General features: G+C 59.6%; 54 protein-coding genes (2 of these 54 running past the window's edge). 32 read left to right on the top strand and 22 right to left on the bottom strand.

Annotated elements, in window-relative coordinates; translation table 11 throughout:
• Both ACYVIT_RS04710 and ACYVIT_RS04705 read right to left on the bottom strand, forming a co-directional pair.
• Positions 1 to 1,381 carry the 5' portion of an MmgE/PrpD family protein gene (locus ACYVIT_RS04710; protein WP_415808425.1) on the bottom strand. It extends 2 nt beyond the left edge of the window, so 1,381 of the gene's 1,383 nt are visible here — the first part of the coding sequence; its start codon is at positions 1,379 to 1,381; only part of the stop codon is in view: it crosses the left edge, with 1 base visible at position 1.
• A 32-nt stretch (positions 1,382 to 1,413) separates the two neighbouring features.
• Entirely contained in the window at positions 1,414 to 2,415 is a 1,002-nt protein-coding gene (locus ACYVIT_RS04705; protein WP_415808426.1) for a Bug family tripartite tricarboxylate transporter substrate binding protein, read from the bottom strand.
• Positions 2,416 to 2,570: 155 nt separating this feature from the next.
• On the opposite strand from ACYVIT_RS04705, the gene ACYVIT_RS04700 reads away from it, so the two are divergent.
• Positions 2,571 to 3,443, top strand: coding sequence for a LysR substrate-binding domain-containing protein (locus ACYVIT_RS04700; protein WP_415808427.1), 873 nt, complete (start codon positions 2,571 to 2,573; stop codon positions 3,441 to 3,443).
• A 24-nt stretch (positions 3,444 to 3,467) separates the two neighbouring features.
• Here the strand turns inward: ACYVIT_RS04700 and ACYVIT_RS04695 are convergent, their stop codons facing one another.
• From ACYVIT_RS04695 to ACYVIT_RS04685, 3 genes are all read right to left on the bottom strand, one after another.
• On the bottom strand, positions 3,468 to 4,868 hold the full coding sequence (locus ACYVIT_RS04695) for an MFS transporter (RefSeq protein WP_460478155.1): 1,401 nt from the start codon (positions 4,866 to 4,868) through the stop codon (positions 3,468 to 3,470).
• Positions 4,869 to 5,026: 158 nt separating this feature from the next.
• Complete coding sequence (locus ACYVIT_RS04690) at positions 5,027 to 5,530, bottom strand: peroxiredoxin (RefSeq protein ID WP_415808429.1); 504 nt, start codon at positions 5,528 to 5,530, stop codon at positions 5,027 to 5,029.
• Positions 5,531 to 5,649: 119 nt separating this feature from the next.
• Positions 5,650 to 9,288, bottom strand: a complete 3,639-nt coding sequence (locus ACYVIT_RS04685; RefSeq protein WP_415808430.1) for a DUF748 domain-containing protein — start codon at positions 9,286 to 9,288, stop codon at positions 5,650 to 5,652.
• 145 nt (positions 9,289 to 9,433) lie between these two features.
• Here ACYVIT_RS04685 and moaC point away from each other — a divergent pair, with 145 nt between their 5' ends.
• Genes moaC through ACYVIT_RS04665 form a run of 4 tightly spaced genes read left to right on the top strand, consistent with a single transcriptional unit; the run spans position 9,434 to position 11,889 of the window.
• The gene (moaC, locus tag ACYVIT_RS04680) at positions 9,434 to 9,922 is read left to right on the top strand and encodes a cyclic pyranopterin monophosphate synthase MoaC (protein WP_415808431.1); all 489 of its coding nucleotides are present in this window, start codon (positions 9,434 to 9,436) and stop codon (positions 9,920 to 9,922) included.
• Positions 9,903 to 10,154, top strand: a complete 252-nt coding sequence (locus ACYVIT_RS04675; RefSeq protein WP_415808432.1) for a MoaD/ThiS family protein — start codon at positions 9,903 to 9,905, stop codon at positions 10,152 to 10,154. The genes moaC and ACYVIT_RS04675 overlap by 20 nt, the downstream gene beginning before the upstream one ends.
• Before the next feature lie 4 nt (positions 10,155 to 10,158).
• Positions 10,159 to 10,641, top strand: a complete 483-nt coding sequence (locus ACYVIT_RS04670; protein ID WP_415808433.1) for a molybdenum cofactor biosynthesis protein MoaE — start codon at positions 10,159 to 10,161, stop codon at positions 10,639 to 10,641.
• A 42-nt stretch (positions 10,642 to 10,683) separates the two neighbouring features.
• On the top strand, positions 10,684 to 11,889 hold the full coding sequence (locus tag ACYVIT_RS04665) for a molybdopterin molybdotransferase MoeA (RefSeq protein ID WP_460478160.1): 1,206 nt from the start codon (positions 10,684 to 10,686) through the stop codon (positions 11,887 to 11,889).
• 70 nt (positions 11,890 to 11,959) lie between these two features.
• Here the strand turns inward: ACYVIT_RS04665 and moaA are convergent, their stop codons facing one another.
• Both moaA and ACYVIT_RS04655 read right to left on the bottom strand, forming a co-directional pair.
• The gene (gene moaA, locus ACYVIT_RS04660; protein WP_415808434.1) at positions 11,960 to 13,072 is read right to left on the bottom strand and encodes a GTP 3',8-cyclase MoaA; all 1,113 of its coding nucleotides are present in this window, start codon (positions 13,070 to 13,072) and stop codon (positions 11,960 to 11,962) included.
• A 36-nt stretch (positions 13,073 to 13,108) separates the two neighbouring features.
• Positions 13,109 to 14,191: a substrate-binding domain-containing protein gene (locus ACYVIT_RS04655; RefSeq protein ID WP_415808435.1), complete on the bottom strand. Its 1,083-nt coding sequence runs from the start codon at positions 14,189 to 14,191 to the stop codon at positions 13,109 to 13,111.
• A 158-nt stretch (positions 14,192 to 14,349) separates the two neighbouring features.
• Here ACYVIT_RS04655 and ACYVIT_RS04650 point away from each other — a divergent pair, with 158 nt between their 5' ends.
• The 5 genes from ACYVIT_RS04650 to ACYVIT_RS04630 all read left to right on the top strand — a co-directional run bounded on the left by ACYVIT_RS04650 (position 14,350) and on the right by ACYVIT_RS04630 (position 20,623).
• Positions 14,350 to 14,919, top strand: coding sequence for a formate dehydrogenase subunit gamma (locus ACYVIT_RS04650; RefSeq protein ID WP_415808436.1), 570 nt, complete (start codon positions 14,350 to 14,352; stop codon positions 14,917 to 14,919).
• A 143-nt stretch (positions 14,920 to 15,062) separates the two neighbouring features.
• On the top strand, positions 15,063 to 16,598 hold the full coding sequence (locus ACYVIT_RS04645; RefSeq protein WP_415808459.1) for a formate dehydrogenase beta subunit: 1,536 nt from the start codon (positions 15,063 to 15,065) through the stop codon (positions 16,596 to 16,598).
• Positions 16,599 to 16,615: 17 nt separating this feature from the next.
• Positions 16,616 to 19,501, top strand: coding sequence for a formate dehydrogenase subunit alpha (gene fdhF / locus ACYVIT_RS04640; RefSeq protein WP_415808437.1), 2,886 nt, complete (start codon positions 16,616 to 16,618; stop codon positions 19,499 to 19,501).
• A 30-nt stretch (positions 19,502 to 19,531) separates the two neighbouring features.
• The gene (gene fdhD, locus ACYVIT_RS04635) at positions 19,532 to 20,362 is read left to right on the top strand and encodes a formate dehydrogenase accessory sulfurtransferase FdhD (RefSeq protein WP_415808438.1); all 831 of its coding nucleotides are present in this window, start codon (positions 19,532 to 19,534) and stop codon (positions 20,360 to 20,362) included.
• A gap of 6 nt (positions 20,363 to 20,368) precedes the next feature.
• Positions 20,369 to 20,623, top strand: a complete 255-nt coding sequence (locus ACYVIT_RS04630; protein WP_415808439.1) for a formate dehydrogenase subunit delta — start codon at positions 20,369 to 20,371, stop codon at positions 20,621 to 20,623.
• 256 nt (positions 20,624 to 20,879) lie between these two features.
• Here the strand turns inward: ACYVIT_RS04630 and ACYVIT_RS04625 are convergent, their stop codons facing one another.
• Positions 20,880 to 21,812, bottom strand: coding sequence for a LysR substrate-binding domain-containing protein (locus ACYVIT_RS04625; protein ID WP_415807606.1), 933 nt, complete (start codon positions 21,810 to 21,812; stop codon positions 20,880 to 20,882).
• Between the two features lie 122 nt (positions 21,813 to 21,934).
• Here ACYVIT_RS04625 and ACYVIT_RS04620 point away from each other — a divergent pair, with 122 nt between their 5' ends.
• From ACYVIT_RS04620 to ACYVIT_RS04595, 6 genes are all read left to right on the top strand, one after another.
• Positions 21,935 to 23,077, top strand: coding sequence for a CaiB/BaiF CoA transferase family protein (locus ACYVIT_RS04620; protein WP_415807607.1), 1,143 nt, complete (start codon positions 21,935 to 21,937; stop codon positions 23,075 to 23,077).
• A gap of 47 nt (positions 23,078 to 23,124) precedes the next feature.
• Positions 23,125 to 24,426 (top strand): oxalate/formate MFS antiporter, encoded by a 1,302-nt coding sequence (gene oxlT / locus ACYVIT_RS04615; RefSeq protein ID WP_415807608.1) that lies wholly within the window; start codon positions 23,125 to 23,127, stop codon positions 24,424 to 24,426.
• A 31-nt stretch (positions 24,427 to 24,457) separates the two neighbouring features.
• Positions 24,458 to 25,354 (top strand): dioxygenase family protein, encoded by an 897-nt coding sequence (locus ACYVIT_RS04610; protein WP_415807609.1) that lies wholly within the window; start codon positions 24,458 to 24,460, stop codon positions 25,352 to 25,354.
• A gap of 51 nt (positions 25,355 to 25,405) precedes the next feature.
• On the top strand, positions 25,406 to 26,212 hold the full coding sequence (locus ACYVIT_RS04605; protein ID WP_415807610.1) for a citryl-CoA lyase: 807 nt from the start codon (positions 25,406 to 25,408) through the stop codon (positions 26,210 to 26,212).
• Positions 26,213 to 26,290: 78 nt separating this feature from the next.
• Positions 26,291 to 27,301 (top strand): Bug family tripartite tricarboxylate transporter substrate binding protein, encoded by a 1,011-nt coding sequence (locus ACYVIT_RS04600; RefSeq protein ID WP_415807611.1) that lies wholly within the window; start codon positions 26,291 to 26,293, stop codon positions 27,299 to 27,301.
• A 152-nt stretch (positions 27,302 to 27,453) separates the two neighbouring features.
• Positions 27,454 to 28,581 carry a methyltransferase gene (locus ACYVIT_RS04595; RefSeq protein ID WP_415807612.1) on the top strand — a complete coding sequence of 376 codons (1,128 nt, stop codon included), beginning with the start codon at positions 27,454 to 27,456 and terminating at the stop codon, positions 28,579 to 28,581.
• 32 nt (positions 28,582 to 28,613) lie between these two features.
• On the opposite strand, the gene ACYVIT_RS04590 is transcribed toward ACYVIT_RS04595, so the two are convergent.
• On the bottom strand, positions 28,614 to 29,624 hold the full coding sequence (locus ACYVIT_RS04590; protein ID WP_415807613.1) for an alpha/beta hydrolase: 1,011 nt from the start codon (positions 29,622 to 29,624) through the stop codon (positions 28,614 to 28,616).
• 24 nt (positions 29,625 to 29,648) lie between these two features.
• Entirely contained in the window at positions 29,649 to 30,506 is an 858-nt protein-coding gene (locus ACYVIT_RS04585; protein WP_415807614.1) for an MBL fold metallo-hydrolase, read from the bottom strand.
• A gap of 214 nt (positions 30,507 to 30,720) precedes the next feature.
• Between ACYVIT_RS04585 and ACYVIT_RS04580 the strand changes: the two genes are divergently transcribed.
• Positions 30,721 to 31,656, top strand: coding sequence for a LysR family transcriptional regulator (locus tag ACYVIT_RS04580; RefSeq protein ID WP_415807615.1), 936 nt, complete (start codon positions 30,721 to 30,723; stop codon positions 31,654 to 31,656).
• A 147-nt stretch (positions 31,657 to 31,803) separates the two neighbouring features.
• Positions 31,804 to 33,720 carry a bifunctional metallophosphatase/5'-nucleotidase gene (locus tag ACYVIT_RS04575; RefSeq protein WP_415807616.1) on the top strand — a complete coding sequence of 639 codons (1,917 nt, stop codon included), beginning with the start codon at positions 31,804 to 31,806 and terminating at the stop codon, positions 33,718 to 33,720.
• Positions 33,721 to 33,804: 84 nt separating this feature from the next.
• Here ACYVIT_RS04575 and ACYVIT_RS04570 read toward each other — a convergent pair whose 3' ends face one another.
• On the bottom strand, positions 33,805 to 34,335 hold the full coding sequence (locus ACYVIT_RS04570; RefSeq protein ID WP_415807617.1) for a chromate transporter: 531 nt from the start codon (positions 34,333 to 34,335) through the stop codon (positions 33,805 to 33,807).
• Positions 34,332 to 34,907, bottom strand: coding sequence for a chromate transporter (locus tag ACYVIT_RS04565; protein WP_415807618.1), 576 nt, complete (start codon positions 34,905 to 34,907; stop codon positions 34,332 to 34,334). The genes ACYVIT_RS04570 and ACYVIT_RS04565 overlap by 4 nt, the downstream gene beginning before the upstream one ends.
• Positions 34,908 to 35,206: 299 nt before the next feature.
• Here ACYVIT_RS04565 and rhtA point away from each other — a divergent pair, with 299 nt between their 5' ends.
• Complete coding sequence (gene rhtA / locus ACYVIT_RS04560; protein ID WP_415807619.1) at positions 35,207 to 36,100, top strand: threonine/homoserine exporter RhtA; 894 nt, start codon at positions 35,207 to 35,209, stop codon at positions 36,098 to 36,100.
• 94 nt (positions 36,101 to 36,194) lie between these two features.
• Here rhtA and ACYVIT_RS04555 read toward each other — a convergent pair whose 3' ends face one another.
• On the bottom strand, positions 36,195 to 36,677 hold the full coding sequence (locus ACYVIT_RS04555; RefSeq protein WP_415807621.1) for a YajQ family cyclic di-GMP-binding protein: 483 nt from the start codon (positions 36,675 to 36,677) through the stop codon (positions 36,195 to 36,197).
• A 208-nt stretch (positions 36,678 to 36,885) separates the two neighbouring features.
• Here ACYVIT_RS04555 and ACYVIT_RS04550 point away from each other — a divergent pair, with 208 nt between their 5' ends.
• Positions 36,886 to 37,353, top strand: a complete 468-nt coding sequence (locus ACYVIT_RS04550; RefSeq protein WP_415807622.1) for a CopD family protein — start codon at positions 36,886 to 36,888, stop codon at positions 37,351 to 37,353.
• Positions 37,354 to 38,035: 682 nt separating this feature from the next.
• Here the strand turns inward: ACYVIT_RS04550 and ACYVIT_RS04545 are convergent.
• From ACYVIT_RS04545 to ACYVIT_RS04525, 5 genes are all read right to left on the bottom strand, one after another.
• Entirely contained in the window at positions 38,036 to 39,031 is a 996-nt protein-coding gene (locus ACYVIT_RS04545; RefSeq protein WP_415807623.1) for a Bug family tripartite tricarboxylate transporter substrate binding protein, read from the bottom strand.
• A gap of 131 nt (positions 39,032 to 39,162) precedes the next feature.
• Positions 39,163 to 40,392 carry a pyridoxal phosphate-dependent aminotransferase gene (locus ACYVIT_RS04540; protein WP_415807624.1) on the bottom strand — a complete coding sequence of 410 codons (1,230 nt, stop codon included), beginning with the start codon at positions 40,390 to 40,392 and terminating at the stop codon, positions 39,163 to 39,165.
• A gap of 25 nt (positions 40,393 to 40,417) precedes the next feature.
• On the bottom strand, positions 40,418 to 40,771 hold the full coding sequence (locus tag ACYVIT_RS04535; RefSeq protein WP_415807625.1) for a RidA family protein: 354 nt from the start codon (positions 40,769 to 40,771) through the stop codon (positions 40,418 to 40,420).
• Positions 40,768 to 41,691, bottom strand: a complete 924-nt coding sequence (locus ACYVIT_RS04530; protein ID WP_415807626.1) for an NAD(P)-dependent oxidoreductase — start codon at positions 41,689 to 41,691, stop codon at positions 40,768 to 40,770. The genes ACYVIT_RS04535 and ACYVIT_RS04530 overlap by 4 nt, the downstream gene beginning before the upstream one ends.
• 79 nt (positions 41,692 to 41,770) lie before the next feature.
• On the bottom strand, positions 41,771 to 42,541 hold the full coding sequence (locus ACYVIT_RS04525) for a GntR family transcriptional regulator (protein WP_415807627.1): 771 nt from the start codon (positions 42,539 to 42,541) through the stop codon (positions 41,771 to 41,773).
• Positions 42,542 to 42,750: 209 nt separating this feature from the next.
• Here ACYVIT_RS04525 and ACYVIT_RS04520 point away from each other — a divergent pair, with 209 nt between their 5' ends.
• The 6 genes from ACYVIT_RS04520 (at position 42,751) to ACYVIT_RS04495 (ending at position 46,821) form a co-directional block, all read left to right on the top strand.
• The gene (locus ACYVIT_RS04520) at positions 42,751 to 44,019 is read left to right on the top strand and encodes an NAD(P)/FAD-dependent oxidoreductase (RefSeq protein WP_415807628.1); all 1,269 of its coding nucleotides are present in this window, start codon (positions 42,751 to 42,753) and stop codon (positions 44,017 to 44,019) included.
• Between the two features lie 29 nt (positions 44,020 to 44,048).
• Positions 44,049 to 44,789, top strand: a complete 741-nt coding sequence (locus ACYVIT_RS04515; protein WP_415807629.1) for an aspartate/glutamate racemase family protein — start codon at positions 44,049 to 44,051, stop codon at positions 44,787 to 44,789.
• A 254-nt stretch (positions 44,790 to 45,043) separates the two neighbouring features.
• Entirely contained in the window at positions 45,044 to 45,361 is a 318-nt protein-coding gene (locus ACYVIT_RS04510; RefSeq protein ID WP_415807630.1) for a DUF4148 domain-containing protein, read from the top strand.
• 61 nt (positions 45,362 to 45,422) lie between these two features.
• On the top strand, positions 45,423 to 45,740 hold the full coding sequence (locus ACYVIT_RS04505; RefSeq protein ID WP_415807631.1) for a DUF4148 domain-containing protein: 318 nt from the start codon (positions 45,423 to 45,425) through the stop codon (positions 45,738 to 45,740).
• Between the two features lie 59 nt (positions 45,741 to 45,799).
• Positions 45,800 to 46,135 carry a DUF4148 domain-containing protein gene (locus ACYVIT_RS04500; protein WP_415807632.1) on the top strand — a complete coding sequence of 112 codons (336 nt, stop codon included), beginning with the start codon at positions 45,800 to 45,802 and terminating at the stop codon, positions 46,133 to 46,135.
• A 128-nt stretch (positions 46,136 to 46,263) separates the two neighbouring features.
• Positions 46,264 to 46,821: a TetR/AcrR family transcriptional regulator gene (locus tag ACYVIT_RS04495; protein ID WP_415807633.1), complete on the top strand. Its 558-nt coding sequence runs from the start codon at positions 46,264 to 46,266 to the stop codon at positions 46,819 to 46,821.
• Between the two features lie 150 nt (positions 46,822 to 46,971).
• On the opposite strand, the gene ACYVIT_RS04490 is transcribed toward ACYVIT_RS04495, so the two are convergent.
• The gene (locus tag ACYVIT_RS04490) at positions 46,972 to 47,541 is read right to left on the bottom strand and encodes a TetR/AcrR family transcriptional regulator (protein WP_415807634.1); all 570 of its coding nucleotides are present in this window, start codon (positions 47,539 to 47,541) and stop codon (positions 46,972 to 46,974) included.
• 115 nt (positions 47,542 to 47,656) lie between these two features.
• Between ACYVIT_RS04490 and ACYVIT_RS04485 the strand changes: the two genes are divergently transcribed.
• A complete protein-coding gene (locus ACYVIT_RS04485) occupies positions 47,657 to 48,307 on the top strand; it encodes an HD domain-containing protein (protein ID WP_415807635.1) in 651 nt (216 codons plus the stop codon).
• A gap of 101 nt (positions 48,308 to 48,408) precedes the next feature.
• Here the strand turns inward: ACYVIT_RS04485 and ACYVIT_RS04480 are convergent, their stop codons facing one another.
• On the bottom strand, positions 48,409 to 49,116 hold the full coding sequence (locus ACYVIT_RS04480; RefSeq protein WP_415807726.1) for a nitroreductase: 708 nt from the start codon (positions 49,114 to 49,116) through the stop codon (positions 48,409 to 48,411).
• A gap of 276 nt (positions 49,117 to 49,392) precedes the next feature.
• Here ACYVIT_RS04480 and ACYVIT_RS04475 point away from each other — a divergent pair, with 276 nt between their 5' ends.
• Genes ACYVIT_RS04475 through ACYVIT_RS04460 form a run of 4 tightly spaced genes read left to right on the top strand, consistent with a single transcriptional unit; the run spans position 49,393 to position 53,853 of the window.
• Positions 49,393 to 50,511: an iron-containing alcohol dehydrogenase gene (locus ACYVIT_RS04475; protein ID WP_415807636.1), complete on the top strand. Its 1,119-nt coding sequence runs from the start codon at positions 49,393 to 49,395 to the stop codon at positions 50,509 to 50,511.
• Positions 50,512 to 50,567: 56 nt separating this feature from the next.
• A complete protein-coding gene (locus ACYVIT_RS04470) occupies positions 50,568 to 51,926 on the top strand; it encodes an amidase (protein WP_415807637.1) in 1,359 nt (452 codons plus the stop codon).
• Positions 51,923 to 52,816: a tryptophan 2,3-dioxygenase gene (locus ACYVIT_RS04465; RefSeq protein WP_415807638.1), complete on the top strand. Its 894-nt coding sequence runs from the start codon at positions 51,923 to 51,925 to the stop codon at positions 52,814 to 52,816. The genes ACYVIT_RS04470 and ACYVIT_RS04465 overlap by 4 nt, the downstream gene beginning before the upstream one ends.
• Positions 52,813 to 53,853 (top strand): glutathione S-transferase family protein, encoded by a 1,041-nt coding sequence (locus ACYVIT_RS04460; protein WP_415807639.1) that lies wholly within the window; start codon positions 52,813 to 52,815, stop codon positions 53,851 to 53,853. Before ACYVIT_RS04465 ends, ACYVIT_RS04460 begins: the two co-directional genes overlap by 4 nt.
• A 68-nt stretch (positions 53,854 to 53,921) precedes the next feature.
• On the opposite strand, the gene ACYVIT_RS04455 is transcribed toward ACYVIT_RS04460, so the two are convergent.
• The gene (locus ACYVIT_RS04455; RefSeq protein ID WP_415807640.1) at positions 53,922 to 54,872 is read right to left on the bottom strand and encodes a ring-cleaving dioxygenase; all 951 of its coding nucleotides are present in this window, start codon (positions 54,870 to 54,872) and stop codon (positions 53,922 to 53,924) included.
• 239 nt (positions 54,873 to 55,111) lie between these two features.
• On the opposite strand from ACYVIT_RS04455, the gene ACYVIT_RS04450 reads away from it, so the two are divergent.
• Positions 55,112 to 56,023, top strand: coding sequence for a LysR substrate-binding domain-containing protein (locus tag ACYVIT_RS04450; protein ID WP_415807641.1), 912 nt, complete (start codon positions 55,112 to 55,114; stop codon positions 56,021 to 56,023).
• A 49-nt stretch (positions 56,024 to 56,072) separates the two neighbouring features.
• On the opposite strand, the gene ACYVIT_RS04445 is transcribed toward ACYVIT_RS04450, so the two are convergent.
• Positions 56,073 to 56,303 carry the 3' portion of an MFS transporter gene (locus tag ACYVIT_RS04445; protein WP_415807642.1) on the bottom strand. 1,014 nt of this gene lie beyond the right edge of the window, so 231 of the gene's 1,245 nt are visible here — the last part of the coding sequence; the start codon falls outside the window, past its right edge — the gene reads right to left on this strand; it ends in the stop codon at positions 56,073 to 56,075.

Raw genomic sequence — 56,303 nt, 5'->3', positions numbered from 1 at the left:
AACGCCTGCTTAGCAAGCGCGTCAGCGAATGGACCGCGTCGGCGCGCTCCAGATGCGCGATCGCTTCCAGGCAGGTCTCGGCCGCGTCCGTGGGCATTCCCGCACGCGGGAACAGCTGAAAAAACTTGTCTTCTACATCTCGCCAATCGAGGCCACGCACGCCGGCGCCACGCGGCGCTACGCAGGTGGCGTGACGCATAGCGCCGTCCTTCATATGTATCGTGACACTGCCGCCATGCCGATGAGGAAAGCGATCCGGCAGTGGCGGCGGGTCGGGATCAAACTCGACTTTGTCCTGCAACGCTGCGATCACGGGATCAGCCATCTTGGCCGCGTCCATGTGTTGCCAAGCAAAGCCGTCATCGGCAATGGCCGCGGCGACGAAATAATGCAGACTGTGAGCGGCGTCGACCAGATTACGAGGATGGGGTTTTCCCTTGAAATCGGTCCACTGCACTGCCGCCGACACAACGATGCGCGCAACGTCGTCAGGACTGACGCGGCCGCCAGCCCGTGCGGCCTCGGCCGCGGCTTCGGCGGTTGCATGAAAAGGATGTGCGCCCGGCATCAGTTTGATGGCCATGTCGGTCACAATGTCCCAAGACATCCCCCAGTCGCGCACGATGTCCTCGCGCGCCTGCCCACCCAACGCATCGAGAAACCCGCGCGGCTGCTCGAACACAGCCAACTCACCCTCGAAACCTGACTGTGCCGCCAACGCAGCTCGGATGCCCGTGCTGGCGGCCAGCCCGGCGTGATACTCCCGCGCGCAACTGGTATCGGCCGCGATCGCCATACCACCGATCGAGGTCGCCGAAAGCGCGATAGCGTGAGCGAGCCGATGCGCATCCAGCCGCAACAACAGGCCGGCGGCCACACAGGCGCCAAACACCGTGGAAAACGAACCGTGAAACCCACGCTGCATGCGGCCGGGGGTCAGTGACTCGTCAATGCGTCCGGCGATCTCATAGCCCAGCACCATAGCGGTCAGCACATCCTGGCCACTCGATCCCTCACGTTCGCCCACGGCCAACGCCGCACTGGAGACAATGGTGCCGATGTGCGCGATGCTACGCATATCGCTATCATCTGACGCGGCCGCATCGCTGGCCACTGCGTTCACACGTGCCGCGCTCGCCAGTGGCAACCGGGCATTGTCAAACCACACAGTCGCCATCGGCGTGCCGCTATCTGCCAGATCCAGCTCGCGGATAATGCGGGCCGATTCGATACCGTACCCCGCGGCGGCACTGGCAAGCGTGCTGGCCAGGCTCATCTTGGCATGTTCGAGAGCCAAAGCCGGGAGGTCGCCATCACGGGTCGACAGGACGAGGTCGGCCAGTTGACGCGCCAAAGGCGGCGTCACTAAAAGGGATCGCACAGTAGGAGTTTCCTTCGTAAGTTACCGCGGCGTCACTGCGCCGACGTGCCCAATTTCTGCAGGACCGGGATCCAGGTGGCGAGATCCTGGCGCACCAGCGCTTCGAAAGCGGCGGGCTGGGGAAGAGGCGTATCGGGCAAAGTGAACCCCAGGCCGATCAGCTTCTCACGCAACGCCGGATTGCTCATGACCTTGTCCAGCGCGGCATACAGATGCGCGGAAATGTCGGGCGGCAGTTGGGCCGGACCCACCAGACCCCACCAGAGCGTGATCGAATAGCCTTGCAGACCGCTCTCGTCCAGCGTAGGGACGTCAGGCAACAAACTCGAGCGCTTGGGCCCGGTGACGGCGAGCGGCCGCAGCTTGCCCGATTTCACCAGGCCCATGGCCGCGGGCATGTTGTAGAGGCCCATGTCCACATCACCGCTCAGGATCGCGCTCAAGCCTTGCGGCGCGCCGGTATAGGGCACATGCATGAGCGGCTTGTCGAGATACTGCGCGACGGTAGCGCCGGCGATATGGTGACTGGTGCCCACACCGCTGGATGAGTAGCGGAAAGTCTCCGGCGGCTTGGCCTTGATCGCTTCCAGCAGCGCCGGCGCGCTCTGATAAGGCGATTTCTCGGACACGACCAACAGATTCTGCACATCAGCGATCACGCTGATGAAACTGAAATCCTTGATGGAGTCGTACCCTGGCGAACTGTAGAGCACTTGGTTGTTGACAAAAGTCCCCTGCGCGGCGATACCCAGCGTGTAGCCATCGGGCTTGGAACGCGCAATGTCCACCGTGCCGATCGTGCCGCCCGCCCCACCTTTGTTGTCTACCACCAGAGGCTGGCCGAGTTGCTCGCTCAAGGCCGTGGCCACCACGCGCGACAACGTATCGGCCGCACTGCCCGCGGCAAACGGCACAATGAGTTTGATGGGACGCTCGGGATAAGCCGCCTCGGCGCGCAAGCCCCCAAAAAGTGCGACGCAGGCAAACGGGATCAGTACGCGGGCGATTGCCCGGCGTCGATGAAACTTGGTCATTCTGTCTCCTCGTGGCAGGATGGCCAGCGGCGATACCGCAGCGCTAACACCAATCCGACACTTGATTTGGTTTTATTGGATAGGACAGACTGTAGGCCGCTTCCTCTCTGATGTCTGTGGAAACTTATTTCTCAATCATTGAATCCATCTCAACAATGCACAAACTGAGAAACCGCCTCGGCCCACTGCGCGTACTAGATGCCGTGCATCGCGGCGGCGGCGTGGGCCGGGCCGCCGAACTCCTGCACATCACACCGAGCGCAGTCAGCCATCAGTTGCGCCGGCTGGAAGCAGACCTGGGCGTGCGATTGGTGCAAAAAAGCGGTCGCGACATTGGTTTCACGACAGCAGGTACCGAACTGGCCATACAGGCCGCCCACTTGTTCGATCAGCTCGAGTCGGTGCTGGCCAAGGCCGGCGAGGCCGGCGCCAACCCCCGCATTCGGGTCAAAGTCATTCCCAGCCTCGCCATCAAATGGCTCATGCCCCGGCTGGGCTCGCTATACGCGCAACACGACAATATCGACATTGAGGTTGCCACGGTCGCTCGCGCCGATGACACTGACCTGCACAACGCCGATTTCGTCGTGCGGCGGGGCAATGGCAACTGGCCGGGACTGCGCGCCGATTTGCTGTTTCCCGACGAGCTGGTATTGGCCTGCGCACCATCGCTGGCCAAGCGCCTGCGCACGCCCGAGGACGTGTTGGGTGAAACCTTGTTGAATTCGATGATTGCGCCGGACTGTTGGGATCGCTGGTTGCTATCGATCGGCCTGGCCGCAAACAGCGACACGCGCTTTATCTCGCTGGCCAACGCGGTGCTGTGCCTACAGGCCGCCGCCGAGGGTCTGGGCATCGCCGTGACGCAGCGCGCCTATATCACCCAGGACTTTGCCACCGGCCAATTGGTACAGCCCCTGGCGCACAGTGCGCGCAGCGGCGACGGCTATTACCTGGTCAGCGATCCGGCACGAGCGGCCACGCTGCCGTTCAGCACCTTTGCCAACTGGATGATTGACCAGAAGTAGGCAACGAAGGCTCTGCCCGGCGCCTCAAGACCGCCCGCCAGCCTGCGCTGAGCGTTCGTCGTCAGCCTCTGCCGCGGCCGTGACCTCATTGAGCACCGGGTCAGCCGCAGCGGTCTCCGTGACATCCGCAGAAGCCGGCACCTGCACCACATCCGGCTCCGGCGACACCATCTCCATCGCCGCATCCGCCTCGATATCCACCCGAGGATCCAACGTCACCGAGGCCGGCGAACTCTGCAAACTATCCGGCATCGGCACAAAATGCACCGGCGCCTCATCCACCTGATGCGCTCCCGTCACCCGTGCCGGCCGCACTCGCCACACCAGAATCAATGCGCAGGCCGACACAAACACATAGAACATATTCGGCCCGCCCACCGACATCAACGCCCCCGCCACGAGCGGGCCGAGACAAGCCCCCACCCCATAAGTCATCAACAACACCGCGCTCAGGCTCACGCGCCGGTCCGACTCCACATGATCGTTGGCAAACGCCGCCCCCAGCGGATACAGCGTGAACTGCAACACCCCGAACACACATGACAGCAACACCAACGCCCAGAACGGAAACGTCAACCACCCCCACAGCACCGCTGGCAACAACACCAATAGACACGCATTAAAACGAATCAACCCCGCGCGATTGATCCGATCCGACAACCACCCCATCGGCCATTGCGACAACAAGCCTGCGGTCACCCCCGCCGCCACAAACAGTGCCGACTGCGACGTCGTCATCCCGTACTTCGATGCAAAAACGGGGGCCAGGCCATAAAATGCCCCCGACAGATTCCCCGCAACAAACAACACCGTCAACGACAACGGCACCCGTTCGCGGAAAAACGGAAAGTCCAGAGGCGCCGGCACAGGCGTCGGCGGGTGAGAACGCGCCGTCACCGCAATCGGCACCAGGCACAGCACCATACAAACCGCCACCAACACCAACGGCTGCTCATCCAGCGAGCCATACGCGGTCAGCACCAATTGCCCCAGCACCGTGCCCAACCCGGACACCACCATATAGACCGAAAACACACGGCCGCGTTGATGATTTTCTGTTTGTTCGTTGAGCCAGCTTTCGATGACCATCAACTCGGTCACCATGACGATCCCGGCGACCAGGCGAAACACCAGCCAGACCGGCATGTAGTCGACCACGATCTGCGCCAGAATCATGCAAGTCGAAATCGCCGCACAGGCCACAAAAGCCCGGATATGCCCCACCCGGATGATCAGCTTGTGTCCCAGCCGCGCGCCGCACACCAGCCCCAGGTAATACCCGGCAATCAACGTACCGATCCAGATCTCACTGACTGACTGCGCAGTCAGCCGCAACCCCATGTAAGTATTGAACAGACCGCCGCCGATCAACATCAGCAGCGTCGCCAGATAAAGCGACGAAAAAGAAGAAATCGTGGTCAACATGGGATGCAGGAACGTGCCATCACACTACGCGGTGCGCAAGCCGCTCAAATTTGCCGGGCGCAAAGCCGCCCGCAAGGACTGTGCCTGTGTCCAGGCTCACCGCCAAGGAAATTGCCCTGGGGCTGCCCGGTGACAGGGATAGCCCCGGGCGGAAAAAATTAAAGCTGCGACAACATCGTGCCCGCGTCGCTGACCTCGAATTTGCCAGGCGCTTCGACGTTCAATTGCGTCACAACGCCGTCTTTCAACAACGCCGAATAACGCTGCGAACGAATGCCCATCCCACGCGCATCCAGATCCAGCTCCAGACCCAACGCACGCGTCCAGTGAGCTGCGCCATCGGCCAGCATGCGGACCTTGCCTTCGGTGTGCTGTTCGCGGCCCCATGCGCCCATCACAAACGCATCATTGACCGACACGCACCAGATTTCGTCCACGCCCTTGGCCTTCAGGGCTGCCGCTTGCTCGACGTAGCCTGGCAGGTGTTTAGCCGAACACGTCGGCGTAAAAGCGCCCGGCACGGCGAACAGGGCAATCGTCTTGCCCTTGACCAGATCTGCGACCTGAAAAGCGTTGGGTCCCAGGGAGCAACCATTGGCTTCGGTCTCGAAAAACTCAGTCAGGGTGCCATCAGGCACGCGATCGCCGACTTTGATCGTCATTTACATCTCCAAGTGAACGCAGAAACGCGGACGCGAGCCGTCCGCCAAACCCTCATCATAGTGCCAAGTCGAGGGCTTGCGTTTGATGACAACGAAAGAACCACATTGACTGCCGTGCATCATTGCAACGAAAACTCCACACGTGAGGGCAGAGCCTCGCCCTCGCCTGCGCCGCCCTCGAGATTAGGCGTCACAATGAAAATACGGTCGGCCGGTCCGATCTCCTGCAGCTTTTCATAGACGGCCTGCGCACGCGCCTGCGCCAATCGTTCCAGCGACTGCTCATTGATCGGTGCGGCCTTGCGCAGCAAAGACTCCATCTGATCAGCTGGAATCGATTTGGCCATGCCAATGAAATTGCGCGGTTTTTCCTCGATATCGGTATCGTCGTAGACTTCTTCGAGATACTTGGCTCGTTCGGCGCTCGATACCGTGACCGTAGAGAGATCAGGCTTTTTACCTTTGCCCGAGGTGTCCTCAGCCTTGGCGCGGCGAATCTGACGATCGACCCAGGCTTGGCGCAAGCCCTCCTCATCCGTCGTCGGATCTGCGCGGCCGATGATATCCAGCTTCAGGGCTGGCCGATCATTCAGCGCCTTGGCCAGGGTCGAAATCCGTTCGTCCGCATCTGTGGCCAACACCGCGCTGCCAGGCTCGAAATTGATATACGACAGCTCTTCGCCACCGCCAAACGCCGACGCCAGCAACGAGAACGGCGAGGTCACTGCCTTGACCAGCAAATTGCCCAACACCCGCAGAATAATTCCGCCGACCGAAAACTCAGGATCGTCCAGCGAGCCTGAAATCGGCAGATTGATATCGATGTTGCCCTTGCTGTCTTTCAACAGGGATACGGCCAGCATCACAGGCAAGGTCGTCGCATCCGGGCTGTTCGTCTTGTCGCCGAACGTCAATTGATTCAGCACCACATGATTCGTGGCCTGCAACGCGCGGTCTTCCAACTTGTATTGCAAGTCCACCGATAACTTGCCACGCTTGATGGGATAGCCCACATATTTCGAGGAATACGTCGTAAAGCGGGGTAAATCAACTCCCTTGGCCGAGACCTTCAAATCCAGGGATAGAAACTCGGCAAAAGGCTGCACCGTCCCACCGATCGACAAGGGTGCTGTGTCGTAAACACGCCCCGTCACATTGACCTTGGCAGGTTTGGGTGCACGCGACGACACTGCCGACAAACCGCCTTCGATACGAGAAAGCTGGGCCGTATAGTTCGGTTTGACGAAGTGATCGGTGAACGTCATGCGGCCATTTTTCAGCGTGACGCTGTTCAGGGCGATATCCGGCAGTTTGCCGGTCTTGGCGGCCTGGGCCTCGCGTGCCGAGCGTCCGCGCGTCTGGGTATCCTGAGTAATCGACCCGCCGGCCTGCCCCGGCTCGGCCACCAGATCCATCACGTTCAAACGACCGTCAGCACTGAGCAGAATACGGCCGTAAAAATCATCCAACGTGATGTCGCCCAGATTGGCGGCAAACTGATCGCCGTTGACCGACACCTGCATGCCGCTCAGATCCAGGGTTTTCCAGCGCAGAAAGTCATCGCGGTTCACGCGATCCGCCAGATGCAGATCGGTGATGTCCACGCCGCCTTTCCAATTGGCCTTCATCGGCGCATTTCCCGCCGCCGCCGTGAATGCCGCTTCGCCATTAGCGCCCACGACCAACGAGCGCACCGTCGCATTCAGACTCGACGCGCCATAAGCCGCCAACGATGCCGCGTTGAAATTCTGCAGATCCACTTTGGTTTGCAACGCCAAAGGCTGCGTGATCAAGGTACCCTGCAGTGCCAGACTGCCATCGCCCTGCACACCCGCGGCCTGCAGCGTGAACGGCGTCGGCGTGGCATCGAGCGCCACCCGATCGGCCGCCAGGCTGAGCTGTTTCACACCCAGATCCACCGCCGGTTTCTGTGATTCGTCACGCGCGGCCAATTGAGACAAATCAACTTTGACGCCCGTCGCCGCGACTTGCGTCGCATTGCCCTGTTGGGCCACGGTGATCAATCCTTGCACGCCGAGCAAACCATCCAGTACCTGGATCGGCGACAGGCTGCGCACTGCCGGCGCATATTGAGCCAGCCCCAGATGGCCAGCGCGAAAATCGAGCTTCAGGCTCAATGGGCTGAGCATCAGCGGACCTTTCGAGCGTATCCAGCCGCCGTCTCCTGGGTTATCCATCGTCAGCCACAAATTGATGGGCTGCTTCGCCGGCTGCGGAAACTGCACGCTTTCCACCGTGACCGCCACGCCCGCAAAGGTGGTGTTGAGTTTGGTCACCGCGTCCTGCACACGCAGTTCAGCATCGTGAATATTGATCGCATCGACCGCGATCTGCCACTCGTCCGGCGCCTTGGCAGCAGGTGTGGCGGCTTCGTCCTGCGCGGCGGGTGCATTTCCCGACGCCACGGCGGCATTCCCGTCAGTGGTATTCGACTTCGGTACGCTCGATGCAGGCGCAACAGCGGCCGTCGTCGTTGCCGCGACGGCTTGCAGCGGGGCGACGCCATTGTGTCCCGATGCCTTGGCCTCAACAGTCGCCTTATCACTGACCGGCTTGCCATCAGCGGCTTGCGCCGCAGCAGGTTTATCAGTGGCCGATTTACCTTCCGCCGATCGAACTGCAGCCGGCTTATCAGCTTTCGCCGTCGCAGTAGTCGCCGGTCCTCCCAAGGCCTTGAGCTTGTCGACCACGCGCAGCCAATTCAGCTGTTGATTCGCATCCCGGCTGGTCTGCAGCACCGGCGACCACATGTCCACCTGGCCGATCGAAAACTGCTTGGCCAGCATATCGAGCCTGACCCGCTGCACCTCCAGCGTGCTCCATTGGACCAACGACGCGCCCGAGGCCTCGCGCAGATCCAATTGCCGTAGTCCCACATCCCCTGTCACCAGGATCTTTGCCGCCGCGTCGCGCGGCTGCTCGAACACGACCTTCAGATTCGAATCCAGTAATGCCCGTTCGACCTTGATCGGCAGAGCCATGGGCCACACATCTGCCCATTTTTCCAGCTCCAGCCCCCGAAAATCCACATTCAACGTCGACGAGGGCACGGCCTCGAACGGCCGGGCCACGCCCCGCATATCGAGCGGACTGCCGTTAATACGCAAATGCACCAGCGGCTCGACATCGATATCCGTCGCATAGCCAAACGAGGAAATAAAAGGCACGCCGAGCGTGATCTCGTCGATCTGTTGTTTACGGCCGGTCACCTTGTCATCCAGGGTGATCGCGCCGCCTTCCAGCACCAGGTTATTCAAAGAAAAACGCGGCAGCCCGGCGTCCTCGTCTTTCTTTTCGGGCTCGGGCTGAGCCGCCGCCATATCGGCCAGTTTTTTCTGGATATCCGAGAAATTGAATGTGGTCTTGTCCTCACGCACCAACGCGATCTGCGGCCGCTGCACTCGCACAGAGTCCACCACCGGCGCAAACCAGAACAATGACGCCCACGAGGCGCTGGCCTCCATCTGCCCGACCTGCAGCAGCGGTGTCGCGCCGTCCGGCTGTTCGATCGCCAGGTCCTGCGCTCGCACAGTCAGCGTAAAAGGATTAAAACTGATATCACCGACCTGCACCGGCCGGCCCAACAACTGGGCGACATCGCCAGTCAGCGCTGAACGCAGCACCTTGGGCACCTGCCAGGCAGCCACGCCGAACAGAATAAGAATAATGGCCACTATCCACAGAAGGATTTTTGCAAGACGCCGAGTGAATCTCAACCTGGGCATCGTAAGGGCCATGCGTAATCTCCTGGTGTGAACAGCCGGGCATAGGCAAGGGCAATTATCCCCTCGGAACCATAGCTCGTCTATCATAGGGTGTAGCCAAGCCTGGCTCGGGCGAAAACCCGCTTTCGTTTTCAATCGTTAACATTTTTTCTACCCCATGTCCTCTTCATCTCCTACGCTTAGCCATCTGGACGAATCCGGCCAGATCCGCATGGTTGACGTTGGCGCCAAGACCGAAACCGACCGCATCGCCATTGCGGCTGGCCGCGTACGCATGAACGCCGTGGCCTACGGCCTGTTGACCCAACCGGGCCAGGGAAAGGGCGAAGTGCTCAACACGGCCCGCGTCGCCGCCGTCCTGGCGGCCAAGCGCTGCGCAGAGCTGATCCCGCTCTGTCACAGCCTGCCATTGGCCTTTGTCGGGGTAGAGTTCGCCCTGAACGACGACACCCATACTGTCGAGATCCGGGCTACGTGCCGCACCCGCTACAAAACCGGCGTCGAAATGGAAGCCATGACCGCCTGCAGCGTTGCGGCGCTCACCATTTACGATATGTGCAAGGCTGCCGACAAAGGCATCCTGATTGAACAAATACACCTTGAATACAAGGCAGGAGGAAAAAGCGGTGAGTGGCGCAACCATTAATCTGCTGTATTTTGCGCGGGTCGCCGAACTGGTAGGCAAGCGCAACGAAGCCTGGCCGCTGGCCGAGCCGACAACGGGCGCCGAACTGCTGCAGGCCCTGCAGGCCCAGTATCCGGACCTGGCGCCGGCGGCACGCCTGAAACTGGCGATCAACCAGAACCACGCCAAAGCCACCGCCTCGATCCAGCCGGGCGACGAGGTCGCGATTTTCGAACCCGTCACGGGAGGCTGACACCATGATCATCGTTCAGGAAGCCGACTTCGACAGCACGGCATTGCTGGCGGGTCTGCGCGAGCAGGTCGGCGCCCAGGCAGGTGCGATCGTCACGTTCACAGGCTATGTGCGCGACTTTTCCTCGGATCAAGCGACCGAGACACTGTTCCTGGAGCACTATCCCGGCATGTGCGAACGCCAGTTGCATGAAATCGCAGATACGGCGCGCGAGCGTTGGAATCTGGCCGGTACCGTCATCGCCCATCGTGTCGGCGCCCTGCCCCGCAGCGCCCAGATCGTCTTCGTGGCGGCCGCCAGCGCCCATCGCGGCGACGCGTTCCGGGGCTGCGAATACATGATCGACGCGTTGAAAACCCGCGCACCGTTCTGGAAACGGGAAACCCTGTCCGACGGCAGCAGTTTCTGGGTCGAGTCCCGCCAATCCGACCAGGAGCGCACCGAGGCCTGGAACGACTCGCATGCCCCCAATTCCCTTCGCCGCTAGCCCCATACTGTCCTGTCCGACGTACATCGCATGAATAACGATCTGCTAGATTTCGAGAGTGCTCAAACCCTGCTGGCCCAGGCGGCCGCGCCGGTCACTCGCCACGAAACCGTATCCTTGGCCCACGCCGTGGGCCGTGTCCTGGCGGTCAATCTGGCAGCCACGCTGGATCTGCCTCCCGCCGATAACAGCGCCATGGATGGCTATGCCATCCGCTACGCGGATTACCAGCCTGATGCCGTCCTGCCTGTACAGCAACGGACCTATGCAGGCGAAATGCCGGCCGCGCTGATTCCGGGTCAGGCCACGCGGCTGTTCACGGGCAGTTTGATCCCCGACGGCGCCGACACCATCGTCATCCAGGAAAACACCCGCGAATCCGACGGACAGGTCCACATCCTGCAAGCTCCAAAGGCCGGAGAATTCGTACGCAAACGCGGTATGGACACCACCGCCGGCCAGCCCCTGCTGGCCGCCGGCACCGTGCTGGAGGCCGCGCATATCGCGCTCCTGGCCTCTCAAGGGCTGACGCAGGTTCAAGTATTTGCGCCATTACGCGTGGGCATCCTGACCACCGGCGACGAACTGGTTCATCCCGGCGAAACACGCGCCGCGCAGCAGATCTACAACTGCAATGGCCCCATGCTGGCCGCCCTGGTGCAGAAAACGGGCGCGCAGGCGATACACGTGCTGCATGCCCGCGACAACGAACCCGACCTGCGCGCCGCCATCACCACCATCCTGGCCGACTGCGATCTGCTGTTGAGCATCGGCGGCGTGTCCGTTGGTGAAAAGGATCTCGTCAAACCCGTACTGGAGTCCCTGGGCGGCAAACTGGCGCTCTGGAAAGTCCGTATGAAACCGGGCAAGCCGGTCGCCTTGGCCCATATCGACGGCAAACCCGTTGTCTGCCTGCCGGGCAATCCCGTCTCGGTCTATGCGGTATACGCCATGCTGGTCTCGCCGCTGGTGCGGCGCATGCAAGGGCGGACCAACCTATTTCCGCAAGTCAGCGCCGCAGCGCTGCGCCTGTCGCGCCCGCACAAAGACAGCCGCGAGGAATTTCTGCGTGTGCAATGGCGCCAAACCGCCGAAGGCGCACCAGAACTCGTGCCTTACGCAAACCAGGACTCATCAGTGATCAGCTCCATGCCCTGGGCAAGCGGGCTGGCGCGTACCCCGGCAGGAGAAACCGTCAACGATGGCGATATCGTGAAGTACTACGACGTGGCGCATTGGCTGGCGTAACCCGTCAAATCAGCATGAAAAAAGGCGGCTATTTCACAGCCGCCTTTTTTGTGCATCGATTGAAATCGAGTCACCCGCCGATATAGCTCATCTCTACCTTGCGCTCACCCTGCGGCACAATCGGCACGCCGCGTCCCCGCAGTTCAGAGTATCGATCATCGCGCTGCGCCCAAATCCCGGCCATCGCACGCGCGACCTGCTCATCGTCTGCGCCGCTGCGTAACAGCGTACGCAGATCGTGCCCCTGCGATGCAAACAAACACAGAAAGATTTTGCCTTCCGGCGACAACCGTGCACGTGTGCATCCGCTGCAAAATGCATGCGTGACGCTGGAGATCACGCCGATTTCGCCGCCGCCATCGGTATAGGCCCAACGCTCTGCCACACGGCCCATCACCTCGGCATCCAGTGCCCGCAACGGGTACTGCTCCGAAATGCTGCGCAGTACCTCATCGCTGGGCACGACCTCCTGCAAATTCCATCCGTTGGTGTTGCCCACATCCATATATTCGATGAATCGCAGCACATGGCCGGTATGCCGGAAATGCCTTGCCATCGGCACTATCTGGTCATCGTTCAGTCCGCGGCGCACCACCATGTTGACCTTGACAGGCGCCAGTCCCGCCTCGGCCGCCGCATCGATGCCGCGCAACACGTCATCCGGCGTGAACGTACTGTCGCTCAGCCGAGCAAACATCTCGGCATCCAGCGCATCCAGGCTCACCGTCACCCGCGTCAACCCCGCCTGTTTCAACGCCGCTGCTTTACGGCCTAACAAGGTGCCGTTAGTCGTCAAGGTCAATTCCAGCGGCCTGCCCTCTGGCGTGCGCAATTCGGCCAGCATACCGATGAGGATTTCGATATTTTTACGCAGCAGCGGTTCGCCGCCCGTCAGCCGGATTTTCTGGACACCCAGTTGTACGCCCAATCGCGCCACACGAGTGATTTCCTCGAACGACAGCATCGCCGAATGCGGCATGAACGCATAGTTGCCGTCGAACACCTCGCGCGGCATGCAGTACGTACAGCGGAAATTACAGCGATCCGTGACCGAAATCCGCAAATCGCGCATCGGCCTGGCAAACTTATCCTGCGCCGGCTGCCCTGGTGGCGGCAATGCTGACTGCGGCAGCTGGGCGGCTCGCGACGCAGTGTGATCGGTCAGGAAAATAACTTTGCTCATTGAAATATCATATCGCGCAATGGCGCGGAACTCTTTCTATCGGCCGAATGCCTCGTGCAAAGTCTGTAACTGCCCCGTATTCGTCGTATCGTAGCCCACCAATTGGCGCACGTACGACAGGTACTCATGGCCTCGCATGATGCTCAGCAGGTCCTGCATGGCGGGCGTTTCCAGCGACTCGCGGCGTATGGCAAAGAAATATCGCTCCAGCACCAGCGGGATGAAATCCAATCCGAACCGTCCGGCGGCCGTTTCAACGCCAACACCCGTATCGGCCATCCCGCTGGCAATATGTGCCGCGATCGCCATATGGGTGAACTCGTTGGTCTCGTACCCCTGCACCTCGCTGACCGATACGCCTGCTTCCTCCAGCATCAATCCCACCAGATAACGGGTGCTGGAGCCGATCTGCCGATTTACAAAACGTACATCCGGCCGCGCCAGGTCCGCCATACCGCGAATATGCTTCGGATTACCGGGCATCACAAACAAGCCCGTGTTGCGCACCGCCAGATGAATCAACAGATAATCATCCGGCGACAACCATTGCGCGTAACGCGCCAGGATAGGCCCCTCGAACGCACCGCTCGGCACCTGGAAACCCGCCAGATCGCATTCGTTGCGCTCCAGCGCAGCCAGCGCCTCGATCGCCGTGCGATAACGCAGTTCCAGGCCGGACTGCCGTCCGCTCATGTGCTGCATCAACGCTTCTACCGCGAAACCATGGCTCGCGTGCAGGCGCAGGTGCGGCATCGTCTCGGGCAGCAGTTTTTCCAGTTCTTCCTGCAGCTCGGATGCCTGGCTCTCCAGTGTGGGCATCAACCGGGCCTCGATACGGCGGTTGGCCCACAACAAGCGCTGTGCAAACGGCGACAGCTTCGTGCCCTGACGACGATTGGTGATCAACAGCGGCGTGCCGAATAGGGCCTCGAATCGACGCAACACCCCCCAGGCGTGCCGGTACGACAGACTGCAGGCGCGGCAGGCGCCGGCGATATTGCCTGTCGCATCGATCGCGGACAGCAACGCCAACATGTCATGCAGCGCCTGAGGCGGGTGCTCGGCGTCTCCCTCCAGTACCCATTGCGGGCGCAGCCCGATTCGGAACTTATATGTCATTAATTTCCTATTGAACACCGTAAGTTAGGTGTTTACAGTACGGCCAATGAGCACGTTGCGTTCATTTTATATGCTTTACAAAGCATATTATCAATGCAAGCAGCTAGCAATAAGAAACCGACGCGGCACGATCACAAAGCCGCCTCCAGGAGATCTGCATGTCCACCCCTCAGGCAACGCCGAATCCCCCCGGCAGCGCCGGTGCACGCGGCGGTGAGTCGGCCCTCTCGGCCGCTCGTCAGTCAGCCACGCCGGCCGTCAAAGCCGCTGCGCAGGCCGCCACGCAGTGGCGAGGCCAACCCGGCGCACTGTTGCCGATCTTGCACGACGTGCAAGACCAGCTCGGCTGTATTCCGGCCGACGCGGTTCCCACCATCGCCGAGGCCCTGAACCTGTCCCGCGCCGAAGTCCATGGCGTCGTGAGTTTTTATCCCCATTTCCGTACCGAACCCGCTGGCCAGCACGTACTGGAAGTCTGCCGCGCAGAATCCTGCCAAGCCATGGGCGCCGAGGGCTTGGCCGACCATGCACGGCAGGCCCTGGGCTGTGATTTTCATGGCACGACGAGCGATGGCACCGTCACCCTTGAGCCCGTGTATTGCCTGGGGCTATGTGCGCAATCCCCCGCGGTCATGCTGGATGGCAAACCTCATGCGCGCGTCACGCCCGACAAGCTTGACCGCATTCTGGATCGCGCGATGCAACGCACTCAGGAGGCAACAGCTTGAACACCGCTCCCTCACAGCCCACCGTCGCATCCGTTGACGCCACTGTGACGACTGATGGCGTCAACGCCGCATCGTCGACAGGCGTTTCAGCCAAACCTGACATCATCACCATCTACCTGCCCCGCGATGCAGCGGCACTGGCCATGGACGCCGACGCCGTCGCGCTGGCCATCGAACAAGAAGCCCGCCGCCGCAATCTCACGATCCAGCTAGTGCGCAACGGATCGCGCGGCATGCTTTGGCTGGAGCCACTGGCCGAAATCGTGACGCCGGCGGGCCGCATCGCCTATGGCCCTGTCCAGGTCGAAGACGTCGCCAGCCTGTTCGAAGCCGATTGGCTGCATGGCGGCGCGCATCCCCTGAATCTGGGATTGACCGAAGCGATTCCCTATCTCAAAAACCAGCAGCGCCTGACGTTTTCCCGAGTCGGCATCACCGATCCGTTGTCCACGGACCACTACCTCGCTCACGACGGGTTGCAAGGCTTACGGCGGGCACTGACGATGACGCCGGAGCAGATCGTCGAGGAAGTCACGACGTCCGGATTGCGCGGGCGAGGCGGTGCCGCCTTTCCGACGGGCATCAAGTGGAAAACCGTCCTGACCACACCCGCGCCGCAGAAATACATCGTCTGCAATGCGGACGAAGGCGACTCCGGTACTTTCTCCGATAGGCTCATCATGGAGGGCGATCCCTTTCTGTTGATCGAAGGCATGACCATCGCCGGCCTGGCGGTCGGCGCGACCTACGGCTATATCTATGTCCGTTCGGAATACCCCCAAGCCATCGACACGCTCAATGCAGCCATCGCCCGGGCTCACCATGCAGGCTGGCTGGGTGACGATATACAAGGCAGCGGCAAACGTTTTGACCTCGAGGTCCGCAAAGGCGCCGGCGCCTATATCTGCGGCGAGGAAACGTCGCTGCTCGAAAGCCTGGAGGGCAAACGTGGTGTCGTGCGCGCCAAGCCTCCGTTACCCGCGATCTCCGGATTGTTCGGCCAACCCACCGTCATCAACAACCTGATTTCGCTCGCCACGGTGCCCGTGATTCTGGCGCGCGGGGCTGCGTATTACCGCGACTATGGCATGGGCCGTTCACAAGGCACGCTGCCCTTCCAACTGGCGGGCAATCTGAAACACGGCGGCCTGGTCGAAGTCGCATTCGGCATCACACTGCGCGAGTTGCTGTACGACTACGGCGGCGGCAGTGCCTCGGGCAGGCCTCTGCGCGCAGTACAAGTCGGTGGTCCGCTAGGCGCCTACCTCCCTGAATCCCAATGGGATGTACCGTTGGACTACGAGGCATACGTCAAGATCTCGGCCATGGTAGGCCATGGCGGCATTGTCGCCTTTGACGATACGGTCGACATGAGCCGCATGGCGCGTTATGCCATGGAGTTCTGCGCCGTCGAGTCCTGTGGCAAATGCACGCCCTGCCGCATCGGTGCGGTACGCGGACAGGAAACGCTGGACAAAATCCGTGCCCGCGGCCCGCAACACGAGCAGCACATTCATCTGCTGCGCGATCTGTGCGACACCATGCTGGGCGGCTCGCTCTGTGCATTGGGCGGCATGACGCCCTACCCGGTGCTATCCGCGCTGAACCATTTCCCTGAAGACTTCGGCATCGCAGCGCCTGCCACGTCCGGCAACCCAACCGCCTCTCATCAGGCCTGATTCGAACGAGACCCGCCATGCTCGAAACCGTCATCAAACGCGACCGCGATCTGGGCACGCCCGCCCGCGGCACACAAGCGGATGCCCGCCTCGTTACCCTGACTATCGACGGCCAGGAAATCTCCGTCCCCGAAGGCACCTCCGTCATGCGTGCCGCGGCCGAGGCCGGTATCAACATCCCGAAACTCTGCGCCACCGACAGCCTGGAGCCTTTTGGCTCGTGCCGTTTGTGCCTGGTGCAGATCGAGGGCCGGCGCGGCTATCCCGCCTCATGCACCACGCCCGTCGAAGACGGCATGGTAGTCGCCACCGAAACGCCCAAACTACATGATCTGCGGCGCGGCGTCATGGAGCTTTATATCTCCGACCACCCGCTCGACTGTCTGACCTGCCCTGCCAACGGCGACTGCGAGCTGCAGGACATGGCAGGCGTAGTGGGATTGCGCGCGGTGCGTTATGGCTACGACGGCGCCAATCATCTGAAAGACGAAACCGACGCGTCCAATCCATACTTTTCCTACGATCCGTCCAAATGCATCGTCTGCAACCGTTGCGTGCGCGCCTGTGAGGAAACCCAGGGCACATTCGCGTTGACGATTTCCGGTAAGGGCTTTGCCTCGCGCGTGACCGCCGGCCAGAACCAATCGTTCCTGGAAAGCGATTGCGTTTCCTGCGGCGCCTGTGTCCAGGCATGCCCGACATCTACCCTGCAAGAAAAATCCGTCATCATGATGGGCCAGGCCGAACACTCGGTCATCACGACCTGCGCCTATTGCGGTGTCGGTTGCGGTTTCAAGGCCGAAATGAAAGGCCAGGAAGTCGTGCGCATGGTGCCCTGGAAAGACGGCCAGGCCAATCGCGGCCATGCCTGCGTCAAGGGCCGATTCGCCTGGGGCTACACCACGCACAAGGAACGCGTGCTCAAGCCCATGATCCGAAAACACATCACGGATCCCTGGCGCGAGGTCTCGTGGGAAGAAGCCATCGCCTACACCGCGTCGGAATTCCGCCGCCTGCAGGCCACGTATGGCCGCGATTCCATCGGGGGCATCACATCCTCGCGCTGTACCAACGAAGAAACCTGGCTCGTACAGAAACTCGTTCGTGCGGCCTTTGGCACCAACAACGTCGACACCTGCGCCCGCGTCTGCCATTCGCCGACCGGCTATGGCCTGAAGCAGACCCTGGGTGAATCCGCGGGCACGCAGACATTTGATTCGGTCATGCATACCGATGTGGTCGTCCTGATGGGCTCGAATCCCAGCAGCGCGCATCCGGTCTTTGCGTCGCGCCTGAAGCGCCGTCTGCGCCAGGGCGCGCGCTTGATCGTCATCGATCCGCGCCGCATCGAGCTGGTGAACTCGGCGCATATCAAGGCCGACTATCACCTGCCCGTGCGTCCCGGCACCAACGTCGCTTTGTTGACCGCGCTGGCGCATGTCATCGTCACGGAAAACCTGGTCGCCGAGGACTTCGTGGCACAACGTTGCGAAGCCAAAGCCTTTAACGAATGGCGCGACTTTGTGGCGCGCCCCGAAAATTCGCCAGAAGCCACTGCAGACATCACAGGCGTGCCTGCGACGGATGTGCGCGGCGCGGCCCGACTCTACGCCACAGGCGGCAATGGATCGATCTATTACGGCCTGGGCGTCACGGAACACAGCCAAGGCTCGACCGCCGTCATGGCCATCGCCAACCTGGCCATGGCCACGGGCAACATCGGCCGCGAAGGCGTAGGCGTGAACCCCATGCGCGGCCAGAACAACGTGCAAGGCTCCTGCGACATGGGCTCGTTCCCGCATGAGCTGCCGGGTTACCGTCACGTCTCCGATAACGCAGCACGTGCGCAATTCGAGGCCGACTGGGGCGTCACCCTGCAACCCGAGCCGGGCCTGCGCATCCCCAACATGTTCGAGGCCGCGTTGGGCGGCAGTTTCAAGGGACTGTACTGCCAGGGCGAGGACATCGTGCAGTCCGATCCCAATACGCAGCACGTGGCTGCCTCGCTGGCGGCAATGGAATGCATCGTGGTCCAGGACCTGTTCCTGAACGAAACGGCCAAATACGCGCACGTCTTCCTGCCCGGCTCATCGTTCCTGGAAAAAGACGGCACCTTCACCAATGCCGAACGCCGCATCTCGCGCGTGCGCAAAGTCATGGAGCCTCGCAACGGCATGGCCGATTGGGAAGTCACCGTCGCACTCTCGAATGCGCTGGGCTATCCCATGAACTACGCGCACCCCAGCGAAATCATGGACGAGATCGCCCGGCTCACGCCTACGTTCACCGGTGTGACCTACGCCAAACTCGATCAAATGGGCAGCCTGCAATGGCCCTGCAACGAGGCTGCGCCCGATGGCACGCCCATCATGCATATTGATGAATTCGTCCGGGGCAAAGGCAAATTCATGATCACCAAATACGTCCCGTCGGATGAGCGCAGCACACGCAAGTTCCCGCTGCTACTGACGACGGGGCGCATTCTGTCTCAGTACAACGTGGGCGCCCAGACCCGCCGCACGCACAATGTGGCCTGGCACAGCGAAGACGTGCTGGAAATGCATCCCCAGGACGCCGAAGACCGCGGCGTATCCGAAGGCGATTGGGTCGGCGTGCAAAGCCGCTCGGGCGAAACGGTGCTGCGCGCCACCCTGACCGACCGCGTGCAGCCGGGCGTGGTGTACACCACCTTCCATTTTCCCGAGTCCGGCGCCAACGTAGTGACCACAGACAATTCCGACTGGGCAACCAACTGCCCGGAATACAAGGTCACCGCGGTGCAACTGATGCGTGTCTCGCAACCGTCTGAATGGCAACGCCAATGGTCGCGCTTCACCGACATTCAGCACAAACTGCTGAGCGAGCGTGCCCGTGACAACGAAGCTGCCGTCGTCAGTAAATAGATCGTCTCCTTCGATACAAGTATTGATTTCATGGATCGTCAACCTTCGTTCATCCGGCATCGCGCAGACTGCGCGCAGACCTCTGTCGTGCGCGTGCGAGGCGGCACGACAGAGTCTGTCACGCAAGTCGATCGCGTCGCCGAGGAAACGCCCATCGCATTGGAATACAACGGCATCAGCCACGCGACGATGCTCGCCTCGCCTGCCGATCTGGAAGACTTTGCACTGGGCTTTTCCTTGACGGAGGGCATCATCGATCGGCCCACCGACGTGCGTGGCATCGATGTCGTCCCGCAGCACGACGGCATCGTTGTGCAGATCGAGATTTCGAGCGCCTGCGAGGTCCGCCTGAAAGAACGCCGGCGCGCGATGGCAGGCCGCACAGGTTGCGGGCTGTGCGGTGTTGAAACCCTGCCGGAGGTGTTGCGGGCAGTCGCACCTGCTCCCGATGCGTCGCCTGTCGCGATATCGGCGATTCTGCGGGCGATGCGGGCAATGCGGGCGAGCCAGACTTTGCACGACATCACTGGGGCGACTCATGCCGCGGCATGGGCCGATACCGATGGCCAGGTTCACATGGTGCGCGAGGACGTTGGACGTCATAACGCCTTGGACAAGCTGATCGGTGCGCTGGCCCGTCGTGATGAACCGTTCCAGCAGGGCTTGGCCCTGGTGTCGAGCCGCGCCAGTTTCGAAATGGTGCAAAAGTGCGCGGCTGCCGGGATCGGCATCCTGGCGGCGGTCTCGGCACCGACTGCGCTGGCGATTCGGCTGGCACAAAACACTAACGTGGCATTGCTTGGTTTCGTACGCAATGCCGACGCCACCATTTACTCACATGCTGAACGCATCCAGAGCTGAACCGTCATGGATATTGCCAACTTGATCCGCATGGCCAATCGCATCGGCGATTACTTCGATGCCCTGCCCGACCGCGAAGAAGCCCTCGAAGGCGCCGCCACACATATTCAAAAATCCTGGGAACCCCGCATGCGCATTGCGTTGCTGGATTTCCTGGCTCAGCACGCGGATGGCCAGGGTGATGAGGTCCGCCTGCATGCGTTGATGGTCGAGGCGGTTACGCGATACCGGACGCGGCTGGTTCCGGTGCGAGCTGTTTGATCGCTCCTGTGGGTTTAGGCTGGTGCTGCAGGTTTCGGGCTGCTTTTGCGGGTCGTGTTTTCGTTTGCTGTCGTTAGAAATGAGTTCTTTTGGCGTCGGTGCGGGGCAGTGGCCGTGTTGGGGCTTCGCGTGGTCGGTCGGCCGCCTGCGCGGCCGACACCGCTTCGTCAACCTCGTCGCTACGCTCCTTCGGTTTCCCTCGCTCGACCACGAGGCGCCCCAACACGGCCACTGCCCCGCACCGACTCGCAATGTCTCAGGCTCGGTTTAACGCTGGGGCGAGTTTTTGCTGCTTGGGCCTCGTGGAAGTGGAGGCCATGGCTGTCTTGCGGATCAGGGCTGCGAAGGCTCTTGTCAACTTGGATTGAGGCTGGTCGTTCTTGAACAGAAGACCCGGTGTTCTCATCGGGGTGGGGCCCTCTAGAGGCAGGGCGCATAGTCCTTTACTTTCGTCTACGGCGCTGGTTGCGACGATGGCGCCGATGTGCATGCGAGAGATCAATCCGAACATGGCGTTTACGGTGTTCATTTCTGCGATGATGTTTGGCGCTGCGCCGGCTGCGCTGAAAAACTCGTCCAGCATGCGACGGGTGGAAAAGCTGCGCGGCAGCATGACCAAGGGCTCTCGATGCAGTTCTATCATTCGAATTCGCTTCCGACGTGCCCAGGGATGGGTCTTGGCCACGACGAGGACGAGTTCTTCGTTGAATAAGGGTTCAAAGCGTAAACCGGAACGTAATTCGGGACGATAGGCCACACCCATGTCCAATTGGCCCGCGTCCAGACTGGCGACGATGGCGTCGGCCGGCAGTTCCTCGATCACGACTTTCACGGTGGCATGCCGTGACAGAAATTGAGCGACGCACTCAGGGATGAATCCCAGATTGAACGTGTGCGTGGTGCCGACCCGCAGGACGCCCGACATGGAGACGTCACGCGCTTTTAATTCACCCAGGCCTTGATCTATTTCTGATAAAGCGCGAGAGGCGTACTCCAGAAATGCCTCGCCCGCTTCAGTCAGAAAGACGCGTTTTCCGATTCTGTCAAAGAGCGATTGCCCTATTTCGTCTTCGAGCTGGCGAATTTGATGGGACAACGTCGATTGCGTGACGTGCACGCTTTCAGCGGCACGTGTGAAGTTCAATGTCCCCGCCAGCGCAATGAAGTATCTGAGATGACGTAACTCCATATTTGCCCCAATCAATCGATGACATCAATGATAACTGGAGAAAATAATCATTTCTATCTTTTGTTTGGCTCGATTAGCCTTGCTCCAGCTCTCACTCCTTCTTACGCTCGAGGACGACACGCATGGCCAAAGTATTGGATGGAATTACCGTCGTAGAACAAGGCACGTTCATCACTGGACCCGCGGCAGGAATGCTGCTTGCCGATCTGGGAGCCAATGTCATCAAAGTCGAACAGCCTGACACGGGTGATCCGTTCCGCGCATTCAAGGGAGGACTCTACAGCCCGCACTTCCAGACCTATAACCGCAACAAGCGCAGCATTACGCTCAATACCAAACAGGCGGATGACGTCGAGGTTTTCGACGCGCTGATACGTGAGGCGGATGTCTACATTCAGAATTTTCGACCGGGTGCTGCGGCGCGCCTTGGTGCAGGCGAAACGCGGCTGCGTCAGATCAATCCACGACTGATTTACTGTGCGATCAGCGGATTCGGGCAAACCGGCCCCTCCTCAGGACGGCCTGCCTATGACACGGTAGCGCAGGCGGCGAGCGGTTTTCTCAATCTATTGATCAATCCCGAAAACCCTCGTGTTGTCGGCCCTGCCATCGCGGATGCGTTGACGGGCTTTTATGCGGCCTACGGCATTCTGGGTGCGCTGGTCGAGCGCAGCCGAACGGGCGTGGGCCGCTCGGTCGAGGTGTCGATGCTGGAGGCGATGAGCCACTTCAATCTGGATGCGTTTACCCATTTCTTTGCCGAGAACGAGGTGATGGGTCCTTATAGCCGGCCCAGCGTTTCGCAGTCTTATACGTTGAAATGCGCAGATGGGAAATGGGTAGCGCTGCACATGTCGTCGCCCGAAAAATTCTGGCAAGGACTGGCTCGAGCGATTGAGCGTCCGGCACTTTTTGAGGACGAGCGTTTCGCTACCCGCGAGGCGCGTATTGACAATCAAGCGACACTGATCGATTTATTGGGCTCGATTTTCGTGACGCGCACTCGTGACGAATGGTGCCGGCGGCTTGAGGCCGAGGACGTCCCGCATGCGCCTATGTACGACACCAGCGAAGCACTGCAGGATCCCCAGGCAAAGCATCTGCAGCTTGAAATTGAAGGAACGCACCCGACGCTCGGCGCCTGGAAGACCGTTCGATCGCCGGTGAGCTTCGATGGCGAAAGGCCTCTGGACGTCGTTCCCCCGCCACTGCTTGGCGAACACAGCGCTGAAATCAGGGCTGCACTGCTGGCAAAGCAGAAATGAACCGACATTGAGTAGATGGTCCCCAAAAATAATGAATGGAGACAACCGTGACGCTCTCAACAACGCCCGCAATAGCGGCCTCAGGGCCCGCCGATCAAAGCCGCAGCACCCAACCGTGGATTCAACTGGTACTCGGCATGATTGCCATGATGGCAATCTCCAGCCCCCAGTATGTCTGGGCGCTTTTCGTACAACCGTTTAAAAGCTCACTTGACGTTTCGCTGTCGGCCCTGCAAGTCACCTTTGCGTTGTTCAGCATTTTTCAATGCGGGATCGGCCCTCTGCATGGCGAACTGGCCAGCCGATTTTCCTCTCGGGTCTTTGCCGCGGCAGGCGGCTTGCTGGTAGGGCTCAGTTGGATAAGTTCGGCCTATGTCACCTCGCTGCCGCTGCTGTATATCACCTACGGCGTGCTCTCGGGTATCGGTACAGGATGGGTGTATGTCGCCGTCATCGAGCTCATGGTGCAGTGGTTTCCGCGCCGCAGAGGGTTTGCGGTCGGCATGGCGGCAGGCTGTTATGGACTCGGTGCGATTGTCACCACATTCCCCATCGCGTCCAGCATCCGCGAGCACGGCCTGCAAACAACGTTGGTGGTTTTCGGTATGGTGTTATCTGCCGTCATCGTGCTCGCGTCATTAGGCATGAAACGCGCAAGCGCACCGTCGCGCGCCGAGCCCTCTGCCCAGCCGGGCATGGCGTCCAGGCGTGATTTCAATTCGCGTGAAATGTTGCGCACCCCGTTGTTCTGGCTGATGTTTTTCATTATGGCCCTGGTCGCCACGGGCGGGCTCATGGCCATCTCTCAACTCGGCGCACTCGCGGTGCATTTCGGCATATCGGATCAGACACTCGTGTTGGGGATGGCGGCACTGCCGCTCGCGCTCACCCTGGATCGTGCTGCGAACGGACTGACTCGTCCTTTTTTTGGATGGATATCCGACAGAATCGGTCGCGAGCCAACCATGCTGATCGCCTTTCTGATGGAAGCCGTCTCCATCCTGCTACTGCTCAAGTTCGGATCGAACCCTGTCGCATTCGTCTTGCTGTCTGCGGTCGTGTTCTTTGGCTGGGGAGAAATCTATTCCTTGTTTCCTTCTCTGCAGGCCGACGCATTCGGGACAACACATGCCGCCAGGAATTTCGGCTACCTGCTGATCGCAACAGCGGTCGGCTCTATCCTGGGAGGCCCTCTCGCCGCGTTGTTATACGAGAAAACACAATCCTGGGATCTGATCTTCTACTCCATTGCCGGACTCGACATCCTCGCAGCGCTGCTTGCGTTCTTTGTGCTGCAACCCATGCGTATTCGTTGGGTGAATAATGCCCTTCTACAAAAACGAGCGTAAAGCCCTAGAACACGATTAAAGGAGAACACAATTGAACGATCAGCAAAGTCTGGACCTGACTCAGGCAGTGATTGCGCGATTGGCAGACACTCAGGATGCGCGATTCAAGACGCTAATGACTGCTCTCATCACCAAGTTGCATGAATTCATCCGCGAAGTCGATTTAACCCCCGAAGAATGGATGTCCGCGATTGAATTTCTGACGCAAACCGGCCAAACCTGTACCGACAAGCGGCAGGAGTTCATCTTGCTGTCCGACACATTGGGCGCGTCCATGCAAGTCGTCATGTCGGCTCAGGCCCGCGCATCGGCCATTACCCCCGGCTCAGCCACTGCGACAGCCGCCACCGAGGCCACGGTTCAGGGCCCGTACTACTGGGCTGGCGCCCCACACAAGGAAATGGGCAGCAACATCGCAGAAGGTGTCGCGGGCGAACCCGCCTACTACCACGGCCGCGTCACGGATCTGCAAGGCAATCCCCTTTCCGGTGTCGTGCTGGATGTCTGGTCAGGCGACGGCGAAGGCGTCTACGACATGCAAATCGAAGGCCAAACCGACATGCTCGCACGCGCGCGCTTCGTGACAGGCGAGGATGGGCGCTATGCATTCTGGTCGATCCGGCCCAGCTACTACCCTATTCCCATGGATGGTCCGGTGGGTGTCATGATCAACAAAATAGGTCAACACCCGAATCGCCCCGGCCATATCCACTTCAAACTCTCCGCCCCAGGCTACGTCGATATCACCACCCACTTATTCGTCGCCAACAGCCCGTACATCGACTCCGATGTGGTCTTCGGTGTACGAGACAGTCTGATCGTCGACTTTCAACATCATCCGCTAGGCACCGCAGGTGATGGCCGAACGCTCGCCACGCCTTTTTGGAGCGCATTGTTCGATTTCAGCCTTGCACCCGTTCGCATGTGAATCAACGCCCTCGTCTCTTGACGATACTCCCTCTACTTTTCAGACAAAATCATGAAAATCGGTAAAGCCACCATCCCTCGTAGTGCGATCTGCACCTCGGACGAACACACCATCGTCGTGCGCGGCAAGGATCTCTGCAAAGACCTCATCGGCCACATTTCCTTCACGGATTACTTTCATCTATTGGTCACCGGTCAACGTCCCAGCGCCACAGCGACGGCCGTGCTCGACGCCACCCTTGTTGCTATCGCGGAACATGGCCTGGTGCCCAGCGTGCAAGCCAGCCGAATGACGCTCGCCGCTGCGCCCGATGCGCTGCAGGGCGCCGTCGCAGCCGGCATCCTGGGATGCGGTTCGGTCATTCTTGGAGCATCGGAATATGCAGGACGATTGTTCGTTGCGATTCAAGAACGCCAGGCCACAGGCGCCACGCTGGAAGCAGCGGTTCAGGCAGAACTGCAAGAGTACCGTGCCGCACGTAAAGCGATTCCGGGTTACGGCCATCCGCTGCACAAGGAACGGGACCCCCGTGTCGCACGGCTGCTCGAGGTCGCCCGGATCAACGGCGCAGAGCTGAACTACATTGCCATTGCCGAAGAAATAGAAAAACAGATTCCAGCCATCATCGGCAAAGATCTCCGGCTCAACGTCTCGGCGGCGATCCCCGCTGTGCTGCTGGGCGTAGGCTTTCCCTTGGCCGCATTAAAAGGCGTACCCATCCTGGCCAGAACGGCCGGTTTGATTGCACACCTCACCGAAGAACTCCAGGCGTCCATCGGGTTTGCGTTGTCCTATCAAGCCACGCGCGAATTGCAATACGACGGCGAAGTTCCGCCAGGATTTGGTTCAGGCCAATAACCAACACGGCTGCAGCACACATCCCCTGCGGCGGCAGCCAATGCCCGCAGACAGAACAAAAACTCAGGAGGAGATTTCATGACGGCACGCTATACCCCTCGCACTCGACTCAGCATACTGCTACACAAAACCGTGGCGATTGCTGCAAGCACAGGCCTTCTGGCACTGGTCGCCATATCGGCCCACGCTCAGAACTACCCCGCGCAATCGATAAGGATGATCGTCCCCTTCGGTCCAGGAACATCCACTGACACCGTGGCACGCATCATGGCCAACGGCATGGCAGAGTCACTCGGGAAAACCATCATTGTTGAAAACAAAGCCGGTGCGGGCGGCACGATCGGCACGGAACAAGTCGCCCGCGCTCCCGCGGATGGATACACCATCGTAATGGGTACCGTTGGCACGCACGCGATCAACAAAACCCTCTACAAGAAGCTGGGCTACGACCCCGTCAAAGACTTCGTGCCCCTTGGATTAGTTGGCCAGACGCCCACCCTGCTAGTCGTTAAAGCCGACTCGCCGTTGCGCTCGCTCAACGATCTGGCGACGGCCGCCGCCAAGCCGGGAGGCATCAGCTTTGGATCGGCCGGCAACGGCACCTCGGGACATCTCGCCGGCGAACTGCTGAAAATGCGTCTGGGTGGCGAAATGACACACGTGCCCTATAAGGAAGGAGGTATGGCCGTCACCGACGTCATTTCAGGACAAACCCAGTTCATGTTCTATCACCCCGCCGCGACCCTGCCACACATCAAATCGGGCAAACTGAGAGCATTGGGTAGCTCCGGTGCGACGCGCAGCGCGTCTGCACCCGACGTTCCGACCATAGCCGAGCAGACCGGCAAGGATTTCGACCTGGTCGCCTGGTTCATGATTTACGCCCCGGCCGCCACGCCAACGCCCATCATCGAGACCCTGCGAAAAGCCGCTCGAGCCGCACTTTCCAATCAGGACGTAGCAGCGAAACTCAGCAATCAGGGAATCGAACAACGCCCTCTCACCACTGAGGAACTCGGCACATTCACCCAAGACGAAATCAGCAAATGGGCCGAACTCGTCACACAATCTGGTGCTCAGATAGATTAGATCGCCGCCCCGAGCAGCCAGGCCGGGGCGCGTAATCACGTTTCCGTGGACACTGGCATAGGTAGTTGACGTGAGTGACCGGCCTCATGGGCAGTTGAGCCGTACATTGGAGAAACTGCTACATTGCCAAGCATTCACTCTTTGCCTTCGCCATGTCCGCTTTACCTCTCGTCCATTGGACCGAATCCGACCAAGCCCAGACAGCCTTTTGGCGCTCCGAATCAGCAGCACCTGCGCCGACGCGCATTCAGATCGCGGGCGATCAATTGTCGGCGGATGCGGCTTATCGTTTAGTCTGCGAAGGCACACAGCTCCTGTGGCGCGGCGATTTTCATAACGCGCGGCAGCTATTGCAGGCGCTGGCGCGCCGTATCGACAAGAAAAAACGCAAACCAGCGGCAACGCCGCTGGAGGCATTCAACCAGCATCGCCAAGCGCAATCACAACGCGCCCGGTTGTTGAGCAGCGTACTGGTGCCTTTCGACGCAGATCACACTATTCCCCTGCGCCGGGCCCCTGACGTCCAACAAGCCTGCCTGGAGGCCTATGGCCCGGCCACCGCCCCTTACTTGGCGTCCCTGCGTGAACTACAAGGTATCGTCGGCGCCCATGAATGGCGCAAAAAAGGGGTTCCCATCCCCGCCCTCAACGCCCGCATTCACCCTCACTACGGCGTGTTTTCACCGGTGCGCGGCGAATACATCGATCTCGTCGCACGCGCCCCGCTCCCAGCGGACACATCGTTGGCATACGACATAGGCACGGGCACCGGCGTCCTGGCTGCCGTCCTGGCACAGCGCGGCGTCAAACAAATCATTGCTACCGACCAAGACCCACGCGCTCTGGCATGCGCACAAGAAAACCTGGTCCGGCTAGGCTTACCTTCACGCGTCACCCTGACGCAAACCGACATGTTTCCCGACGGCCAGGCCCCCTTGATCGTCTGCAATCCTCCTTGGCTGCCCGCACGTCCCAGTGCGCCCGTCGAATACGCCATTTACGACCCCGACAGCCGCATGCTGCGCGCATTCCTGCAAGGGCTCTCCACCCACCTCGCCCCCAAAGGCGAAGCCTGGCTGATCCTGTCAGACCTGGCCGAACACCTGGGCCTGCGTGCTCCTGACGAATTGTCCACACTGATCACCAACGCCGGCCTGCGCATCGTAGACCGCCTGACGGCGCGCCCCACCCATGGCCGCGCATCAGACCCCACCGATCCGCTGCACGCCGCCCGCGCAGCCGAAGTCACTTCATTGTGGCGCCTGTCACGCCTCGGTTAGCACGATATCCGGCACCCCGGCCGTTCAAGTTGCTAGCGGTTCTGCAGGGAAACTTCAGGCACAAATTCTTCGTCGAAGAAATCACGGATCGCTCTGTATGCGAGGAGCCGATTTTTCTCCAGCAGAACGAGATGGGTGGCTTCGCCGATCTCGACCCATTTGCGATATGGCGCATGCTTCAGCTCGAGAAAAAGCGCCTGTGCGAGGTCGATGGGTACGTCGATATCCCACTCGCCATGCACCAGCAGCACGGGGACCCGGATGTCCGACGGGTTGTAATACTTGCGGCCGGCGCGCCAATAGTCGCGGATGTCCTGGATCGGCCCATTGCTCGCACGGATCAAATCAGGCGTACGTTCTTTGCTCCATGGATCTTCGGCCAGCGTGAAGTCCGCCCATTGCTCGAACCAACCATCCGGTATCAAGGTGGCGCGCCCATACTCAGGCGCGGTGCTCAGCCACCGCGCCTTGCTTTCCCGTACCGGGACCAACCGATAGGCGCTCAGTGGACCGCCCGCATCGATCGGGATCGGTTTGTCGCTGAGCCACTGAGGCGCGAGCAGCGACAGCTTCTCGACTTTGTCTTCGTTGCGGCTGGTATAGGCGCCCGCCACGGTGCCGCCCCAGGACATGCCGAACACGCAGACACGCTCCAGACCACGAAGCGAACGGACGTGATCCACCACCGCACCCAGGTCGCGGACACCGATATCGGTTCCGACCACGGGAGCGGAATCGTCTGCAGGCGACTCCATCTCCGATGGACGTGACGAATGTCCGTAGCCCCGGACATCCAAGGCGTGGACGTCGTAGCCCGCCGCAGCCAGGAAATCCAGGAAGGACATGCCGTTGAACGGCACATCGTAAAGACTGCCTGATGAGAACGTCGCGCCGTGAATCATGACGATGGTGCGATCTGCGCGAAAGTGCGTCATCGAGGCAGGACGCTTGTTGCGTACATGAATCTCGATGCCTGTGTCGGCGGGCACGTGGTATTGCTCGAACACGAGTTCTGTGCCGCCGGATACGTATTTCCTGGTCATGATGAACATCCTGAGAAAAAGTATTTATTCGTAGCGCCAGTCAAAGCGATCGCCGTGGCGAGTCACGTAACCGGCCGAGCTCTCTGCGAAATGGGGTGTGAAAAAGAGCAACCGGCGTTCGGCTGCATATTCGAGTGCCCACCGGCGCGATGCACGCGCCTCGTCCTGCCATTCACAGAAGACGGAGTTCCAGTCTGGGCGAACGACTTGCAATGGATGGTGCATCACGTCGCCACTGAACAGCGCCTGTTTACCCTCGGAGCGCAGCTCGATCGACATGTGTCCGATGCTGTGCCCCTCCGACGGATGAAAGACGAATTGATCGAGAAACTCACCACCGGCATCGCCAATGCGTTCGACCTGTCCAGACGCGATGATTGGCGCAACGCTGTCTTCGTAGACGCCCAAGCTGGGCACGTTGACGTCGTTATGGCTTGCCGGACTACTGTAGTAGTCCTCTTCGGCTCGGGCGAACACATGACGGGCATTGGGAAAGGTAGGAACCCAGCGGCCATCCACGAGTCTTGTATTCCAGCCGACGTGGTCGACGTGAAGATGCGTATGAAGAACGTAGTCCACATCCTCGGGCTTCACCCCTGCCGCGGCCAGACGCTGCAAATACGGTGTCTGCAGTCGATGAAAGACCGTGTTCTGTGGCCGCTCCTTGTCGTTGCCGGAGCCGGTGTCGATGAGAATCGTGTGGTGCCTGGTCCGTACCAGCCAGGAATGGATGCTTTGAATCAGATTTCCGGTGCTGGCATCCATGTTGCTGGGTGTGAGCCAGTGTAGATTTCTTTCCAGTTCCTCAGCATCCCATTGGGGGTACAGAAAGGATGGCGGAGCGACATTCAGCCGCATTTCTTCGATCTTCGTGACGGTCACGTCACCAATCCGGTAGATTTTGTTCGTGTGGGGCATATTTCAACGGACCTGGTTGGCAATTGAAGGCGGCATCGCGAGGCGCATGAGGATGGCAGAGCTATCAAATATTGCGATACCATTCTCCACCGCTACTGGGGGTTCGGTGAAAGCTTAAGGGAGAGGCCCGCAGGTCGGTTAGTCGTTAGATTCGATATGAGGTATCGGAATGTTCGATATGAAAAGATCGGAGTTATACCTCTTGATCTCGCTGGACACATTGCTGGACGAACTGAACGTGACACGCGCCGCGCAGCGCCTGCATATCAGCCAGCCGACACTATCGGGCCACCTGGCCCGCCTGCGCGAACTGTTCCAGGACCCGTTGCTTGTGCCTTCGGAAACGGGCCGCGGCATGGTGCCGACCGAAAGAGCGCTTGCGCTGCGTGCGGGCCTGGCAGATGCCCTTGCGAAACTCCGCGACGCCGTGGCGCAGCCGCACGAGTTCGATCCTCAGACCTCGACAAGGACCTTTGTCGTCGCAACGAACGACAGCGTGTTCACGATCCTGGCACTGGACGTGATGACGGAGGTGATGAGCTACGGCAACCCCGAGTTGCGGATGTCCGTCGTGCCCGCCGACGATGCCGGGCTGGTAGAGCGCATGGCACGCCGCGAAGTCGACTTGTTTCTCGGGGATATCGACAAGGTTCCAGAGACGCTGAAGGCACGGTTTCTGCTCAGCGATGATTTCGTGCTGGCGCAGCGCCACGGCCACCCCCGAGGGATCGGCGCCCCCGATCTGGCAGAGTATTGCGCCCTGCACCATGTCGTTGTTTCAGCCCGCGCGGAGTTCTCCACGCCAGTGGATGCAGTGCTGGAGAAACTGGGTGTGGAAAGAAATGTCGTTGCCACCGTCCCCAGCTACAACCAGGTGGCACTCGTTCTGTCTCAGACTGACGGCGTCGCCAGTCTTCCGAGGCAATTGCTCCAGCGCTATGCCGCGTTTGTTGATCTGATCCCTCTGCCATTTAGCATCCCGTCGTTTCGCTTGGCGATGGCATGGCATCCACGAGCACAAAGCGACCCCGCCGGCATATGGATCAGAGACCGCTTCCTGGAAATAGGCCAGCGAGCAAGAACCACAAGCTCGGATCCTGTTTTTCCCGCCTGAATAGAACACAACCCGCCAAACAAGGACAACACCTCTAGTCCCTCACCGCCCGCCCACTTTCACATCCCCGTCATGCAACGTTAATCCCCCCGTAACCTCCCTGCCCAATCATTCCTCTTCCGCAAAGACACATTACGACACACTGCGATGAAGAACTGGAAGAGGACCACCCAAGTCTTGATGCTAAGCAGCCTGACCCTGCTAGCCGCCTGCAGCAACAGCGACGACGATGACGACGACAACGCGTCGCCCACGCCGCCCGTCAGCCAGGCAATGGACCTGACGATCCTGCACATCAACGACCATCACTCCAATCTGGACAGCAAAAGCAAAACGCTGCTGTTGAAAAACGCCGCTGGCACCCAGACCGAAGCCACCGTTGACGCCGGCGGCTTCCCGCGCGTCACCGCAGCCATCAACGAGTTGGCAGCCGCATCCACCAATGTGCTCAAACTGCACGCGGGCGACGCCATGACCGGCACCCTGTACTTCAACCGCGCAGGCGAGGCCGGAGAAGCCGACGCCGCCCTGATGAACACCGTGTGCTTCGATGCCATGACGCTCGGCAACCATGAATTCGACAAAGGCGACAGCGGCCTGCATCGATTCATCGAGCTCCTGCATGCAGGCACTTGCCAGACGCCGCTGCTCAGCGCCAACGTCAGCTTCGGCCCCAGCTCCCCCCTGAATGCAGCCAACGCACCCAACTGGGTTCAGCCTTCGATCACGCTAGAACGCGGCGGCCAATCCATCGGCCTGATCGGTTTGACCATCGCCGGCAAAACGCAGCAATCGTCCAGTCCCGATCCCGGCACCACCTTTTCCGACGAAACCGAAGCCGCCCAAACACAGATCGATGCGTTGCGCGCCCAAGGCGTCAACAAAATCATCCTGATGAGCCATATCGGCTATAGCTACGACAAGGAAATCATCCCTAACCTGAGCGGCGTCGACGTCGTCGTAGGCGGCGATTCCCATTCATTGCTGGGCCCCGACGCGATGAAAACCTACGACATAGGCACACCCGCAGGCGCCTATCCCACCGAACTGACCGACAAAGACGGCAAGCGCGTGTGCCTGGTACAAGCCAGGGAATACTCCCAAGTCGTCGGAGAACTCAAAGTCAGCTTTGATGCCAATGGAGACGTCACGGCATGCAGCGGCACGCCCCATGTCCTGATCGGCGACACACTTACCGTCGGCGGCACCGCCCCCAACGCAGCAGACGAAGCCGCCATGCAGGCCGACATCGCAGCCAGCGGCATCCTGCGCGTACAAGCACCCGACGCCAACGCCATGGCTACCCTGCAGCCGTTCAAAGCGCAAGTCGATGCCTATAGCCAGAGCGTGGTCGCCAACGTGCCGCAAGAACTCTGCTCGCGCCGTGTCCCCGGCGGTCCTGGCTCTGTCGATTACGGCCGATCCAGCGCAGCCTGCAACGCCGAAGGCAGCGTCAACGTCCGCGGCGGAGACATCCAGCAACTCGTCGCCCAGGCCTATCTGGAAGTCGCCAATGCCGAATACGGCGGCGCGGACATCTCGCTGCAAAGCGGCGGTGGCGTACGCGTCCCGCTCGAGGGCAACGTAACAGCCGCTAATGTCATCGAAGTCCTGCCGTTCGGCAACATGTTGTGGCGCCTGGACATCACCGGCACCGAAGTCATCGGCATGCTAGAAGACGGCCTCGATGCGGTATATGGCGACGGTGGCACCACCGGCCCCTATCCCTACACCGGCGGCCTGCGTTATGACGTCAACAGCCTGGCCACCAAGGGCAGCCGTGTGTCCAATGTGGAAGTCTTCGACTCGACCACAAACACTTGGCAGTCCCTGGATTCGGCCCGCACCTACAAGCTGTTTGTCTTGAGTTTCAATGCGACCGGTGGCGACGGCTACACCACGCTGGCCAACGTACCCGCTGATCGCCGCCAGGACATCGGTGTGCTGGATGCCGACGTGCTGCAGACCTACATCGATATGCAGGCGAAGGACGCCAACACGAACCTGCCGGTCCTGAACCGGCTGCCCGTCGAGTTGTACAGCACCAAGCACTACGTCGAGTAACGCTTCCTGCACAACACCGCAAGCCATAGCAAAACGGCCGGGATATTGCCTATCCCGGCCGTTTTTGCATAATGAGCCCGACATTCAAGGCTGCCCGATTCCGCTCAACCCTATCAACGCTCCCGCCAACAACATCCACAACGGATGCACACGGCTGAAAATCGTCACGGCAGCCACGAGCGCGGTAATTCCCCCCAGTACCCACGTATGCACCGAGGCCTCCGTGATCAACGACGCGCTGGCCGCCATCAACCCGACCGTCATGGGGAAAATACCCGCCTGCACGACACGCCGCCAGGGCTTGTCCTTGAACCTTTCCCACAATCCCAATGCAACAGCCGTCAAGATCGACGACGGCCCGAACTTCGCAATCGTCGTAACCAAAGCTCCCTGCCAACCTGCCACATTCCACCCCACCAGCGTCACAATCATCAGATTGGGGCCAGGCGCGGCCTGACTCAACGCGAACAACGCGCTGAAATCGGCATTCGACATCCATTGATGGATCTCCACGACCTGCCGCTGCATCTCGGGCAAAATCGTATTGCCGCCGCCAAAAGCCAGCACCGACAACTGCGTAAAAATAACGAAGAGCGAAATCAGTACGGCAATCATCGCGTCAGCCTCCAGGTCACCAGAATGCTGATCGGTGTCAACACCAGCATTGTCGGCAGCAAGGGCGTACGCAGCACAGCGATGCAAATAAAACATGCCACGGCCACGGCGATACCCGCCCATTTGCCGCGCAACGGTTTGGCGATTTTCACGGCCATCGAAATCAGCAGGCCCGCAGCCGCAGCAGCCAAACCAGCGAACAGATGTTGAATATGCGGATCATCCGCATACCGGTCGTACACCATGCCCAGCGCAATGACGATGAAAGACGGCGCGGCGATCAGGCCCATCAAGGCCGCAAACGCTCCCTTGACCCCGCGGAATTTCATGCCCAGCGCCACAGACATGTTGATGATGTTGCCGCCCGGCAAAAACTGGCACAGCCCGAGCAGCTCCGTGAAATCCTCGGAAGACAGCCAGCGATGTTTCTCCACGACCATGTGACGCGCCAATGGCAGCGCTCCCCCAAAGGCACTCAATCCCAACCAGAAAAAACCCTTGAACAGGTCCCAGCAGGTAGGTGGCGGTGAATCGGATGCAGGGGATACGGCAGTCGAAGACGGGGTGTTCATCAAAATTCCAGCAGAGATCGGGACGCGATGATTCCTGTGCAGCGAGCAAGCTGCGCTGAACAGCAGGAGATGAATCGGGACGAAAGCCTACTCCTGCTCGGACCGGTGCGCAATTGCACCCGTCAATTACCATGACATCGGAGGGGGCAAATCGACGTCGCGGATAACGGAACGACTCCGTTCAATCAAGGTCCCGCCCGATCATTCGCGCAAAACCAGAATCTCGCTCGCCGTCAGACCACCCCTGCTGCGCGTAGAATGTGCGACGTACCGGCCCTGTTTTGCCGGCTCCATGCAACATGTCCGCATCCACTGCCCCCTCGCCCGCCCCTTCCCTTTATCCCATCTTGTTGATGATGATTGCCATGGTGTCCATGCCGAGTGGCGCAGCATTGGCAAAAAGCCTGTTTCCCATGGTAGGCGCCCAGGGCACGGCGGCGCTGCGCCTGCTGTTCTCAGCCCTCATGCTGCTGGCCTATTTCCGGCCATGGCGTGTCCGCCTGACTCCCTCGGGATGGCGCGTCGTGCTGGCCTATGGCTTGTCGCTGGGCATGATGAACCTGCTGTTCTACATGTCGCTGCGCACCATCCCGCTGGGCATTGCGGTCGCCCTGGAATTCACAGGCCCGTTGACGGTAGCACTCTTGAGTTCGCGCCGTTTTGCAGATTTCTGTTGGATTCTGTTGGCCGCCGTGGGCATTCTGTTGCTGATCCCGCGCGGCGCCGAGGTCCACTCGCTGGATCCGGCAGGGATGCTGCTGGCGCTGGGCGCAGGGCTATGCTGGGCGCTGTATATCGTGTTCGGACGCCGTGCCGGGCTGCACCATGGCACCCAGACCGTGGCACTGGCCTCGACCGTCGCTACCGTGGTGGTCTTGCCCTTTGGATTCGCTCAGGCAGGCACGGGCCTGTTCGCGCTGGAGGTCTTGCCCTGGGCGCTGGGCGTTGCCGTGCTGTCCAGCGCATTGCCCTATGCGCTGGAAATCACCGTCCTGTCCCGTATCCCTGTCCGGGTCTTTGGCACACTGCTCAGCCTGGAACCTGTCTTTGCCGCCTTTTCCGGCATGCTGTTCCTGCGCGAGACGCTATCCCTGACCCAATGGGTGGCCATCGTCGCCATCGTCTCGGCCTCGATCGGGATCACCATCGGCGATCGGCGGCCGACGAAGGCGCGCCCCAAACATAAACAATAAGCGCGCGGCAATCGCCGCACGGTCCCCCAAAAACAGGACACCGTGCGCGCTCCCGCGGCCTGAAACGAATCCCCATCGCGGATGGGGATCAAATTCAATCGCGGAAATTCTGATACTGCAGCGGCAGATCCACGTCGGTCTTGCGCAGCAACGCGATCGCCTCTTGCAAATCATCGCGCTTTTTGCCGCTGACACGCAGCTTGTCGCCATTGATCTGGCTTTCCACCTTGAGCTTGGCGGCCTTGATGGCTGCGATCAGTTTTTTAGCGACAGGTTGCTCGATACCTTGGCGGACCGTGACTTTCTGGCGGGCACCGCCCAGGTTTTCCAGCGGATCAGCGACGTCGAGGCAGCGCACGTCAATGCCTCGGGCGGACAGACGACCACGCAAAATATCGAGCATCTGTTTCAGCTGAAACGCGCTCGGCGCGATCTGCGTCACGACGAACTCCTCGAGTTCGAACTTGGCGTCGGTGCCTTTGAAATCAAAACGGGTGGCCAACTCGCGATTGGCCTGATCCACCGCGTTGCTGAGCTCGTGTTTGTCTACTTCGGAAACCACGTCGAAACTGGGCATGGCTGCAACCTACAAAAGAAAAAAGTCAATCAAGGATAGCGCCATCTTTCACGATGCGCATACCCGCACAGGTATCCAGTGTAAGACGATTTGCGGCGATCCGACTGCCCCCTTGCCCCGGGATTCACGCCGCGGCCTGCCGGAGCAATGGATAATATCGGCTATGCGGCGCCTATCCCTGGCACCGCAACTGACGGAACACTCTGCCATGTTTTACAGCGTTCTCAAGCTCGTACACATCCTGGCCATTCTGCTGTGGGTAGGCGGAATGATCTTCGCCCACTGTTTCCTGCGGCCCGCCGTGGCCGCGCTGGAACCGCCCCAACGGCTGCGCCTGATGCGCGACGTGCTGGCACGCTTTCTGAACGCCGTGCTGGGCGCCGTATTGCTCGTGCTGCTGAGCGGCGCGTGGATGATAGGCCGGACGGCCCGCCAGGTCGCGGACACCGGCGGCAGCTTTCAGATGCCGCATGCCTGGATAACCATGGCGGTATTGGGCGTCATCATGGCAGCGATATTCGGACATATCCGCTTTGCCCTGTACCCACGCCTGGATCGTGCCGTACAGGCCAGTGACTGGCCCTCAGGCGGGCGCGCGATGCAATCGCTCAAAACCTGGGTGACCGTCAACCTGGTGCTGGGGCTGTTGACTATCGTGGTCATCGTTCTCGGCTGAAAGCTTTTTCGGGGCGTCAGGCATTTAAGTGTGTGGACTAGCGAGGGTGGCGTGCTTATTGGACGTCGAGCATCGGGATATGCAGAGCGTGTGAAGAGGCGTCTCCCATCGTTGGATATCGCGAAATCGTCATTCGAAGGATCCCTTGCTTGTCTACGAGAAATCGTTGCTCGAGAAATCTTCAGAATGTCACCGATGCCAAAGCCCTCGCATGCCAATCACGAACGCTATGCACGGGCGCGCCCGTAGGCGCCCATGCATAGCAGCCCTGCAAGATCTTCATCCTTGCAAAAACCAGTTCCCACGAAGCCTACGTAGACCAGCCGTCCCAGCGACGGAGGGAATCAGAGATGCTGCGAGTCGAGGCGGGGCAGTGACCGTGTTGGCGCGCCTCGGAGTCGCGCGAGCGGAAGTCGTAGGTAGGCCCGAAGGGGCCGGACGAGACGAGCGATGCGGCAGTCGGACGCGCAGGCGGCCGACCGACTCCGTGAAGCGCCAACACGGTCACTGCCCCGCCTCGACGTCCAATAGCACTCGATCCCCCGTCCTGCTCACGAGGCAACGTCCAATAGCACCTAACCCCCCCGTGCTCACAGCCCCCTACAGAACCCGCAAGAAAATCAGCCCATCCGAACATGACGGACAGGCTGATAGCAAACCCTGCAACAACGAACGCGAGCGTTTAATCCACCTTCGCGCCCGACATCTTGACGATTTCCGCCCAACGCGCAATATCCGCCTTGTGCACACGCTCGAACGCAGCGGGGCTGGGATCCGCCGGCGGCGTGATGCCTTGCGTATCGATCAGCCAACGCTTGAACTCAGGCTTGGAAATTTCCTTGATCACCGCATCGCTCATGCGCTTCTGGATATCGGCGGGCAGCTTGGCCGGCCCAAACAGGCCATACCACGTGCTGCTCTCATAGCCCGGCAGCCCGCAGCCCTCGGCCACGGAGGGCACGCCAGGCAGCGCCTCGATCGGTTTGGATACCGTCACACCCAGCGCGCGCACCTGCCCCGAATTCACGGCGGCGATCGATGCCGCGCTCTGATTGAAAAAGAAATCGACCTCGCCCGACAAGAGCGCCGTCATGGCAGGCCCCTGTCCACGATAAGGTACGTGCACAATGTTGACTTTGGCCATCTGCGTGAACAACGCGCCGGCCAAGTGACCCGAGGCCCCATTCCCGGTCGACGAATAGTTCATCTTGCCGGGGTTCTTGCGCGCCAATTCGATCAGATCCTTGCAGGTCTTGATATCGGGGTGCTTTTTCGGGTTGATCAATAACACGTTAGGCACATCGCCCAGCAACGCAATGTGCGTGAAATCGTTCCAGACGTCAAAGTTCAGGCTCTTCTTGTATAGCTCCGCATTGATCGCATGAGTGCCCGCCGTGCCGAACAAAAAGGTATAACCATCAGGCGCTGCTCGCGCCACCATATCCGACGCCACGTTGCCGCCTGCGCCCGTACGGTTCTCCGCCACGATGGGCACACCCAGCGTTTCCGTCAGACCTTGCCCTAATTTGCGGGTATACAGATCCGTCCCCGCCCCCGTCGGGAAACCCCCGACAATGGTAATGGCGTGTGTAGGCCATTTGCTGTCCTGCGCGACGGCCGGCATGGCAGCGGCCAATGTCATAGCCGTCAACGCGGCAATACTGAAACGACGCAACATGATTATTCCCCTTGAAAAAGCATAGCTGCCGAGTCCGGATATCCGAAAATCGTTAGCCTGCGATATTGAATGCGCGTAATGAATCACTATGCGGCAACGACTGCCCGTCGTGACGGACAGCCGTTGCTGCGTTAGCTCAACTGCTCCACTGCCTTTGCAATACGCTCCAACGCCGTCTGCAACTGGGCCTGCGACGTGGCATAGCTGATCCGGAAATACGGCGCCAGGCCAAAAATCGTGCCTGGCACAACAGCCACATCATGATCCTGCAGCAAGTACTCGCAGAAATCCGCATCCGTTTCCAGGCGCTTGCCCTTGGGCGTGGTGCGGCCCAGCACCCCTGCGCAACTGGCGTAGGTATAAAACGCGCCTTCGGGCAGGCGGCAGCTCAAGCCCGGAATCGCATTCAAACCATTCACCACCAAATCCCGCCGCACCTGGAACGAGGCACGGCGTTCTGCCAACACATCCTGCGGTCCGTCCAGCGCCTCGATTGCCGCCGCCTGACTGATCGAGCACGGGTTCGACGTGCTCTGGCTTTGCACCACGGCCATGGCACCGATCAATTCCTTCGGTCCGCCCGCATAGCCCAAGCGCCAACCTGTCATCGCATAGGCTTTCGACAAACCATTCACCGTCAACGTGCGCGACTTCAGATGCGGTTCGACCTGCGCCATGGTCTTGAACGTGAAATCACCATAAATCAGGTGCTCGTAAATGTCATCGGCGAGCACCCAGACATGCGGATGCCGCAACAATACCTCGGCCAGCGCCCGCAGATCCGCTTCGCCATAAGCAGCACCCGTCGGATTGGACGGCGAATTCAACATGACCCAGCGCGTACGCGGCGTGATGGCGCGCTCGAGATCAGCCGGATCCATGCGGAAACCGTTTTCCTCGCGGCATGCGACCTCGACCGTTTTGCCGCCAGCGATGGTGATCATGTCGGCATAAGACGTCCAGTACGGCACGCCCACGATAACCTCATCGCCATCATCCAGCGTAGCCATCAACGCGTTGTGAATCACTTGCTTGGCGCCAGCGCCCACATTGATTTCGTCCAGGCCGTACTTCACGCCATTTTCGCGTTCAAACTTACGCGCGATCGCGGCTTTCAGCGCCAGAGTGCCGTCGAGCAAGGTGTACTTCGTCTCGCCGGCATGTATCGCGCGGATTGCCGCTTCTTTCACATTATCTGGCGTATCAAAGTCGGGCTCCCCTGCACCCAACACGATGACATCGCGTCCTTCGCGCTTTAGCTGGGCAGCGCGCGCGCCGATGCGCAAAATCTCCGACACCGCAATACGGGAGATACGACTGGCGCGGCGAAACGCCGGCGCCTGAGAGTTATCGGTAGACATATCAATCCTGAAAAAACATTCCCGCCTACAACGCGGCGGTCACCATGATTTCGACGAGAATTTCCGGCAGAGCCAGCTCGACAGCGCCGCAGCAACGTGCCGGCGCCTGGCCCGGCACGATCCATGCGTCATAGACCTCGTTCATCGCCTGAAAATCAGACATGTGCTGCAACCAGATCGTGACGTTCAAGAGCTTGGACTTGTCCGTGCCCGAGGCCGCCAACATCTCGTCGATCTTGGCCAGCACCTGACGCGTCTGCCCTGCCGCATCGGCGCTGCGATCGTCTGCCGTATGGCCGGCGAGATACACCGTGCCGTTGTGAATCACCGCTCGCGAACGGCGCGTGTTCTGGTCCAAACGGGTGATAGGCGCGCTCATTGCTGCACTCCCTTGCCCGAAATACGGCGGCAGTGATTCAGCGCGGATTGAATCAGGTTATCGCTCGCCTCGGGGGTACGGAATGCCGAGTGCGCCGACAGGGTCACGTTATCCAGCTTAGTCAGCGGATGGTCCTTCGGCATGGGCTCGGTGACAAACACGTCCAGACCGGCGTGGCCCAGCTTGCCCGACTTCAGCGCGTCGATCATGGCGTCCTCGTCCACCAACGCACCGCGCGCCGTATTGACCAGGATCGCGCCATCACGCATCGCGTTAATGCGCTCACGCGAGATAATGCCGCGCGTCTCGTCCGTCAACAGCAAATGCATCGAGACCACGTGGCTCTTCGCCAGCACCTCGTCCAGTTCCACGAAGCGCACGCCCGGGTGCGATTTCGCACTGCGATTCCAGGCGATGACTTCCATGCCTGCGCCCTGAGCCAGACGCGCGACCTCTGCAGCGATGCCTCCGAAACCAACCAAACCCAGCGTCTTGCCCGTCAATTGCACGGCATCGCTACGCAGCCAATTACCCGCGCGCATTTCACGGTCCATGCGTGCAAAGCCCTTTGCCGACGCCCACATCAAGGCAAACGCACACTCGGCTACGGCCGTATCTCCATACCCTTTGATAATGTGCACCTCGATGCCGATCTCTGCCAATTCCTCAGGATTCATATACGAGCGCGCACCGGTTCCCAGGAACACGACATGCTTCAACCCCTTGCATTGACGAGCAATATCAGTCGGCAGATGCGTATGGTCAATGATGGCGATTTCCGCATCACCCAACACGCCCGGCAGTTGATCCGACGTAATATCCGGTTGACGGTTGATGACCAGCTCCAGATCATCGGCACGATGCAGGCGCTCTGCCACCGCGGACAAAGTAGGATTGGCGTCAACGAAAATAGCTTTCATGAATCTTCCTGGTAAAAGTGAGATGTAAATCAAAACCTGCAATGATGCCGGCTCGCGGCTGGCGTCGAGGAAACGCCCCTCAATCCCTCGTTTCCTTGCCACCATCAGAGGACGCGGCCCAGTCCTCCTGGTGTTCTATAAAACGCGACTCGGCATAATCGGCCAGCGCATTACCCGTATAGATCTCCGCATAACCCGCGCGGGTCAGCTCAATGATGTGATCCAGATGCTTTTCGATATGCTGGCTCATCAACGCCTGCACTGCCGATTGATCACGCGTCTGCAGCGCGCGCACAATATCCGGATGGTCATTGCGGGTCTGCCCGCGCCGGGCTTTCAAATCGATCCAGCGCGGGAAACGCAGGCGCTCGTTGATAGACCGCACCGAACGCAAAAACTCGGGATTGCCGGCCAAACCCGCGAGATGCTCATGAAAAGCCTCATCGCGAGACAATAAGCGCAATGCCTGAGCGTCCGTATCGACTTCGTCCCGGCTGCCTTCGACCATCTTTGCCAAATCGGCCAGTTCTTGATCCGAGGCCCGCATACAGACCAGACGCACAACTCCCAGCTCCACCGTCGCGCGATACTCGTACAGCGCCATCAACTGCTTGGCATCGAGTCCCCTCACGGTGTAACCGCGATTCGGCGTCGCCACCAAAAACCCTTCGGCGGCGATACGGCTGAGTGCCTCGCGTACAGGCGTGCGGCTCACGCCCAGTTGGCGCGACAACTCGAGCTCATTCACTTTTTCGCCCGGGCGCAGGCGGAAAGTAGTCGCCATGGCCTTGATGCGATCGTAGACATGGCTGTGCGAGGCAGCGCGAGAGGCGGAAGATTCAGAAGTCATGCGTCAAATATCAAAAAACTCACGCCGCCATGGCCGCCGGCAAAGACGAACCATGATGCAAGCGTCGTAAAAAGGATTTCAGGCGTTCATTACGCGGATGGCCAAAACTGTACACATATATTGAATATTGTTTTGTATACAGTCAAGTGTTATGCTTTTTGCTCCTCGGGCGAGACGTTATGCCACCCCCTTTATCTCCCGGTCTCGCAATGAGCACAGATCAACACATCGTCATCATTGGCGCCGGCGCGGTCGGTGCTGCAACCGCCGTTCAAGCGCTGAACGCGGGATTGCGCGTCACCTTGGTCGAATCCGGCACGCCCGGCGGCCCACAGGCATCCAGTTATGGCAATGCAGGCTGGCTTTCGTCGCACTCCATTCTTCCCCCAGCCGCGCCCGGGGTCTGGAAACAGGTTCCCACGTGGCTGAAAGACCCGTTGGGTCCACTGGCGATACGTTGGAACTATCTGCCGCGCGCCATTCCTTGGCTGACTCGTTATCTGACCTCGGCCTGGACATGGCCGCGCGTAGAGCGCACCGCTCATGCCTTGCGCTCGCTACTGGCGGGCGCGCCCGCCCTGCATCAAGCATTAGCCGAGCAGGCCGGTGTGTCTCATCTCATCGAGCAACGCGGCCTGTTGCATGCTTATCTCTCGGAACAACATTTCCGCGCCGATCGCCGGGCATGGGACATCCGCCGCAACGAAGGAATCCAGTGGCAAGAATTGGATACCGAGGCCCTGCGCGCGCTGGAGCCCGATCTGCACCCGCGCTACACCTTTGGCGTACTGGTTCCTGAAACTGGCCACTGCCGCAACCCGGGCGCCTACGTAGCGGCCCTGGTACAACTCGCTCAACATCTCGGCGCCGACCTGCGTCACGCGCGCGCCACCGGATTTGACATACAAGCAGGCAAATTGCGGGCCGTGCGCACCGAGAGCGGTGACATTCCCTGCGACAAGGCCGTCATCGCGACCGGCATACGCTCACGCGAACTTGCACGCCTGGCAGGGGATCGCGTGCCGCTTGCGGCCGAACGCGGCTACCACGCCGTCATCAAACAACCAGAGGGTGCGCCGCGCGTATCCACCATGTTTGCCGACTGCAAAGTGGTGATCAACAACATGGAAAATGGCCTGCGAGTCGCAGGCCAAGTCGAAATCGCCGATATCGACGCACCGCCCGACTGGCGGCGTGCCCACATCCTGCGCGACTTGCTGACGTCGATTTATCCCGCATTGCCGGCCAAGCCTGCCGACGAGCGCATCGACTACTGGCAAGGATGCCGCCCCAGCATGCCCGATGGCCTGCCCTGCATAGGCGCGGCGTCAGCGAGTCCTGATATCGTGCATGCGTACGGACACGGCCACGTCGGGCTGGTCGGATCCGCGCGCACAGGAGAACTCGTCGTGCAATTGCTTCAGGGCCTGGCCACAACGATTCCTCTAGAGCCCTTCAGTCCGCGTCGTTTCGCGTGACTACTTCCCCGTCCCTCAAGGCACCCGTCATGTCCACGCTTTCCTCACCCGGCCGCATTGCCCGCGGCGGCAAATCGCTATACGGCGCCCCGCTGGGCATCCTGATGCTGGATGCGCGTTTTCCTCGGATCCTCGGCGACATGGGCAATGGCCAGACGTGGCCATTCCCCGTTCTATACCGGGTCGTACGCGGCGCCAGTCCGGAAAAAGTCGTTTTACAAGGTGCGCGTGGCACATTGGACGCCTTCATCAAGGCCGGTCGGGAACTGGTCGATCTGGGCGCAGAGGCCATCACCACGAACTGCGGCTTCCTGGCCCTCTTCCAACAAGAATTCTCACAGGCGCTGGGCGTCCCCGTCGCCACGTCCTCAATGATGCAAGTGCCATGGGTGCAAGCCACCCTGCCTCCAGGCAAGCGCGTAGGACTAGTCACTGTCAGCGGATCCACCTTGTCCCCGGCGCATCTGGCCGCGGTCAACGTCCCGGCTGACATCCCGGTCGCCGGCACCGAGAACGGCAAAGAGTTCTTCCGTGTCCTCATCAAAGCCGAGAAACAGGACATGGACATCGATCTCGCGCAACAAGACATCCTGGAGGCTGGGCGGGACCTGGTGCGCCGCCACCCTGAGGTCGGTGCGATCGTGTTGGAATGCACCAACATGCCGCCGTACGCCGCCGCGCTGCAAGCCGACCTCGGGTTGCCGGTCTACGATATCTACTCAATGATTACGTGGTTCCATGCAGGGTTGCGCCCCCGAGCGTTTGGTTAGGACCATATCGAACCGGTTCGCGCACATCTCGCTTGTGGCGCGGCAGCCATACCCCTCAACAAAAAAACAAAGAGATACAAATCTCTGCTTGCCTCACCTATCTACTAGTAGATAACATACGTCTCATGGTTGGGCAGTAAACAAATCACCCAACCACCGCGCGATAGAGCAGTCACTAAGCGCGTTTTTATTTCCCTCGTAATCTACCTATAGGTAGATAGTTTTAAAGACCTTTTACTTTAAAGAGAACCATCATGAAAACCATTGCTTCCGTACTGCTGATTTCCGCTTCCCTGGCTGGCACCGCTGCCTATGCTGCCGAACCCTCCGGCGATCTGGACTATCCGCCCACCATCACCCAGACCAGCCAATTGAGCCGCGCTCAAGTCGTCGCTGAACTGCAACAAGCCCGTGCCGCTGGCCAAATCACCTTTGGCGATATCGACGAACCCGTTACGCAAGTGGCCGCCAGCACCGTCACCCGCGCCCAAGTCCACGCCGAAGCCGTTCAAGCCAATACCCACGGCCCTGTCGCATTCGGCGGCGAAGGCTACCCCAACACCGGCGCTTGATCGATTTTTTATTTGACCACAAACCTACCTATAAGTAGATAGCTTTTTAAAGAGAACCATCATGAAAACCATTGCTTCCGTACTGCTGATTTCTGCTTCCCTGGCTGGCACCGCTGCCTACGCTGCCGAACCCTCTGGTGAACTGGACTACCCGCCCACCATCACCCAGACCAGCCAACTGACCCGCGCGCAAGTCGTCGCTGAACTGCAACAAGCCCGTGCCGCTGGCCAAATCACCTTTGGCGATATCGACGAACCCGTTACGCAAGCAGCCGCCAGCACCCTCACCCGCGCCCAAGTCCACGCCGAAGCCGTTCAAGCCAACGCCCAGGGCTCTGCCGCATTCGGCGGTGAAGGCTACCCCAACACCGGTGCCTGATGCGGTCGATCCGACCAAGCCTCTAGCGATAAACGACTAATTTTTTAAAGAGAATCATCATGAAAACCCTCGTATCCGCAGTGATGTTGTCGATGACCATGATGGGCGCTGCCTATGCTGGCGAACCCTCGGGAGAGTTGGACTATCCGCCCGTTCAAAGCAGCATCGGAACGGTCAGCCGCGCCCAGATCCAGGCTGAATTGCAAGCCGCGACAGCAGCTGGTCAAGTGACGTTCGGCGAATTGGAACAACCTGCCGCCTACAACGCCGGCCCGGTTCCTACCCGCGCCGAAGTCCAGGCCGAAGCACAAGCCGCCCGCGATAACGGCAGCGATGCGTTTGGCGAACTCGACTATCAAGCCAGCAATGGCGTGAATTCTTCGTCCCGCAGCTAAGGACAGCACATGTTGTGTACCGCGGCGCCGCCCTGCCTGCATACGGCGGCCCGCCTTTATTCCGTTACTTGAGGAGCCTATCCGCCCCTTTTCTATCAACCCTACACCTACCCGGTAGCGTCCCGACTATGAAATCCGAAAACACCCGCGAACAAATCGTGCAACATGCCCAGCGTCTGATTCAGGAACGCGGCTACAACGGTTTCAGCTACCGCGACTTGGCCGACCTGATCGGCATCAAGACATCCAGCATCCACTATTATTTTCCGCAGAAAGAAGACCTGCTGCTGGCCGTCGTAGAGCAATACCAATCGCGCTGGAATGCAGCCATACAAGAGATCGATCCGACGTTGAGGGCCGACGCGAAATTGCGAGCTTATGTCGATGCGCACCGTCGCGCCTTCTGCGGTACCGAGCGTATATGCCTGGGTGCAGCGCTGGCAGCGGAACTCGGCGCCCTGCCCGGCTGTGCACGGCAAGCATTGCAGAATTTCTACGCTGCAAACGAAACCTGGCTCACCAAACTATTGGAACAAGGCGCCCACGAAGGCAGCCTGCGCGTACCAGGAGACCTGCGCGCATCGGCCCGCGCGCTATATGCCGCCCTGCAAGGCAGTCTGGTCAGCGCCCGCCTTTTTAAAAACGCAGAGCGCGTGGAAGACCTCTTGCCCGCAGTGATGGCTTAACGCAAAGCATCAAAACAAGGCCTGTGCACACGCGCAGGCCTTGTTGCATGATGCGGGCAAATGCCCCGTAACGACGGTGGAATCTCCAGCGCGCACGGGCACGGCCTTTTACCGCACGATGCGGGGCCGTGGTCACCTCAACAGAATCAACTAGGCAGCCACGCCGTGTTTGCAACACACGGCGGTGATCACATCATCCAGGCGTTGCTGGTCCTGAAACAGACGCGAGCCCATCAGCGCCCCCTGGAACGCGGCAAACAGCCAACGACCATCAGCCGCCGTATCGCCGCAAGATTTCAGCGAGCCGGCCTCTACTCCGGCAGCGACGACGTCGGCCAGCCAGGTTTCGTGCATGCGGAAAAATGCCTGCACCGATTGCCGTGCCCGGTCCGACAGCGAGGCAAAATCCGCAGCCAGCATGCCGCATAGACAGATCTGGTCGGAGGGTCCGCCCCGGAACAACGCGGCATAACGTGCCAGCCGCTCGTTGGCGGGCAGGGACTTGTCGATGCCGTGCAACATTGCATAGACCTGCCCCGCGTACTTGTCGATAACGGCGATCAACAGGTCGTCTTTGGCGGGGAAATAATAGTGAATACTGGCGGTTTTCACCCCCACGTGATCGGCCAGGTCCCGGTAGCTAAAGCCGTTATAGCCCCGCCGCCTGATCAGGCACTGGGCATGTTCCAGAAGTTGGTCGCGGGTGGTAGCAGTATTCATAGTAGGGATATTGTTACCTACTAGTAGATCGGGGGTCAAGGCTAGCGAGTATCCTAGACATTATTGTCGTTTTCTCCGCCACAAAGTGGCCGATTATTTACATTCACCCCTGCTGATGTCCGACACTCTAGCCGCCTGGATTCCCCGTTTAACCGCCATTGCCGCCTCAGACAACCAAGACGACGGCGCGCATGATCTGAATCATCTGCAACGTGTCTGGCGTGTCGCCCGGACATTGCTGGACAGCTACCCCGAGGCTGACGCGCTGGTCGTCCTGACCGCCTGCTATCTGCACGATCTGGTCAACCTGCCCAAGAATCACCCGGAACGCGCCCAGGCCTCGCGTCTGGCCGCACTCGAAGCCCGGCACCGTCTGGCCCAGACAGACTTTCCGGCCGACAAGCTCGATGCAGTTACCCACGCCATCGAGGCGCACAGTTTCTCGGCCGGCATTACGCCCATGACTCTGGAGGCAAAGATCGTGCAAGACGCGGATCGTCTCGATGCCTTGGGCGCCGTCGGCCTCGCCCGGCTGTTTTATACCGCCGGCCGCATGGGTTCGGCGTTTGCGCACCCCGACGACCCTTTAGCGCGCAATCGCCCTCTGGACGATCGTACCTATGCCTTGGATCACATTGAAGCCAAGCTCGCAACGCTGCCCCCGACGATGCATACTGCGGCCGCGCGCGCGATGGCAGAGGCTCGGCTGGCATGGCTACGAGAGTTTCGCGATACGTTCGTGCACGAGTGGAGCCATCAGAGGTGATCATTGGACCGGATAGAAACCAACTCATTCCGGCCCCACTTCAATGCGAACGCGTTCGCCGGGGCACCCCATAATATGTCGACGCACATTCAGGTCCGGAGTTATCTATCGACAAACGACACAAACTCATGCAGCTCCAGCTTTTCTAGACTCATATTGTTTTCGGGCACGGTGTTATCAGCATAGCCAAGTGACATGCCCGCCACCACCATCTCTCCATCCGGGATTCCCAAAACGTTCCGCAGCACAGCCGATTGCAGCGACCAGATCTGTTGCGGGCAGGTGTCCAATCCCTGCGCATGAGCAGCCAGCATAATGTTCTGCAAAAAACAGCCATAACAAATAAAGCTCGCCCATTCCAAGCGGCGATCCATCGTAAAGATCAATCCCACTGGCGCCCCGAAAAACTGGAACTGGCGTTCTACGTCTCGCCTTCGTCCCGCCAGATCACTGCGATGTACGCCCTGCGCATCACCGAGCATGCCGCGAAAGGCATTGAAGCGTGACGAGAACGGCACGGGCAGCTCCTTTGGAAAGAAAGGATACTGGGGTGCGAGGGTTTCCGGCCCGGCGCGATATGCCTCGACTGCCGCCGCTGTGACCTTTTCACGCGCCTGACCGGTCAAGACGTAGCAGCGCCATGGCTGTGTGTTGCTCGAACTGGGTGCGTGCTTTGCGACCGAAAGGATCTGCCGTACCACAGCCAGCGGTACCGGCCGATCCAGAAATTTTCTTTTGCTACGCCGTCCGCGAATCAACTCTGCGACAAGACCCGGTTTATCAAACTGCTCGACCGTTGTCGTTTCCATCATTATCTCCATGTCCGTCTTCTCCTTGGCCTGCTCGTCGATTGTGGCCGTGTTGAAAATGATAGACAGATAGCAGTCATCCAACAGCTGGGAAGACTTGCCTTTTGCGTTCATATGTTTGAACGACCGCATGCTCAGGCAACCGGAATCGAGCGTCCATATTCGTGAACGATAAATCCAAGAATCGCCCCTGCACGGCCGCTTCCGAATGACCTATCTTCTGGTCGACATGTCGCTCATCGAACAGCGCCAACCACATTTTCGGAGACGGACTGGATGGAACAATTGAAATGCTTACCTCAGGAGCATATCTTCTGGGGACGGGATATTGCGGGGCAAATCGCCGCATCGCTCAACAGCTACGGCATCACGCGTCCCATTACGTTCACGGTCGAGTTTCTCGAGACATTGCACAGCGTGCATCTGCAGCCTCATATCGTGGATAGTGCGGGGGTCTTCAGCTCGCTCCCGCCACATGTACCGGACTTCGCTGTGCAGCAAGCACTACAAGCCTGCCTGCACGGTCGTGCGGAATCTATCGTCGCACTCGGTGGCGGGTCCGTGCTCGACGCGGCAAAAGCCGTGTCCGACCTGCATTACCGCCAGACAGGACGCTACCTCCCAATCGCCGCCTTTCCGACAACACTGTCAGGCTCCGAGTTCTCTCACTACTTTGGCGTGACGGAAACCGACGGCCCCCGCAAATTCAAACGCAGCTATGCTGTTCGCGAAACTGCACCGAAGCTCGTCGCCATCGATCCGCAGTTGATCATTGATACACCTCGCGCCCTGTTGCTCAGCTCGGCCATCAAAGGAATCGATCACGCAGTAGAAGGTATGCGCCTCGTTGACCGGGACCATCCTCACGCAATACTTGCCGCCCGCGGCGTCGAACGATTCTTCAAAGTGCTGAAGAAATGGCCCAGGCAGCTCGAAACACGCGTGGCCCTCGCGGAAGGCCTGATTGATATCGACGACTTACTCCAACTTCAGCTCGCCGCCTGGCAATGCTATTTCTATCCCGCCTCAGTCATTTATGGCCTCAGCCACCGCATAGGCCATATCCTCGGCGGTACGTATGGATTGCCGCACAGCATGACGTCGTGCATCACTTTAGCCCCCTCCATCCAAGCATGCGCCGGCATCTACGGTGACAAGCTGAATATATTCTCTGCACACCAGCAAGATACCCCACCGGCCACGGTGCTGTCCGAACGGATCTCGAATCTCGTTGAAACGCTGGAGTTGCCCCATCGCCTGCGTTCTTTTGGCATATCTCGCGACCTGCTGCCAGAGATAGGGAAACTGTTGACGCAGCACTACCCTTCCGAAGTCGGCGATCTCGGCGACAACGAACCTGGGAAACTCGCGACACTACTGGAGAACCTGTGGTGATGCACGGCATCGAATCATCTTCGTCCGTCGGGAAAGAGACTCTCGGCCTGCGGCGTATGCACCAAGCCCTCGCAGCGCGAGAGATCACGGCGAGCGTATTGATAGAACAAACACTCAGGGCTGCAGAGGCTAGCCAACGCGCCGTCAACGCGTTTGCCACGATCGACCGGGACGGCGCGTTAGCGGCGGCATCAGAGAGTGACCGACGCTACGGCGAGGGGACGGCGCGACCTCTCGAAGGATTGCCGATTACGGTCAAAGACCTGATTGATACAAAGAACATGGATACATGTTATGGCTCGCAGGCATATCTCGGTCATCGTCCTGCCACTGACGCGGATATCGTCCGCTCACTGCTCGATTGCGGGGCGATCATCATCGGCAAGACCACCACGCATGAGTTCGCATGGGGGGTCACAACTGCCAGTGAGTGTTTTGGCGATACGAGAAATCCAATCGACCCCACACGGATACCCGGCGGCTCGAGCGGCGGTGCTGCTGCAGCGATCGCGTATGGTGCGGTGACTGCCGGCATAGGCTCTGACACTGGCGGTTCCGTAAGGATCCCTGCAGCGTTATGTGGTCTGGTTGGTTTTAAACCCACCCTAGGTGCGCTGTCCACGCGAGGCGTCTTTCCCTTGTCGCCCACTTGCGACCATGTCGGCTTGATGGGACGCGAGGTTGACGATGTGTTGTACCTGAGCGATGTACTGAATCCTCAAACTCCCCGAAGCGATGCGCCGTTATCGGCAAGATTGGGCGTGGTACGCGAGATCGCGCCTGTATCTCTGGCCACTGATGTCGCGATCCCTTTTGAGGCTGCAGTGCAGCGTCTGGAGCGAACGTTTTCATGCGTAGAACTGGATTCTGCAGATCTGTTCCATGGTGCATTCGATGCCTTTTCAAGCATCGTCTTGATTGAGGGTGGCGTTGAGCATTTCCGCCGTCATAGCTGGGAACGTATCGTCGCGAGCTACAGTCCGGAAACAGTCGACAGACTCAGACGCGCGCAAAAGACGGACATGCATGCATATGTCTCTGCCCAACAGGTCAAGGACCGACTCATCACGGGCCTTCATGAGGCGATGCATTCGATTGATTACGTCATCCTGCCCACCTGCCCATGCATAGCGCCTGCGCTGAATACAACGAGCGTCAACACCGGAAATTGGTCCGGTACGGTACGCGAAGCGCTGATGACCTACACCGCACCGTTCAACATCGCGGGATTCCCTGCGATTTCTATTCCGATACCCGTGCGGAACGAGTCCCTACCAGCGTCGCTGCAGATCGTCGCCAGGCCGGGAAATGACCGTGCCCTGCTGCACATTGCGCAACAAATCGAAGCGATCTTGCGCCACGGCGACACCATCGAACGCCAAAGCACACACTCAACCACGAGGAGACCCGCATGAATCAACCGATCACGCATTCCACCGGCATCACACCGGCAGGACAAACCCCTTACAGTGCATGGATACAGACGGATGTGCTTCACACGTTGCAGAACCCTGTCAGCCACCATCCCGGAGAACACGCGTGGATCACGTCGGTGCAAGTCTCGGAGCTGTACTGGATGCTGATCATCAAGGAAATCCGAACAGCCCAGGCACAGTTGAGAAAAAATGACATTACTCAGGCCTGCGACACACTGGAACGCGTCGTGGCGCATCACGAACCACTGAATGCGACGTGGAAATCCATCGCCTGGATGACCCCGGCCGATCTGCTGTCCATTCTTTCGCGTGCAGTGGCCAAGTACGGCCAGGATACTGCGTTGCAAGGATGGACTTATCGGCAAATGGTCTATCTGCTAGGCATCAAACAGCCTGAACACCTGCAGCACTTCATTCCTCAACCGGCGCGCTGGAAACAGCTGAACGATACGCTCGCCGAACCCAGCCTCTATGACGACATCCTGGCCTTTTTGCATCGCGCAGGATTTCCAATACCGGACATGACGGAACGAGATTACCGCGCCCCTTATATCCCTATGCAGGCGGTTGAAAATGCATGGCGCGAAATTTATGCCGACCCTGACAGATACCGTGACCTTCGAAGATTGGGCGAGACACTGGCCGATATAGCGGAAGGTTTTTCGACCTGGAAGCACCTTCACCTCATGGCCACTCGCCGCACATTCGGCCATCGCGCAGCCTACTTTGGCACCGAAGGCATAGCCTGGTTGCTGCCCACACTGCAAGAACTTCCTTTCCCGGAACTCTGGGCGGCGCGCAGCACCATGGGAGAGCCTCCTATGGTGTGTCCGCATATGTCCCGGCAGCCAAAAGGACAAGCAGCATGACGACGCATCAACTCGCCAAACTCGCCCTCGAGGCTCGTGCCCGGATGGCGGACCCTGCACGCAGTATCATCGTCGGCAATGACGCCAATCCTCGCCTCGAACTTTTTCACGCGGCAAGCTCTCTGTGTTCGCAGAAAGTACGAACCGTATTAGCCGAAAAACAATTACCTTATCGCTCGAACGATATGTTGATCCTCAGTTCAATGAGCGACGACGGACTTGTACCGGCAGAGCACTACCATCCGCCTTATGTCCGGCTCCGATTGATGGCGGGGCGCGAAATCGACAAACCGCTCGTCAATAGCTATAGCGGACGCACCTCTGTAGAAACAGAGGGTTTTGATCCCTGTGCGGTGCCGCTGCTGGTCGACTATGAAGCGGGTCGCGTGATCGCCGATTCGATGCGTATTTGCTGCTACCTGGACGAGTTGTCAGCCGTGCCGATCCGGCTGATTCCAGAGACTGAACAGACTCGCGCTGCGGCCATGCATCAGGCCGCCATTGTCGACAGGATTCCGAACGGTGCACTGCTCTATGGATTCCATCCTGAAGCCGATCGCCGGCCTGAAGCACTCCGGACGATGATGCAGACGGTGTACGATTACAAGACGATGGCACTCGAGTCGATGATCGTCGCCAATGCCGACGACATAGCGCTCGTTTCCGCCTACCGTGCAAAAATCATCAAAGAACGGGGCGGAAAGTCGGTTTGCCAAGATGCTGGTTTCCAACGCGCCATACACGGGCACGTCGCAGGACTGCTCCGGCAACTGAATCGAACCCTGATGTCAGGTGTCTCCCCCTGGATTGTCGGTAATTCCTTTACTTTTGGCGACGTAATGTGGGGCGTAAATCTGACCCGGCTCGCTTACCTGGGACTCGCGTCTATGTGGGAGGAACTGCCCGCGGTCAAGCTGTACGCCGATACGCTGATTCAACGCACCTCACTGCGTCGCGAAGCGATACAAGCCACGATAGATTCGCTGCCCTACTCCATCCATTTTGACGAATGGGTCCAACGGGCCAAACATTTATAGAGCCAAATAATCTCCCTCTTTCGTGTTGATAGAGGGAGATCTCGATTCGGCAAATCAGCAGGAACGGATTAAACAGAGATAGGTTCAAGGCGTGCCAATAACTCGTTCTTGCGATCGGCAAGCCAGGGAGGCAGTTGGAATTCTTCGCCAAAATGGCCTGGATTCTCGTCGATGGCAAAGCCAATATCGGTGGTAGCCGCCTCAAAGATCACGCCGCCGGGCATCTTGAAATACATTGACCGGAAGTAGTTCCGATTCACTGACTCCGATGTGTCGATGTAACCCAGAGCCATGAATTTTTCCTTGAGTTCCATCTGCTGATCGACGCTATCCACCGCAAAGGCCACGTGGTGCACGGTACCCTCGCCATAGACTGACGAGCCTTGCATTCGGTCGGGCTCATGTAGAAACGCCACCACCATGCCAGGTCCGCCGGTATGCGTTTCAAAACGATAGTACCCTCCCGATTGGCCGACAAGGCGGAAGCCGATTGCTTCGCTCATGAAGCGAACCGATTCGGCCACCTCGCGTAGCGACAACGTAATGCTGTGCACGCCTCGAACCGCATTCGCTTCGGGGATATCGCCAGCCACGCAAGGCGGTCGTTTATCCAGATCTGTCTCGACGAGATCGAACTCGATTCCGCATGGGTGATAGAAACGCTGGCGACGCTCATCAAAGCGCTCGACAATTTCCGCATCGTACCGAACGCTCATGCGATCGAAGCGACTACGCCAAAATTCAATCGATCCGCGCGGCACCGAGTAGTTGATAACGCGCACCTGGCCCGAGCCGGGGCGTGCCTGGACACCTCGCTGACGGAACGGAAATGAGGTCACCAGCGTGCCGGGATCGCCATTCGCATTGCCATAGTAAAGATGATAAATCGGGTCATCCCCATCTAGCAGAACAGTCTTCTTGACCAGGCTTTGGCCCAACAGTTTTACATAAAAATCCACATCCTCCTGGGCATGCCTGACGCCCGCAGTCAGGTGATGGAATCCTTTGATCATCGACATTTTTCTCTCCACATTGAATTGGCATTACAGAAACAGCATTAGGCTGCTCTTGTGCAATAGCTTAAGCACTTGAATTCGTTTGTGAAGCAGCTTGGCATGTACGCAAAGTTCAGCAAAATCGAACGACGTCCCGGAGGTTTGCCCTTATAGAACAGCCTCTGTCCATGAGGTAATATCGGCGTCCACTTACAGCTCCTTTGCGCGCGCCATCGTGACGATGGTAGAGGCAAACTCACGCCATGCTGGATCTCAAAGACGTCTATTTCTTTGTTCAGGTCGTCGACCGCGGCGGATTCACGGCAGCTGGCGAAACGCTGCAACTACCGAAATCGACACTGAGTCATCGCGTTAAGGAACTCGAGGCAATGCTGGGTGTCCGGTTGATCAACCGGACGTCAAGGCAGTTCAAGATGACCGAAGTCGGCGTGGAGTTCTATCAGTACGCCATGGCACTGCTACGCAGTGCCGAACTGGCCGAAGAAGCCATGCGGCAGCGGTTGACCGAGCCGAGTGGCGTCATTCGTGTGACGGTCGCCATCGAAATCGCGCAATTCGCATTACGCCATGTCCTGCCTACGTACTTATCGCAGAACCCGAAAGTCAACATTATTGAGACCGCGACGGACCGCATACTGGACGTCGTGGGCGACGGGTTCGATTTAGCTATCCGCGGGCACACAGGGCAATTGCAAGACTCCAATCTCGTGCAGCACCCCCTCGCGCGGACCCCTTGGTACCTGTTTGCCGGAACTGAATATCTTCAACGTACGCCGCCGCCGCAGCAGCCCGCAGATCTGGCGTCTCATTCGATCATTTCGCATGCCGGCAAAGCAGCCCAGCAATGGACTCTGCAGGGACCGGAAAAGCGGGTGGAAACGCTGTCGGTAGAGCCACGATTCCAGAGCAACAGCCTGATCTCGCTAAAAGAGGCGGCCTGCTCTAACATCGGTATCGCCGCGCTGCCGGGGTATATTTGCCAAGCCGAACTGAAGACGGGCGAGCTGCGCCAGGTGCTACCGGAATGGATTGCGGCAGATGCGCGGATTACAGCGTTAATCCCCTATCGCACCGGTTTGTTGCCAGCGGTACGGACGCTGGTCGACTATCTCGCGGTGGTGCTGCCGAAAGTGACGGAGTTCGAACGCGACTAACCGCAAGGCGATCAACTATCTGTACTTGGCAGCCCCTTCCGGATAACTGTTATCTGGACGCCGAAACGACATCCCCGGATAACTGCACTTTCTTGACCTCCGAGATATACATCACAATCAACGACACCCAGACGATGCCGTAAAGCAGCATGAAACAGCTGGACCGGATCGGCACCAGTTCGGCCAACACGCCGAACATCAGCGGCAACAAAAAGCCGCCCAGCCCACCGGCCAGCCCCACGATGCCTGTGACGACACCCATGTTCTCTGGAAAATCGTC

This window comes from Bordetella muralis, from assembly GCF_054781015.1.
The sequence above is the reverse complement of the archived record's forward strand: the minus strand, read 5'-3'. Positions and strand labels throughout refer to the sequence as shown.

What these genes read in the sequence shown, in the direction of transcription:
- ACYVIT_RS04705 (WP_415808426.1), bottom strand. Translation starts at nt 2,415, where the DNA reads ATGACCAAGTTTCATCGACGCCGGGCAATCGCCCGCGTACTGATCCCG.
- ACYVIT_RS04700 (WP_415808427.1), top strand. Translation starts at nt 2,571, where the DNA reads ATGCACAAACTGAGAAACCGCCTCGGCCCACTGCGCGTACTAGATGCC.
- ACYVIT_RS04695 (WP_460478155.1), bottom strand. Translation starts at nt 4,868, where the DNA reads ATGTTGACCACGATTTCTTCTTTTTCGTCGCTTTATCTGGCGACGCTG.
- ACYVIT_RS04690 (WP_415808429.1), bottom strand. Translation starts at nt 5,530, where the DNA reads ATGACGATCAAAGTCGGCGATCGCGTGCCTGATGGCACCCTGACTGAG.
- ACYVIT_RS04685 (WP_415808430.1), bottom strand. Translation starts at nt 9,288, where the DNA reads ATGGCCCTTACGATGCCCAGGTTGAGATTCACTCGGCGTCTTGCAAAA.
- moaC (WP_415808431.1), top strand. Translation starts at nt 9,434, where the DNA reads ATGTCCTCTTCATCTCCTACGCTTAGCCATCTGGACGAATCCGGCCAG.
- ACYVIT_RS04670 (WP_415808433.1), top strand. Translation starts at nt 10,159, where the DNA reads ATGATCATCGTTCAGGAAGCCGACTTCGACAGCACGGCATTGCTGGCG.
- moaA (WP_415808434.1), bottom strand. Translation starts at nt 13,072, where the DNA reads ATGAGCAAAGTTATTTTCCTGACCGATCACACTGCGTCGCGAGCCGCC.
- ACYVIT_RS04655 (WP_415808435.1), bottom strand. Translation starts at nt 14,191, where the DNA reads ATGACATATAAGTTCCGAATCGGGCTGCGCCCGCAATGGGTACTGGAG.
- ACYVIT_RS04650 (WP_415808436.1), top strand. Translation starts at nt 14,350, where the DNA reads ATGTCCACCCCTCAGGCAACGCCGAATCCCCCCGGCAGCGCCGGTGCA.
- ACYVIT_RS04645 (WP_415808459.1), top strand. Translation starts at nt 15,063, where the DNA reads ATGGACGCCGACGCCGTCGCGCTGGCCATCGAACAAGAAGCCCGCCGC.
- fdhF (WP_415808437.1), top strand. Translation starts at nt 16,616, where the DNA reads ATGCTCGAAACCGTCATCAAACGCGACCGCGATCTGGGCACGCCCGCC.
- fdhD (WP_415808438.1), top strand. Translation starts at nt 19,532, where the DNA reads ATGGATCGTCAACCTTCGTTCATCCGGCATCGCGCAGACTGCGCGCAG.
- ACYVIT_RS04630 (WP_415808439.1), top strand. Translation starts at nt 20,369, where the DNA reads ATGGATATTGCCAACTTGATCCGCATGGCCAATCGCATCGGCGATTAC.
- ACYVIT_RS04625 (WP_415807606.1), bottom strand. Translation starts at nt 21,812, where the DNA reads ATGGAGTTACGTCATCTCAGATACTTCATTGCGCTGGCGGGGACATTG.
- ACYVIT_RS04620 (WP_415807607.1), top strand. Translation starts at nt 21,935, where the DNA reads ATGGCCAAAGTATTGGATGGAATTACCGTCGTAGAACAAGGCACGTTC.
- ACYVIT_RS04605 (WP_415807610.1), top strand. Translation starts at nt 25,406, where the DNA reads ATGAAAATCGGTAAAGCCACCATCCCTCGTAGTGCGATCTGCACCTCG.
- ACYVIT_RS04600 (WP_415807611.1), top strand. Translation starts at nt 26,291, where the DNA reads ATGACGGCACGCTATACCCCTCGCACTCGACTCAGCATACTGCTACAC.
- ACYVIT_RS04595 (WP_415807612.1), top strand. Translation starts at nt 27,454, where the DNA reads ATGTCCGCTTTACCTCTCGTCCATTGGACCGAATCCGACCAAGCCCAG.
- ACYVIT_RS04590 (WP_415807613.1), bottom strand. Translation starts at nt 29,624, where the DNA reads ATGACCAGGAAATACGTATCCGGCGGCACAGAACTCGTGTTCGAGCAA.
- ACYVIT_RS04580 (WP_415807615.1), top strand. Translation starts at nt 30,721, where the DNA reads ATGAAAAGATCGGAGTTATACCTCTTGATCTCGCTGGACACATTGCTG.
- ACYVIT_RS04575 (WP_415807616.1), top strand. Translation starts at nt 31,804, where the DNA reads ATGAAGAACTGGAAGAGGACCACCCAAGTCTTGATGCTAAGCAGCCTG.
- ACYVIT_RS04570 (WP_415807617.1), bottom strand. Translation starts at nt 34,335, where the DNA reads ATGATTGCCGTACTGATTTCGCTCTTCGTTATTTTTACGCAGTTGTCG.
- ACYVIT_RS04565 (WP_415807618.1), bottom strand. Translation starts at nt 34,907, where the DNA reads ATGAACACCCCGTCTTCGACTGCCGTATCCCCTGCATCCGATTCACCG.
- rhtA (WP_415807619.1), top strand. Translation starts at nt 35,207, where the DNA reads ATGTCCGCATCCACTGCCCCCTCGCCCGCCCCTTCCCTTTATCCCATC.
- ACYVIT_RS04555 (WP_415807621.1), bottom strand. Translation starts at nt 36,677, where the DNA reads ATGCCCAGTTTCGACGTGGTTTCCGAAGTAGACAAACACGAGCTCAGC.
- ACYVIT_RS04550 (WP_415807622.1), top strand. Translation starts at nt 36,886, where the DNA reads ATGTTTTACAGCGTTCTCAAGCTCGTACACATCCTGGCCATTCTGCTG.
- ACYVIT_RS04545 (WP_415807623.1), bottom strand. Translation starts at nt 39,031, where the DNA reads ATGTTGCGTCGTTTCAGTATTGCCGCGTTGACGGCTATGACATTGGCC.
- ACYVIT_RS04540 (WP_415807624.1), bottom strand. Translation starts at nt 40,392, where the DNA reads ATGTCTACCGATAACTCTCAGGCGCCGGCGTTTCGCCGCGCCAGTCGT.
- ACYVIT_RS04535 (WP_415807625.1), bottom strand. Translation starts at nt 40,771, where the DNA reads ATGAGCGCGCCTATCACCCGTTTGGACCAGAACACGCGCCGTTCGCGA.
- ACYVIT_RS04530 (WP_415807626.1), bottom strand. Translation starts at nt 41,691, where the DNA reads ATGAAAGCTATTTTCGTTGACGCCAATCCTACTTTGTCCGCGGTGGCA.
- ACYVIT_RS04525 (WP_415807627.1), bottom strand. Translation starts at nt 42,541, where the DNA reads ATGACTTCTGAATCTTCCGCCTCTCGCGCTGCCTCGCACAGCCATGTC.
- ACYVIT_RS04520 (WP_415807628.1), top strand. Translation starts at nt 42,751, where the DNA reads ATGAGCACAGATCAACACATCGTCATCATTGGCGCCGGCGCGGTCGGT.
- ACYVIT_RS04515 (WP_415807629.1), top strand. Translation starts at nt 44,049, where the DNA reads ATGTCCACGCTTTCCTCACCCGGCCGCATTGCCCGCGGCGGCAAATCG.
- ACYVIT_RS04510 (WP_415807630.1), top strand. Translation starts at nt 45,044, where the DNA reads ATGAAAACCATTGCTTCCGTACTGCTGATTTCCGCTTCCCTGGCTGGC.
- ACYVIT_RS04505 (WP_415807631.1), top strand. Translation starts at nt 45,423, where the DNA reads ATGAAAACCATTGCTTCCGTACTGCTGATTTCTGCTTCCCTGGCTGGC.
- ACYVIT_RS04500 (WP_415807632.1), top strand. Translation starts at nt 45,800, where the DNA reads ATGAAAACCCTCGTATCCGCAGTGATGTTGTCGATGACCATGATGGGC.
- ACYVIT_RS04495 (WP_415807633.1), top strand. Translation starts at nt 46,264, where the DNA reads ATGAAATCCGAAAACACCCGCGAACAAATCGTGCAACATGCCCAGCGT.
- ACYVIT_RS04490 (WP_415807634.1), bottom strand. Translation starts at nt 47,541, where the DNA reads ATGAATACTGCTACCACCCGCGACCAACTTCTGGAACATGCCCAGTGC.
- ACYVIT_RS04485 (WP_415807635.1), top strand. Translation starts at nt 47,657, where the DNA reads ATGTCCGACACTCTAGCCGCCTGGATTCCCCGTTTAACCGCCATTGCC.
- ACYVIT_RS04480 (WP_415807726.1), bottom strand. Translation starts at nt 49,116, where the DNA reads ATGGAAACGACAACGGTCGAGCAGTTTGATAAACCGGGTCTTGTCGCA.
- ACYVIT_RS04475 (WP_415807636.1), top strand. Translation starts at nt 49,393, where the DNA reads ATGGAACAATTGAAATGCTTACCTCAGGAGCATATCTTCTGGGGACGG.
- ACYVIT_RS04470 (WP_415807637.1), top strand. Translation starts at nt 50,568, where the DNA reads ATGCACCAAGCCCTCGCAGCGCGAGAGATCACGGCGAGCGTATTGATA.
- ACYVIT_RS04465 (WP_415807638.1), top strand. Translation starts at nt 51,923, where the DNA reads ATGAATCAACCGATCACGCATTCCACCGGCATCACACCGGCAGGACAA.
- ACYVIT_RS04460 (WP_415807639.1), top strand. Translation starts at nt 52,813, where the DNA reads ATGACGACGCATCAACTCGCCAAACTCGCCCTCGAGGCTCGTGCCCGG.
- ACYVIT_RS04455 (WP_415807640.1), bottom strand. Translation starts at nt 54,872, where the DNA reads ATGTCGATGATCAAAGGATTCCATCACCTGACTGCGGGCGTCAGGCAT.
- ACYVIT_RS04450 (WP_415807641.1), top strand. Translation starts at nt 55,112, where the DNA reads ATGCTGGATCTCAAAGACGTCTATTTCTTTGTTCAGGTCGTCGACCGC.